Source organism: Gordonia sp. 852002-10350_SCH5691597 (assembly GCF_001665715.1).
Lineage (GTDB): Bacteria > Actinomycetota > Actinomycetes > Mycobacteriales > Mycobacteriaceae > Gordonia > Gordonia sputi.
The window spans coordinates 1-52,607 of sequence record NZ_LZMO01000269.1 but is presented as its reverse complement, the minus strand read 5'-3'; the positions used below and the strand labels follow the sequence as shown (position 1 = coordinate 52,607).

Here is a 52,607-nt window from a genome sequence, read left to right as displayed (position 1 = left end):
AGTCAGCCCACGTTCGAGGGCGAGTTTGATCAGACCCGGAATTAGGCCACCGTCCCCGGTGATCTGAACCTGCCCGGTATCGATCTGGGCCAACAACTCATCGACCATGCCCGAAGCCGCCAACGCCTCGGCCACCTCCGCAGTCGAACGTGGCTCGGCCAGCTCAGGCAACTGATGATCGTCGTGGCCCTGCTGCTTGTCGTCTAACGCCATGCTCATAGATCTTCCTCTCACTGATGAGCACTGGACTTACACAGACCATCTGACACCCCCGTCGAACCCGACAATGTCGAATCCAAGAGCGTCGAATCCAAGAGCGTCGAACCCAAGAGCGTCGAACCCAAGAGCGTCGAACCCAAGACTGCCGAATTCAACCGTGCCGAATCCGAGAGCGCCGAATCCGAGAGTGCCGAGCCCGATAGTGTCGACGAGGGTGATTACCGTGATGAGGGTGAGGTCGGCGGAACGAGTCGTACCGCGCATGCCGGGTGTCCTGCAGATCCCGAGTTCGAGGTTCCGGTGGCATTCATGGACGGTCACGGCATCATTTCCGGTGAGCACCTTCGCGATATCGCGGCCCGCGACGATGCGCGGCTACATCGGATCGTGCCCACCGGCACCCCCGAGAACGCTGACGGCACGTTCACCCTGCCTGCCTATGGCGCTGATGCCTACCGACCGACAATAGCGTTGGACGAAGCGATCCGTTGCCGGGACGGGTATCGCGTGGACCCCGGGTGTGGCCGGTCGGCGTGGTCGGCCGACAACGACCATGTCACCGAATACGATCACCACGATCCGGGTGCGGGCGGCCCGACCTGCTACGAGAATCTGAACGCTGTGTCGACTCGGTACTGGTCGGTGCGCGCTGCTGAGTCGGACCGTCGTATTTGGCACGGACCGTCGGCGACGACTGGGATTCGACGACGCTCCCGGGCTGCTTCGGATTCTCGCGGATTGCCGGCACCAGATCGCCATTGGCGTCGACGCCGCTTCCCCGCCTCCGCTTGATTACGCCGTTCGATCCCCGCAGCGTCGGGGAGTGTTGAGGCCGGCACGCCCCTGAATGTGTGTCCAATCGAAGGATGTGGGTGCTGCAGCAGCCACATCCTTCGATACGACACACATTTAGCCCCGGGTCGGCGGCCAGCGTGGGCCAGGCGGCAGAGCGGAGCCTCCCAATTCCGCCCCAGGCGAAATCTGCCCGGGAACAAACATCCTGCCACCCAGGTTGAGTCCATCAGACTGAACTTTGGAGGTTACATGTCTGACACGTATTCAGTGCCCGTCCTCTTCGTTCCTGATCTGGTCGTCCTGCCCGGCATGGTTGTGCCGGTGCCTCTCGACGACGCTGCGCAGGCGACAGTGGACGCGGCCCGGGCCAGTGAGTCCGGAAAACTGCTGGTCGCTCCCCGCCTGGACGACCGGTATCCCACCTATGGCGTTCTGGCGTCGATCGTGCAGGTCGGACGTATGCCCGGCGGTGTGCAAGCTGCCGTCGTCAAGGGCGAGACACGTGCCCACATCGGCACCGGGACCACTGGCCACGGCAACGCGCTGTGGGTCGAGGTGACCGAGGTCGACGACGCCGAGGCGACGCCCGAGACCAAGGCGCTGGCCGCGGAGTACAAGAAACTCGTGCTGGCCATGCTGCAGCGTCGTGAGGCGTGGCAGATCATCGACGCGGTGAACAAGATGACCGACCCGTCCGATCTCGCCGACACGTCGGGCTACTCGTCGTGGCTCGACGACGTCCAGAAGCGACAGCTTCTCGAGACGCCGGACGTCGGCGAACGTCTGCAACTGCTGATCGACTGGACCAGCGAGCACATCGCCGAGACCGAGGTCTCCGACAAGATCGCCGACGACGTTCGCAACGGGATGGAGAAGCAGCAGAAGGAATTCCTGCTCCGCCAGCAACTCGCCGCGATCCGCAAGGAACTCGGTGAGGACGAACCCGACGGTGCCGACGACTACCGCGGTCGCGTCGAAACGGCCGACCTTCCCGACAATGTCCGTGAGGCTGCACTGCGTGAGGTCGGCAAACTCGAGCGCGCCAGTGATCAGTCGCCCGAAACCGGTTGGATCAGAACATGGTTGGACACCGTTCTCGATCTGCCGTGGAGCGTCACCACCGAGGATTCGACGGACATCAAGGGTGCCCGTGAGATCCTCGACGCCGATCACCACGGTCTCGACGACGTGAAGGATCGCATCGTCGAGTATCTGGCGGTGCGTGCCCGACGTGCCGAGCGCAAGCTGCAGGTCGTCGGCGGACGCGGATCCGGTGCCGTGATGGTGCTGGCCGGTCCTCCCGGTGTCGGCAAGACGTCGCTGGGTGAGTCTGTTGCCCGTGCGCTCGGTCGCAAGTTCGTGCGCGTCGCTCTCGGCGGTGTGCGCGACGAGGCCGAGATCCGCGGTCACCGTCGTACCTACGTCGGCGCACTGCCGGGCCGCATCGTGCGTGCCATCGGCGAGGCGGGATCGATGAATCCCGTTGTGCTGCTGGATGAGATCGACAAGGTCGGCTCCGACTTCCGTGGCGATCCCGCGGCCGCGCTGCTCGAGGTCCTCGACCCCGCGCAGAACCACACGTTCCGCGATCACTACCTCGATCTCGACCTCGACCTGTCCGACGTCGTGTTCCTCGCGACAGCCAACGTCATCGAGAACATCCCGTCGGCCCTGCTCGACCGTATGGAGCTCGTCACGATCGACGGCTACACCGAGGACGACAAGGTGGCCATCGCCCGCGACTTCCTGCTCCCGCGGCAGGAGGAGCGCGCTGCGCTGACAAACGACGAGGTGTCGGTGACCGAGGATGCGCTGCGCGAGATCGCTGCCAACTACACCCGGGAACCGGGTGTGCGCCAGTACGAGCGACTGCTCGCCAAGCTGTTCCGCAAGGTCGCGACGAACGTCGAAAGTGGTAAGGCCACAACGCCTGTCACGATCGAGGAGTCCGATCTCAAGGAGTATCTCGGCCGCGCCCGGTTCACGCCGGAGTCCGAGGAGCGTACGGCAGTGCCCGGTGTTGCCACCGGACTTGCCGTGACCGGAATGGGCGGCGACGTGCTGTTCATCGAGGCCAACCGCACCGATACGGGCGAGGGCAAGGGTGGTCTGCAACTGACCGGCCAGCTCGGCGACGTCATGAAGGAGTCCGCGCAGATCGCGCTGTCGTATGTCCGTGCGCACGCCCGCGAACTCGGCGTCGACCCGAAGAACCTGGAGGGCACGATCCACGTGCACGTCCCGGCGGGCGCGGTGCCGAAGGACGGTCCGAGTGCCGGCATCACCATGGTGACAGCCCTGGTGTCGATGGCGACGGGTCGCAAGGTCCGTGCCGAGGTGGGCATGACCGGCGAGGTCACGCTCAACGGCCGCGTGCTCCCGATCGGCGGGCTCAAGCAGAAACTGCTTGCGGCACAACGTAACGGGCTGACGCAGGTGTTCATCTCACCGCGTAACGAGGCCGACCTCGACGACGTCCCGGCTGAGATCCTCGACGCCGTCACGGTCACCCCGGTGGCCGACGTTGCCGACGTCGTCGCACAGGCTCTCGAGCCGGTCGCCGACGCGGCGAGGACAGCCGCCTGATCCCGGTCGATCAACCCGACCTCTGATCACGATGGGGCGCACCGATTACGGTGCGCCCCATCGCTTTATCCAGAGAACCTGATCGGGGAATCGATCACATGGTCGGCGGCATCAGCACGGTGTCGACCATGTATACCGTGGCATTTGCGGTCTTGACTCCGCCGCAGACGACGCCAGCGTTGTTGACCTTGAGATCATTGCCCGACCCGGTGACCGTGACATCCTGACCCTCGAGGGTCTTGTGTGTCCCGTCAATCGCGTCGGGGGCGATCTGTCCCGAAACGACGTGGTAGGTCAGGATTTTCGTGAGCAGATCCTTATCGGTCTTCAGCTTGTCGATCGTCGCTGCGTCGAGCTTCGCAAAGGCGTCGTCAGTCGGCGCGAAGACGGTGTACTGGCCGTTGTTGAGCGTATCCACCAGGTTCACCTGCGGATTGAGCTGTCCCGACACGGCCTGGGTCAGCGTCTTGAGCATCGGGTTGTGGGATGCCGCTGTGGCTACCGGATCCATCGCCATACCCTCGACCGAGCCGCTTCCGGACGGATTGGCCTTCGCATAGTCGGCACATCCCGGCCCCACGAGCGAAGCCGGCTGGGCGGTACCGCTGCTCATCGGCATTGCCGACGACGACATCGGGGCCATCGACGACGCCGTCGAACCGGACGACGAACTGCTGTCGTCAGAACATCCCGCGATCACTCCCACGGTCAGTACGGCGCCTGCTGCTGCAAGAGTCAGGCGTTGAAATCTGTTGGCTACCATGATCGATCCCATCATTGAGGAACAAACTCACCGTGCTGTGAGTCTCGGAGGGCATTCGCTGGAAACCACACCCCGGATGGGTGAAAAGAAAAATACTTCGCGACCCATCCGCACAGCGCGCTCGAACGAAGTACTGCAGAAGTCGACGACCGACGAGGTGACTTCGGTGAGGAGGTCTGCTGTGGGTCAGCGGTCCGAAATGCGTCAGCGATCCGAAACGTGGCTTCGTGCCGCGGTTTCCGGCCTGCTTGCCGTGCTCGGTGGTATCGCGGCGGGCGAGTTGGTCGCTATTCCATTGTCGCGCATGGCCTCCCCGTTTCAGGCGGTAACCGCGTTTCTCGTCGACAACTCGCCTGCGTCCGCTCGTGAGTGGGCGATCACGACGTTCGGTACCAACGACAAACCGGCGCTGATGATCGGTGTCGCAATCGCTCTCGCCCTACTCTCCATGCTGGCGGGCATTCTGCAGGTGAGGCGGCCCCCTGCGGGGGTCATTCTTGTCGTTCTCGTCGCCGCGTTCGGAGCATTCGCGGCGGCCACTCGTCCCACCGCGGACGCGAGCTACGTGATACCGGCGATCGTCGCAGGCGTGGTCGCGGTTGCGATACTCTTCGTGCTCAGTCGTAGATCGCATGTGCCGCAACAGGTTCGAAGCGATCCTGATGGAGTCGACGAAAACAGCGATGGCACAAAGAGTATAGGAACATCGCGGCGCGCCTTCCTTGGTGCGGCGGCGGTCGTCGCAGGAGCATCCGCGATCTCGCTGGTAGTTGCTCGACGCGTCGCCGACGCCGGGGGAGTGATCGCGGAGAGAGCCCGCCTCGTGTTGCCCCGCGCGAAGTCTGCTGCGCCACCGATTCCTTCAGGCGTCGACGTCGAAGGGGCAACACCGTTCCTCACCAGCAACGCGAACTTCTATCGCATCGACACTGCATTGCAGGCGCCACAGTTGTCGACGTCGGATTGGCGTCTGCGAATCCACGGCATGGTCGACCGTGAGATCACGCTGGACTGGAACGATCTCATGGCGATGTCGGCGCAGGAGCGGATCATCACCCTGACGTGCGTTTCCAACGAGGTCGGCGGCGATCTGGCCAGCAACGCGAGGTGGATCGGGTATCCGATGCGCGACATTCTCGCGATGGTGAATCCGCATGCCGACGCGGACATGCTGCTCTCGACGAGCGTCGACGGCTGGACGTCGGGCACACCGCTCGACGCGATCACCGACGGACGCGACGCGATGCTCGCGGTGGGCATGAACGGAACTCCGTTACCACTGGAGCACGGCTATCCCGTACGCCAGGTGATCCCCGGCCTCTACGGCTTCGTGTCCGCATGCAAATGGGTTGTCGATTGGGAGATCACGAGATTCGATCGCGCACAGTCTTATTGGGCGAAGCGCGGCTGGGGTGTGAAAGCACCCATCAAGACGGCGTCACGCATCGACAAACCCGCGCCGCTGTCGACCAATCCGGTCGGGCCGGTCGTGGTCGCCGGTACGGCATGGGCGCAACACCGCGGTGTGCGACGGGTGGAGGTGAGAGTCGACGACGGCCCGTGGAACACCGCGACCCTCGCCACCGAATACTCCACAGACACGTGGCGGCAGTGGAGCTGGACCTGGCAGGCGACGCCCGGACAGCACACGTTGTACTGCCGGGCGACCGACGCCGAGGGGAAGACGCAGACCGACCAGCGAGTGGCTCCGATCCCCGACGGGGCAACGGGATGGCACAGCCGCGTCGTGCAGGTGGCCTAGCGTCGCACGCCAGGCCACCTGGACCGAACGGCGTCGGGCTCAGGCCGTCTTCGACGCCAGCGCCTTCTTGCGGCGCGTGAGGACACCTGCGGCTCCGGCTGCAGACGCGATGAGCGCGGCAACGCCTACGCCGTCGCGTGAGAGCGGGTGTTTGATGACCGCGTCGACGGAGTACCGACCCGGGCCGGTGAGAGCCAGTGCGGCAGAAGCGAGTCCGAGCACGGCGGGGTACTCGAAGCCACCCTCCTGTGCAAAGAATCCGCTGGGGCGGTGCACGTCGGCGGCCGCGATCATCGCTGCCGCGCCCGCTGCTGCTGCCACGCGGGTGCCCGCGCCGAGTGCGACGAGTCCGCCTGCGGCCTCGCTGACGCCCGCGGCTACGGCAGAGGTCTTGGCGGGCTCGAAGCCCATGTGCTGCATGCCCGCAGTCGTGCCGTCGATTCCGGGGCCGCCGAACCAGCCGAGCAACTTCTGGGCGCCGTGCGCGAACAGGGTGGCACCCACGGCGACGCGCAGGGTCAGCAGACCGGCGTCGAGCGCGCGAGAGTGGTTTGTTGTCTTCGACATTATTCTTGACCTTCCTACAGATGTCCTAAGAGGACTGTAGTCCGCTTAGTGACGAGGAGCCACGTGGCCCTGGTCACGCGGCCACCGTGAGCGCCGCCAGGCGTCGTGCAACGTTCCTGCGAGTAGGTCCCGTGCGCATGTGGACGGCCGTAGGCTGGCTTTGAAAACGTTGCCATTGCGATCGCGAGGAGCCGAGATGCCCGACCTGCCCGAGATCACCGACGCCGAGATGCAGACGATTCTCGAGTACGCCCAGCCGTACACGGTCTCGATTCTTCGATCGGGTCCGAACTTCGGCTCGCCCGAGGCCGGGCAGTTCATCAAGGAGCACGGTCGTCGCACCCTCGCACTGCGCAAGGCGGGTGAGCTGGCCGTCGTATTGCCCATCCGGGGCAACGCCGACATCCACGGCGTCGGCGTCTTCGACCGCGACGTCGACACGGTCACCAAGATCATGAACGACGACCCTGCCGTGCAGGCGGGCGTCTTCACCTTCGAGGTCTATCAGGCCGAAGGCCTGCCGGGCGACGCGCTGCCGCCTGCTCCGTGACAGCCGCTTTGCTGGCCCTTTCATAGTTGCGCGAACTGCGCTCAACTTTTTTCTCCGAATCGGGAACAACTCGGATCTGTGCACAGTTGGACCTATCGAGAAACCTGAGTCGGGCAGACTCAAGTAGACTTGACGCGGTGAGACTCAACCAGTAGAACTTGAGTCGGACGCGCTGAAGTCTCTGGTCCCCAGCCAGACGCAGGTTTGCATCGACCAACCCCCTCGGTCGTGCCATCAGCTCGACCAGGGGACTGAGAACTTGGGTGCACACCCACAAACTAGGAGGAAATAACAGATGTCTCGTGCTGTTGGAATCGACCTCGGCACCACCAACTCCGTGGTGTCCGTGCTCGAGGGCGGCGAACCGACTGTCATCGCCAACGCCGAAGGCTCGCGGACCACTCCGTCCGTCGTTGCATTCGCGCGTAACGGTGAGGTACTCGTCGGACAGCCCGCCAAGAACCAGGCCGTCACCAACGTCGACCGCACCATCCGGTCCGTCAAGCGCCACATGGGCGAGGGGGACTGGAACGTCGAGATCGACGACAAGAAGTACACCCCGCAGGAGATCAGCGCACGCACGCTCATGAAGCTCAAGCGCGACGCCGAGGCCTACCTGGGTGAAGACGTCAGCGACGCGGTCATCACCGTGCCCGCGTACTTCAACGACTCGCAGCGTCAGGCCACCAAGGAGGCCGGCCAGATCGCGGGCCTCAACGTCCTGCGCATCGTCAACGAGCCCACCGCTGCCGCACTGGCATACGGACTCGACAAGGGCGAGAAGGAACAGACCATCCTGGTCTTCGACCTCGGTGGCGGTACCTTCGACGTCTCGCTGCTCGAGATCGGCGACGGTGTCGTGGAGGTCCGTGCGACCTCGGGCGACAACAACCTCGGTGGCGACGACTGGGATCAGCGCATCGTCGACTGGCTCGTGGAAAAGTTCAAGAGCAGCTCCGGCATCGACCTGACCAAGGACAAGATGGCCATGCAGCGTCTGCGTGAGGCTGCCGAGAAGGCCAAGATCGAACTGTCTGCCTCGCAGAGCACCTCAATCAACCTGCCCTACATCACCGTCGACGCCGACAAGAACCCGCTCTTCCTCGACGAGCAGTTGAGCCGCAGCGAGTTCCAGAAGATCACCTCGGATCTGCTCGAGCGCACCCGCGCTCCGTTCCAGGCTGTCATCAAGGACGCAGGCATCTCCGTCGGCGACATCGATCACGTTGTGCTTGTTGGTGGTTCGACTCGTATGCCCGCCGTCACCGATCTGGTGAAGGAACTCACCGGAGGCCAGGAGCCCAACAAGGGCGTCAACCCCGACGAGGTCGTCGCGGTCGGTGCTGCACTGCAGGCCGGCGTGCTCCGCGGTGAGGTGAAAGACGTTCTGCTGCTTGATGTCACCCCGCTGTCGCTCGGTATCGAGACCAAGGGCGGCGTGATGCACAAGCTGATCGAGCGCAACACCACGATCCCGACCAAGCGGTCGGAGACCTACACCACGGCCGAAGACAACCAGCCGTCGGTGCAGATCCAGGTCTATCAGGGTGAGCGCGAGATCGCCTCGCACAACAAGCTGCTCGGCTCGTTCGAGCTCGGCGGTATTGCTCCTGCGCCGCAGGGTGTTCCGCAGATCGAGGTGACCTTCGACATCGACGCCAACGGCATCGTGCACGTCACCGCGAAGGACAAGGGCACCGGCAAGGAGAACTCCATCCGCATCCAGGAGGGCTCGGGCCTGAGCAAGGACGAGATCGACCGGATGGTCAAGGACGCCGAGGCCCACGCAGAAGAGGACCGCAAGCGTCGCGAGGAGGCCGAGACCCGCAACCAGGCCGAGTCGCTGGTCAACCACACCGAGAAGTTCCTCAAGGACAACGAGGACAAGGTTCCCGGTGAGGTCAAAGACAAGGTCAACGCTGCGATCTCCGAGGCCAACGAGGCCCTGAAGGGCACCGACATCTCGGCGATCAAGAGCGCGATCGAGAAGCTGTCCACGGAGTCCCAGGAGATGGGCCAGGCGATCTACGCGGCATCGGCCGCTGAGTCGCAGAACGGCGCATCCGCCGAGGGAGCCACGGCAGACGCCGACAGCGACGTCGTCGACGCAGAGGTTGTTGACGAGCCGAACTCCGGGGACACTAAGTGACCTCACCGGAGCCCGAGCTCGACACGACTGCGGCAGACGCCGCGGGAGTAGACGTGGAGTCGACGGTCGAAGGGACCGTCGACCCCGCGTCGGGTTCGGAAGAGGCGACCGGCGGGAACTCGGCCGAGGTGGCCGAACTGACCGCAGCCCTGCAGCGCGAACGCGCACAGTTCGCCAACTACAAGCGGCGAACCGAAGAAGAGAAGCAGGGACGCGTTGCCTACGGCAAGCAGATCCTGATCGACAAGCTGTTGCCCGTTCTCGACGACCTCGACCGTGCCCGCGAGCACGGCGACCTCGAGAGCGGACCGCTCAAGGGTGTGGCCGACAAACTCATCGCCACACTCGACGCCGAAGGATTGACGAAGTTCGGTGCACCGGGCGACCCGTTCGACCCGGAACTGCACGAGGCCGTCCAAAACGACGGCAGCGGAACAGAACCCGTCATCGGCGCGGTTTACCGCGGCGGTTATCGGCTCGGCGACAAGGTGATCCGCACGGCGATGGTGACCGTGACCGATCCCGCCCCGGCTGGTCAGTCGCAACCGCAAGACACGCAGAGTGGTGCACAATAATCACCTGCGCATATTCCGATGGTGCGTCGCGCGAGAACTCGACGCGACGCACCATCGGTGCACTCAAGGCTTTTTCACAACTCAAGACCAGACAACTTCACACAACTACGAAGGAGGTGACGTCTGGTGGCTCCACAACGAGAATGGCTCGAACACGACTTCTACAAGGACCTGGGCGTTGCTTCTGACGCTTCAGCTGAAGAGATCAAGAAGGCTTACCGCAAGCTCGCTCGCGAGCTGCATCCCGATGCCAATCCGGGAGACAAGGAAGCCGAAGAACGCTTCAAGCGGGTGTCTGAAGCCCACAGCGTGCTCTCCGACGCCGACAAGCGTAAGGAGTACGACGAGACCCGTGCCATGTTCGCCGGCGGTCAATTCCGCGGCGGCGGAAACGGTTTCCCGGGAGGGTTCCCCGGAGGCGGCGGGACCCGCTATTCGACGAGCAACGGCGCTGATTTCAACATCGGCGACCTCGGCGACCTGTTCGGCGGCGGAGGTGAATCGAGCGGCGGATTCGGCGACCTGTTCGGCGATCTGTTCAACCGCGGAGGTTCATCGCGCTCATCGACGGCGACGCGGCCGCGTCGCGGCAACGATCTCGAGACCGAGACCACGCTGTCGTTCAAAGACGCCGCGGTCGGTACGACCGTACCGCTTCGCATAACAAGTCCCGCCCCCTGTACGACGTGCCACGGAAGTGGCGCCAAGCCGGGGACGAGCCCGCGAGTCTGCCCGACCTGCAACGGGTCCGGGCTGGTGAGCCGCAATCAGGGCGCGTTCGGTTTCAGTGAGCCGTGCCAGGACTGCCAGGGAACGGGATCGCGCATCGACGATCCGTGTACCGACTGCGACGGCTCCGGAGTGAAGGTCAGGGCTCGCACGATTAACGTGCGTATCCCCGCCGGCGTCGAAGACGGACAACGAATTCGGTTGGCAGGCCAGGGCGAAGCAGGTCGACGCGGCGCTCCGTCGGGCGACCTCTATGTGGTCGTCCACGTGACCGCCGACAAGATCTTCACCCGCAGCGGCAACGACCTCAAGGTTCAACTTCCGGTCAGTTTCTCCGAATTAGTGCTCGGGGCAACGGTTTCCGTGCCGACGCTCGAGGGGTCGGTGGGAGTCAAGATTCCGCCGAACACCACAGACGGACGCACTCTGCGTGTCCGGGGACGTGGTGTACCGAAGCGTTCGGGCGGAGCGGGCGACCTCTTGGTCACCGTGAAGGTCGAGGTGCCGGGCTCACTCGACGACGCCGCGACCGAGGCGCTCAAGAAGTACGCCGAGGCCGAGAAGGCGAGCGGATTCGACCCCCGTGCAGGATGGGGGCGATGAGTCATGGCGAGTCGAGACTTCGAGGATTCGAGCGCGACATTCATGATCTCGGTCGCCGCCGAACTGGCAGGGATGCACGCGCAGACATTGCGCACGTATGACCGGCTCGGACTCGTCACGCCGCAACGCACGACCGGAGGCGGACGCCGCTACTCGACGCGCGACGTCGAACTCCTGAGGGAGATCCAACGTCTCTCGCAGGAGGAAGGCGTCAACCTCGCGGGTATCAAGCGCATCATCGACCTGACCAATCAGGTCGACGCTCTGCAGCAGAGAGTGGGCGAACTGCAGAGTCAGGTCGAGCAGTCCGCTCGCCGAGGCGGCGAGCTGGTGCCGGTTCCGCGCACGAGCGCTCTGGTCGTGTGGCAACCGCGACGCGCCAAGCGTAAAGACTGATCACACGCTCTTTCCACCCATGCTCCCCGACGGCCGGTTGGCCGCCGGGGAGCACGCGTTAGGCTGACTTCTCATAGCAACGTGGGGAGTGAACGGTGACACAGCCGACTGGAACACAGCCGACTGGAACACAGACGACTGGAACACAGGCATCAGGCGCAGAGCCAACAGCGCCGGTGTCCCTTGGCGTGTCCGTCGTCGGCGACGAGATCGCGTCAGTCGTCATACGCTCGAACGGCGGTAGGGACGAGATCGCGGCCAGCAATCTCGTTGATCTGCCCGATTACCTCCCCGAATCGGCCGCCGCAGCCATCACGGAATTGGTCGAGTCGGTTCCGTTCGAGGTCGATCACCTCATCGTCTCCTGCTCGCGTCCGAGCACCCGCAACTACCTCGCGCAGGCGTTCACGCCAGGATCGTCGACGCCGCCCTGGTACCGGATCACCAGCGTCGATGACATCACGAGTGCCATGCTGGCCGTCATGCGCTCGTCGCCCGGCGGCGCAGGCGTGACGGCGGTGGTGAACCTTGCACGCACAGGCGGGCCCGCTGACGGTGTGTGCGTGGCGCTCGTCGACAACACCACCGGCCAGTTGCTCGACACCCGCGACAACTCGACGGTCGAGGGGATTCCGGTCACCGATGCACGGGGTGCCGATGACGTCGCTCGACTGATCCTCGACGCCGACGGCGGCTCCCGGTTGAGTTCCGTCGTCTGCACCGGGTCGGGCGCAGAATTGCCCGGCGTCGCGCCCGCGCTCGAGTACGCGGTCGGGCGTCCGGTGTCGATCGCCGAGATGCCTGCTCTCGCGCTCGCCGCGGGCGCTGCCGCCACCCCGCCGAAGACGACGGTGTTGCGCGCAGGCGACTCGGAGCCCGCCGCATATGCCGCCGCCACGCCTACGCGCGCTCCTCGCGACGCGACGGGGCTGCGCTGGTGGGCGCTGGGAGCGGTGATCGGGGTCGCCGTGCTACTCGGCGCCATCGGACTGACCGCACTGCACGCCAGCGGCGACGACACCAGCGCCAGACCCGACACCACGCCGACCACGGTGACCGTGACCGACACCCCTCAGCAGGCAACCGTCACGCGCGAGGGCGAGGCGGTCACCGAAACGCAGACCGAGACCAGGAGCGAGGTACGCACCACGACGGTCCGACCGCCGACCGTCACCAGGACGGTTGAAGCCCCGGCGGCTACTCAGACAGAGACCACGACGGTCATCCAGACCACCACGGTCGTCGTCACTGAGCCCGGGCAGTCCGAAGGCAGCGGCGAGCAGGGCCAGGGAACAGGCGAGAACTGAGGTCGCGTGGGGGGCGTAGTCCGTCAGTAGACGGGATCCGACTGGATTCTGCTCGCCCGCACGCCCGCGATGATGAGTCGACGACGCGTCGCCGTCACCATCTGCGGAGAACCGACGACGAGCGCCTGATGATCGCTCCAGTCGCCTTCTGCCGCAACAACATCTGGCAGTAAGCCGATCCGATGGTCGACGCCGAGATCCTCGGGTGATGCGATCGAGTTCAACCACCACGGGTCGTCGGATTCCTGCGACACCGCAGTGATGCGCAACCACGGATTGGTCGAAGCGATGCGCGCGAGCACCGCCAGATCGTAGAGCTCTCCGGGGTAGCGCATGCCGTAGAAGATGTGCGTCGACGGCGAGTCTGCCCGCTTCGACATCTCGATCAGGAGCGCGCGCAGCGGAGCGAGGCCGGTACCTCCGGCGACCATGAGGACATCATGGCCGCGTTCGATGTGCAGCGTTCCGTGATTCTGCGCCAGCTTCCAGACGTCGCCGACACGCGTGGTCGACACGATCGCAGAACTCACGACGCCACCGGGGACGGCCCGGACGTGGAATTCGATTTCGCCGTCCTCATTGGGCGGAATCGCAGGTGAGAGATGCCGCCATTCGTGCGGCCATTGCGGAATCGCCACCTCGAGGAATTGCCCGACGGAAAAGCGCAGCGGATCGTCGCTGAGGAGCCGCACGACTGCGAGGTCGCGGGTGATCCGATACTTCTCGGCCACCCGCGCGGTCCAGGTCGGCGGCCCGGACGCCATCTCGGCAGCACCGCGCATCACACCGGTTGTCAACATCATCGCCTGGGTGACTGTCTCCTCGGTATCGCCATCCCAGTAGCCGTCGAGCAGCGCGCGGAACTCTCCGATCAGCGCGGTACACATCAGTGGGTAGTGCGCGGGCAGCACCCCGAACTTGCGATGATCGCGCCCGAGCTGGGCGAGTAGTTCGACCAGGTCAGTGTGGCCGTCGTCGGACGGGATGACCTCGAGGGCGTGGTCGATCACCCCGAAGAACGCCTCACGCAGATGCGACATCTGGGCGGGAAACAGGTCCCGCAGATCAGGATCGAGGGCGAAAAGGCGCGTGAAGACGCCGCGCGTGAACGCTTCGGGATCGCGTCCGATGACCTGACGCACGTGGTGCAGCGCATGGCGTGAGTGCCCGCCCATGCTCACCTCCGATCGTGCCGCCCCGTCGACAGCCTCTCCATTCTGCCCCCTCGTCGGCGCGGGGTGCCCGAGGTGGCGAAAGGTGTGTCCGTCGAAAAGAATCCGCACCCGTCGAACGCTTAATCGATCCGAAAATCGGAGCGATGTGGGATCCTGTATTTGTGGGCTCCCTGGAAAACGTGCTCCCTGGAAAACGTGCTCCCGGGAATCGTCGACGCGCACATGTTGCAGTGGAATCCGCGTCAGACTCCTTGGCGGGCAAAGGGCCTCGCGCGGGTGCGACGACTCACGCCGAGGCTCGGCGATCGCGCATTCACCCTGCTGGTCTCACAGGCCGATAGAGAATACGTGCTGACACCCTCGGTCATCGCGCGCGCCTACGAGACCGAGCAGTACCTCAAAGACATCGCGGGAGTCCCGACGGTCGCGGACGTCGCGATCGACACCGTCGTCGTCGCCGATTCCCACTGGCGCGCATACGCGGGCGACATCGACATGATCGCAGACGCCGAAGCCGAGGAGCTATCGGAAACCCGCTACGTGATCGGCCTTCCCTTCGGTCTCGACGGTGCCCCGCGGTTGGGAGGGCTCATCGTGCACGGCGATCCTCGATCGCCCAACTTCGCCACGCAACTCGACGCACACCTCGACATCACGCCTCTCGTACGCGCGGTCCGGGTGCTCGCGGCACGGCATCCCGATCCGCGCGTTCGCGATTCGACGCCGGACGAGGGTCTGCTGGCGTCGACGTCCGCGCTGCGTGGCTTTGGCGAAGCGGTGCGTCGGGGACTGGTGCTGGAGGCGTTTGTGTATTCGCATCAGCTCTACGACGTGGTCAGTTTGGCACGCGAGTACCCCGAGGCCACGGTCGTCGTCGATCACATCGGGGCGCCGGTGGGTGTGTTCGGTCCGATGGGTGTGCGGACGGGCAACACCGCCGCGGCGCGTGCAGACATCATGCGCCTGTGGCATGAGCGCGTGGTGAGCCTTGCCGCGCAACCGAATATCGTGATGAAGCTGTCCGGATTGGCGATGCCGATTCTCGGTTACGGACACGACCCACACGGCAACATCGGGAGCCGAAAGACTCTCGCCGAGATGATCGGCCCCCTCGTCGGGCACCTGGTGAGCCATTTCGGGTCGGAACGACTCGTCTTCGGATCCAACTTTCCCCTCGACCGACCCAATGCGACGATGTCGATGCTTGTCGGCGCACTCCTCGACGTACTCAATCCGTGGGGGGACGACTTCTTGCGAAAAATCTTCCGCGACAACGCCCTGCGGGTGTACAACGTCGACGACGCCCCTCGCGGCCAGGCGTGAGGGGCGTCGTGCAGCGGGCTTCTATTTCTCCTCGGGTCCTTCCGGAACCGGCGGCTCAGGCATGACGGGATACTCACCGGTGTAGCCCTGGCGTTGCGCCGCGAGCGTCATGACCTTTGACCGGCAGCCGTACCAGCCGGCGATGAGCAGTGGCGTTCCGACGATGATCGCGATGAGATTCCAGATGTCGTCGTAACACATCAGGACGACCACCGCCGCGAGGAAGATGAGCGTGGCGTAACTGGTGTACGGCGTGCCCGGGAGTCGGAATGAAGGCCGTGTGAGTATGCCTTTCTTCTCCCACCGGTACAGCTGGATCTGACAGGCGACGATCATTGCCCACGTGGAGATGATTCCGAGCGCGGAGAGGTCGAGCGCGATGTTGAAGGCCTCTTCGGGAACGAACAGGTTGAGGATGACGCCGAGGAAGGTCAGCGCTCCTGTCAGTGCGATCCCGCCGAACGGAACCCCGTTCTTGTTCATCTTTCCGGTGAATGACGGTGCAGTTCCGTTGAGCGCCATGGAGCGTAGGGTGCGGCCCGTCGAGTACAGGCCGGCGTTGAGACTCGACATCGCCGCAGTGAGCACGACGAGATTCATGATGCCTCCCGCCGCCGGTACACCGATCTTCGAGAAGAAGGTGACGAACGGACTCTCGTCCGCCTTGTAGGTGGTGTAGGGCAGGAGGAGGGCGAGAACTATCAGGGATCCCACGTAGAACACGGCGATACGCAGGATCACCGAGTTGATCGCTCGCGGCATCACTTTCGCGGGCTCGGCCGTCTCGCCCGCCGCGGTGCCGACCAATTCGACTGCGGCATAGGCAAAGATGACGCCCGACGTCACGATCACCAACGAGAACAATCCCGTGGGGAACATTCCGCCGTTGTCGGAGATGACGCTGAATCCGGTCGATGCACCCTCGATCTCGAAACGTCCTGCGAGGAAGACGATTCCGACGACGAGGAACGTCACGAGTGCGGTGACCTTGATGATCGACGCCCAGAATTCCATCTCACCGAAGAGTTTGACCGAGATGATGTTCATCGTCAGCACGATGCACAGTGCGATGAGCGCGATCAGCCACTGCGGGATCGCCCCGAACATCCCCCAGTAATGCACGTAGAGCGCCACAGCGGTGACGTCGACGATCGCGGTGGCGGCCCAGTTGAAGAAGTAGAGCCAGCCGGTGACGAATGCTGTTTTCTCACCGAAGAATTCGCGCGCGTAGGAGACGAATGATCCCGACGAAGGTCGGTGGAGAACGAGTTCGCCGAGTGCGCGGAGGATGAAGAAGACGAAGACGCCGCACACGGCGTAGGTGATGAACAGGCCGGGGCCGGCGTCGTGAAGGCGGGAACCCGCACCCATGAACAGGCCGGTTCCGATCGCGCCACCGATGGCGATCATCTGGATCTGTCGCGGTTTGAGCGCCTTCTGGTAGCCCTCGTCCTCGTGGGCGAGCGCTGAATTGTCGTACTGCGTCGTTGGTTCGGCTGTCATGACTCCCCGTGCGCTTGTGGACGATAGACCGTAGGAACAAGATGGACGGCCCCTGACGCTATCGACACTTCGCTACATCGAGATGACGCAGGATGTTAACGATCTCGACGGTCGATCGGCGTCGATTTGACGACGCATGGGCCCAATTGTCTTGAGACGCCGCTCGACTGGCGATTCGATGTCCGATTTAACAATGGGCGAGCTGTGTCGTGCATCACAGGCTGAAGGCGGCGTCGGACCTCTCGGAAAAGTGCTCTCAGGTCCGACGCCACGGCCTACGTCCCGCAGCGGGCTGGGGGACCGGCACGTCGCGGAGGTTGCGGGCGACGATGTCGGCGAACTCGCTACACGTCGAATAGCGATCGGCCGGATTCTTCGCGAGGGCCTTGGCGAACACCGAATTGAGCGCAGACGGAAGCCACGGTCGACGTCGGGTCAGCAGCGGCGGGTCGTCGCGCAGATGCGCGTTGGTGATGGCGAATGCCGTCGTACGTGGGTAAGGCGGAGCGCCGGTGAGGAGTTCGGTGAGCGTGCAGGCGAAGGCGTATTCGTCTGTTGCCGGTGAGAGTTGCTTGGCCTGAAGGAGTTCCGGAGATGCGTAGGCGATCGATCCCTGAACTCGGCCGTTGCGCGCGAGTGGCCGGTTGTCGTCGACTAGCTGCGCGATGCCGAAATCGGAGAGCAACGCGTCGGTGTCGGGGCGTGTCGACGTCAGCAAGATGTTTGCGGGCTTGACGTCTCGATGTAGGACGTCGCGGGAGTGCGCGAAATCGATTGCCGCCGCTATCTGTTGGGCTACCCGGACGAAGGTCGGCACCACCGGTTCTGTCGTGGGCGACGGGATCAGCGCGATCGCGGCGGGACCGTCGACATATTGCATGGCGATCCACAACGTCGGCGGAACACGGTCGGCGGGGACACCGAGAACCTGCGCTCGACGGATTGTCTGTGCGTCGGGTTGCATCTGCCCGCGCGTATACATCTCGACGATGTTCGGGTGGTGAAGTCGGGACGCGATGGTGAACTCGCGCTCGAAACGTTCCGCAGCCCTGGTGTGGCCGGTCTCGTCGGAATGCAGGATTTTGAGTGCTTGTGGCGTGCGCTCGTCGCCACGGTGAACGCGGTACACATCAGCACTACTGCCGCTACCCACCAGCGCATCGATGGTGTAGCCGGCCACGTCGGTTCCCGGCTGGTACACCTCGTCAGAGTATCTGTGCGGTGACCAGCCGGTGCGACCGATGGTCAGTCGGTGGGCGTCAGACGGAAGATCGGGAACACTCGGCCCTGCGCAGTCTTCGTGTACTCGATGAACTGACTCGACATCGACGTGAAGGTCTGCCACGCCTGCTCTCGAGCGGCCGGATCGAGCTCTGTAGCGGTGGCGGAGTGTGTCTCGATGCCGCTACCGTCCGAGGCCCATTCGACGGTCACGTGTGGGTTCTTGCGCAGGTTGTAGACCCACGACGGATTCTTCGGCGAACCTGCTGCGCTGCCGACGATGAACCGTCCGCCCGCTCCGTCTGGTAGTCCGAGAAGGGGACTGACGCGGTCGGCGCCCGACTTTGCGCCGGTGGAATGCAGCACCACGAGGTGGCGTCCGAAGCCCATGGCCGACACGGTGCCGTCGTTCTCATGAAACTCGTCGATGATCTGCGAATTGAAGTCGCTCATGTTTGACCATTGTCTACCGAGTCTGCGTCGGCGTCGGCGAAACGCACTTTTGTTATGCGCATGCGTCCGTCCAACTCGCTCATCGGTGATCGTCACGAAGCCTAGGCTTGGAACTCATGAGCAGTGCGCCTCTCGACGAACTGATCGCCTCGCTCGGCGATCAGATGGTCGTCACCGATCCCGACATCCTTGCCGGCTACCGCCACGATCGTGCCAACGACCCCGACGCCGGCACGCCGATGGCGCTCATCCGACCCGTGACGACGGCCGACGTCCAGGTCGTCGTGCGGTGGTGTGCTGCGCACGGAATCCCGGTGATCACCCGCGGTGCCGGGACGAGTTTGTCCGGCGGGGCCACGGCGGTCGATGGAGCCGTGATGCTCTCGACCGAGAAGATGAGGAATCTGACGATCGATACCGCGACCCGCACGGCGGTGTCGCAGCCGGGTCTGTTGAACGCCGAGGTCAAGGCTGCGGCTGCGGCACATGGGCTCTGGTATCCGCCCGATCCGTCGTCGTTCGAGATCTGTTCCATCGGAGGCAATGTCGCCACCAACGCGGGCGGGCTCTGCTGCGTGAAGTACGGCGTCACCACTGATTACGTACTCGGCCTCGAGGTCGTCCTCGCCGACGGTCGCGCGATCAGAATCGGCGGCAAACAGCTCAAGGATTCGGCGGGGCTGCCGTTGACGAAGCTGTTCGTCGGCAGCGAGGGGCTGCTGGGCATCGTCACCGAGGTGACGCTGCGGCTGTTACCGCCGCAGGCGTCGGCGTGCACGGTGGTCGGAACGTTCGCGTCGGTGCACCACGCGAGTGAGGCGGTGCTCGCGATCACCGCCAGGATCCGACCGGCCATGCTCGAATTCATGGACTCGGTGTCGATCAACGCCGTCGAGGACCTGCTCAAGATGGGACTCGATCGGGAGGCGGGAGCCCTGCTGGTTGCCCAGTCCGACGCTCCGGGACCAGCGGGCGTCGCTGAGGTGGAACTGATCGAGAAGGCATTCTCGGAGTGCGGGGCGACCGAGGTGTTTGCTACGTCCGACGCTGCCGAGGGAGAGGCGTTCACCGCTGCGCGCCGCGCGGCGATTCCTGCCGTCGAACGGCTCGGATCGCTACTGCTAGAGGATGTCGGGGTTCCGTTGCCAGCCCTGCCGGAGTTGATCGACGGGGTCGAGGCCATTGCGATGGAGAACAGGGTGATGATCTCGGTCATCGCGCACGCGGGTGACGGCAACACACATCCGTTGATCGTGTTCGATCCCGCTGACGCCGACGAGAGCGCGCGTGCGCAGACGGCCTTCGGCCAGGTCATGGATCTCGCGATCAGTCTCGGCGGGACGATCACCGGCGAGCACGGCGTCGGACGATTGAAGAAAGGATGGCTGCCCGATCAGCTCGGACCCGATGTCATGGAACTCACGGCGAGAATCAAAGCCGCCCTGGATCCGGAGGGGCTGCTCAACCCCGGTGTACTTCTCTGAGGTGAAAAAACTCCGGTCCGCATGTCGCAACGCCCCCTCTGTGCTGCGACATGCGGACCGGGATCGAGCACAGCTATCGTCTTCAGATGGAAGGCGCTGACTCCAAGCTTGTACCGCTGATGACACTGTAATCATCTTTTGCACAACCATCCATCGAGAATATCCGGACAATTGTCAATCTCAGGTTGATAATGGGAGCTATGACGAGTTCATCTGATCGTGACCTGGACCTTCGGCGTCTCAGAATGTTCGTCGAAGTGATCGAAGCGCCGTCACTACGTGTTGCGGCCGAGCGTCTGTTCATCTCGCAGCAGGCCTTATCGTCGGCGATCAGGGATCTGGAGCGACAACTCGGTGTGCAGCTGTTCTCGCGGTCGCGTCGATCACTCACACCGACTGCTGCCGGAACGGCACTGTACGAGGGTTCGGTCCCACTGCTCGCGGGCGGCTCGCACCTCGCGTCGGAAGTGCGGATGGTCGACGCTCAGAATCCCGACCCCTACGTGATCGGATACACCCAGGGCCTGGCGCCGTCGGAGGTCTTCCAGGTGATCGAGGGGGCGGTCCAGCAGGACGCGTCGATGCCGATCACCGTGCGCCCGGTTGCCGCGGAATTCATCCGTGAGGAGCTCCTCGCCGGCAGCATCGATCTCGCACTCGCCCGCACGGTGGAGGCTCCGCCCGATCTCGCCGGCGCCATCGCGACCAGTCACGAACTACGTCTCGCGGTCAACGCGCGCCACCCGCTCGCCGCGCATGAGACGTGCGCGATGAAGGACGTCGCGTCGTGTCAGATCGTGATCTCCGAGCTCGAACCCGACTACACCAACATGATCGTGTCGTACTGCCGTCGCGCGGGCTTCGAACCCGAGATCATCGTCTCCAACCTTCGAGGCACCCCGCCGCACACGTCGGTGATTGCACATCCACAGGCGGTCGCGTTCGTCACGAACCAGCCCGGCTGGCTGTACGACGACCAGATCCGCGTGATTTCGTTCGAGAATCCACCGCTGACCCCCGTCATGGCGATGTGGCTGCCCAACACCGCACCGCGCATGCGCAACCGCATCCTCGACGCTGTTGGCGTCAGTGCCGTTGCAGAATCGCAGTGAGATCTGCGCCGACGGGAAGAGTGCCGTACTCGGCTCCACGATCGTCGCCCAGTCGAGCCGCGATGAAGGCCTCCGAGACCGGCGTCGGCGAAAATCGCACCAGCAGTGAGGCTTCGAGCGCAAGAGCCATGGATTCGACGACGCGCCGCGCTCGACGCTGAGCCGACGACGCGTCGAGCGTTGCCAACTCGGAGAGCTGCGTACGGACGTTGTCGAGATGGGCGTCGAGGATTGTGCTGGCGCCGCGTGCGAGATTGACCTCCGCGTCGAATGCGGCGATCGATTCGGGTTCGCGTGTCATCGCGCGCAGCACGTCGAGTGCGATGACGTTCCCCGAGCCTTCCCAGACGGCCATCACCGGCTGCTCGCGGTAGCGCATCGCCAAGGGGAAGTCCTCGGTATATCCGTTTCCGCCAAGGCATTCCAGTGCCTCGTAGGCGTGGTGCGGACCGCGCTTGCAGATCCAGTACTTGGCGACCGCCGTGGCTAGCCGGCGGAAGGAGCGCTCGGTGTCGTCGGCATCCTCGTCGTGTGCCCGAGCGAGGCGCATCGCGGTGACGGTTGCGGCTTCGGACTCGAGCGCCAGATCGGCGAGCACCGCAGCCATGGCCGGTTGGTCGGCGAGACTTGCGCCGAAGGCTGCACGATGACGGGCGTGCCAGGTGGCTTCGGCCACCGATTGCCGCATACCGGCGGCGCTGCCGAGCACGCAGTCGAGTCGCGTCTGTGCGACCATCTCGATGATCGTCCGTACACCGCGGCCCGGCTCGCCGACCATCAGGGCGACGGTGCCGTCGAGTTCAATCTCGCTCGACGCGTTGGACTTGTTGCCGAGCTTGTTCTTGAGGCGCTGGATGCGGAACGAGTTGCGGGTGCCGTCGGGCAGGATTCGGGGGAGGAGGAAGCACGAGAGTCCCTCTCCGCCAGCACCTTCCGCCTGAGCGAGGACGAGAAACGCGTCGGACATCGGTGCCGAGCAGAACCACTTGTGTCCGGTGAGGAGGTACTCGGCGCCGGGACCGCCAGCGCCGACCGGCCGAGCGACGGTGGTGTTGGCGCGAACGTCGGAGCCTCCCTGCTTCTCCGTCATGGACATGCCGAAGATGGCCGACGACTTGTCGGCCGAAAGATCAGGGGAGTAGCTGCGCGACAACGCTTTCGGCACCCATTGAGCGGCGACGTCCGGTTGTAGCTCAAGCGAGGGGATCACGGCGTGTGTCATCGACACTGGGCAGGCGTGTCCCGGTTCGATCTGTCCGAACAGCATGAAGATCGCCGCACGGGCGACGTGCGAGCCCGGCTGCGGGTCGGCCCAGCAGCGGGTGTGCGCGCCGTGTTCGACTGCCGCGGAGATGATCCGGTGGTAGCTGGGGTGGTACTCGACCTCGTCGATTCGGTTGCCCCAGCGGTCGAAGGTGTGCAGTTCAGGCGTGATGGTGTTGGCCAGCTTGGCGTCGTGCTGGAACTGTGCGCTGCCGACGAGTGTGCCCACGTCGGTGAGTTCGTTTGTGGCCCAAGCGGCGTCGTGACGGCTCACGGCCTCAACAAGCACGGTGTTGAGCTCGTACTCGTTGATGTCGACCCGCGGGGCCGACTGGTTGAACACCGTGTGTGTCACGTGCGGTTGTGGGCGCGTGGTCGGGGTGGTGGAGGTCATCGTGCTGCCTTTCGTCGATCGCCGCGCGGGCCGAGGTGCTCCCGCCGGTCGAGCTGCTCTCTCCGCTGGTCGAGTTCCCCACGCTGGTCGAGCCCTTCTCGCTGGTCGAGCCTTCCCCGCTGGTCGAGCTTGTCAAGACCACCTAGCCGCGCGTTGAGAACCTCCTCGGAGATGCCGAGGTTTGTGAAGATCACCGTGACCGCGTCGGTGAGCGACGGCCCCAAACTGTCGTCGGTCGCCGACTTCTGCACCGCCAGACCGAAAATCGCCGACCAGAACGCTTTGGCCTCGACGTCGATCGAGGCACGCAGCTGCCAACCGGTGCGCACCAGTTTCTGCATGAGCGCCTTCTCGCCGCGCTCGTGCAGGGTGTGAAGCGTGGTCGTGATGAGCTCTCGCAGATCATCGCGTCGTGAGACCAAAAGCATTGCGGTGGTGAACATCTCGACGCCCCGGAGTTCCGGTCCAAGCAGTGTGGTCACGAGTGTTTGGGCGTAGTCGCGGACTGTCGGAGTGGCCTCGGCAGCCTCCTCGGCGTGGCGTCCCGCGCGGAGTACCGCGGCACACGCCACCTCGACGAATAGTTGTTCCTTCGAGCCGAAGTAGTACGTGACCTGGTTGGGAAACGTGCCTGCGCGTTCGCAGATCTGCGCGACCGACGCGGTCTCACCCTCCGTGCGGAACACGTGGTCGGCGGCGTGCAGCAGTGTTTGGCGCGTCTGCTTCCCTGCGCTACGCGTCGCACGCTGCGGTGTAGAAGAAGCCACGCCACCTCGCTGTTTGTATGCCCGACAAGTTTGTATGAGACACAATAAACGCCACGGACGTCGAGGTCAACGGTGGTGGGTGGTGGTCGTGGACAAGTATTGCGGTGTCCCGGACCGATCGCCAGGGAGAGTCCAATTCTCGCAGTGCGAACCGCATCGCCGTCCTCGCGGGCGCTGATCACTAGTGTTAGCTCATGCGAATAGGACTGCACGCAGTGGGAATCGGTACCGGTGCGGATCCCGCCATCATCGCGGCAACCGCGCGTCACGCGGAGGCGCTGGGGTTTGCGACGCTGTGGTGTGGGGAGCACGTGGTCATGGTCGACGAGCCGGTGTCGCGGTATCCGTATACACCTGACGGACGGATCGCTGTGCCGGCCGAGGCCGACTGGCTCGATCCCATGACGTGCCTTGCGTTTGCCGCTGCCCATACGTCGACGATCCGGTTGGCCACCGGCATCCTGCTGTTGCCGGAACACAATCCGGTGATCATGGCCAAGCAGGTGGCGTCGCTGGATCGTCTCAGCGGCGGACGATTCACGCTGGGCGTGGGGATCGGTTGGTCTCGCGAAGAATTCGACGCTCTGGGTGTTCCGTTCGAACGTCGGGGGCAACGAACGGCGGCATATGTCGCGGCGATGCGCGCACTGTGGACCGATGAAATCGCTTCCGTTGACTCCGAGTTCGTGTCCTTCCGGGGTGTGCGCGTCAACCCGAAGCCGACGCAACGTCACCTGCCGATCATCCTCGGCGGCAACAGCGATCGTGCGTTGACGCGCGTCGCCGAATGGGCCGACGGCTGGTACGGCTTCAACGTCGACGGACTCGATGAGGTGGCCGATCGTATGGCGACGCTGCGGGCGCAGTGCGCCGAGCGTGGCCGCTCGGCGGACGACCTTTATATCGCCGTCGCACTCCGGTCACCGTCGAACGCTGATCTCGGTGCGCTCGAGGATCTCGGTGTCAGCGAGCTCGTCATCGTCGATTCGCCACCCGATGAGGCCGACGCCGTCGAAGAATGGACAGCGACGCTTGCGCAACGATGGTTGGAGCGCTGAGGGGCAAGCCAGATCAGATGTCACCTATCGATGCAGCAGTCCCGAAGCAATGGAGGGATTTGGATCTGTTGCTTCTGAAAGTGACTGCGAGGTGTGGCTTCTAAGGCACCTGTCGCCTCGCATCTCGGTGACGCCCCACCCGTATGCCATCGCTACTGCCGCCGGGATCTTTGGGGATGATTCGATATCGACAGCGCGTCGACGTAGTCGGCAACGACGGTGCGCCCACTGCGGGAATGCCATCACCGCTGCGCCGCGGCTGTATCAGCAGCTGCCCAGGGATTCGCCAGGGCTTCTCGAAGTGGTTCTGGTGCACCGTCTTCGGTTGCGGTCATGCCGGAAGCGGCCGGGAATGCCTCCATCATGGAGTCGGGGAGCGGAGTGTCTGTCGACACTGACCTTTCCGGCGTCGAGTAGCACATCAGCCGGTAAGCCCCCCATGCCCCTTGGGAACTCTGGGTGGCATGATTCACGGTGCACCTAGTCGGCACGAACCAGTTCCGCGAGCCGCTGCTGGGTGGGGGAGTCTTCCTCGGCGAAGTTGAGGATGAGTTGTTGTTCTGGCGCGCCGGCGTATCGGAAGATTTCCCAGTCGAGGACGAGTTGTCCGGCGGCGGGGTGGTTGAGGGTTTTGGTGCCGAAGTCTTGTCGTGCGACGTGGCGTGCCGACCACCATTGGCCGAATTGTCGGTCGGCGATGGTGAGTTCGCCGACGAGTGCGGCCAGGGCGGGGTCGTCGGGGTTGGCTGCGGCTTCGCGCCGCAGGATCGCTACGCATGAGCGTGCGACCGAGGGCCAGTCGTCGAACAGGGTGCGCATGAGTGGGTCGGTGAAGATCAATCGGACGTAGTTGAGCTCTCGCGGATCGCAGGCGTCGAAGTCGACGTAGACCTTGGCGGCCAGGCGGTTCCAGGCGAGGATGTCGGTGCGCGGGCCCAGGACGATGGCAGGGGTGTCGGCGAGTTGATCGATGAGGCGTCGGACCTGGGGACGGATACGACTGGCTGCGCGTGCGGGTTTCGTCGTCGCCGGTTGGTGGCCTGCGTGGTCGGCGAGACTGTCGAGGTACTCGGCCTGGTCGCTGTCGAGGTGCAGGGCATCGACGAGCGCGGTCAGCACCGGCGGTGACGGGGCGAGTCGGCCCTGTTCGATGCGGGTGTAGTAGTCGGTGCTGATCGACGCCAGTTGTGCGACCTCTTCACGCCGTAAGCCGCTGACGCGGCGTCGCTGATCGAGTTCGGGTAGGCCTGCCTGTGCGGGGGTGAGTTCACCGCGCCGCGTTCGTAGGAACGCGCCGAGTTCTTTGAGGTGTGGCTCAGGGCCGCGGGTAGGCATTCCTTCAGCGTACGAGTGGTGCGTGGTGGTGCTCATGGAAAGAGATCAACTCCGGGTACGAGTGATGCGGTGTTCTGCATCCCAGCAGGATGCAGAACACCGCTCTCGTGTGGCTCGTCAGGGCGTTGTCGGTACGGCGCCGATCAGAGGTGTTCGCCGAAGAACGGGATCACGGTCTTGAGTGCCTCGCCGGCGCCCTTTGGCTGGTCGTAGAGGTCGTAGTGCGATACGTCTTCGAGGACAACGAGTCTCTTGTCCTTCGACGCGGCGCGTTCGATGATCTCGTGCCCGTCACGATAGGCGCCGAAGGCGCCTTGCTTGTCACCGACGACGACGAGCAACGGCTGGGTGAGTAGTTCCTCGGCGAGGTGGAAGGCATCCCAGCCGAGTGCCACGGCACCGTGGCCGGCTTCGAACAACACGCACCCGTTGGATGCTTGGCCGCGGTCGGTGCGGTAGTAGTCGTAGGCCTCGATGATGTCGATGTCGCCGACCTGCTGGGCTGCCTCGGCGGACTCGGGAAGCAAACCGCTGACGACGGGATCGCCACCGCGCGCATACTCCGAGCGTTGTGTCCCAATGGTTTGCAGGGCTGCGATCACGCCGTCGGCGGCCGCTGCATTCTCGCGGATCATCCGGCCATAGTTCACGCCTGTGATCGACACGACGGCCTTGAACCGCTTCTCGGTCATCGCGGCGTTCAGTGTGTAGCCGCCACCGCCGCACACTCCGAGGACACCGATGCGATCGCTGTCGACATACGGAAGTGTTTCGAGGTGGTCGACGACGTGGCGGAAGTCCTCCACACGTTGGGTGGGATCTTCGATGAAGCGTGGCGTGCCGCCGCTTTCACCCTGGAAACTGGCGTCAAAGGCGATCGCGACGTAGCCGGCGTCGGCCAGTGCGGTCGCGTAAATGTTGCCCGCGGTCTGCTCCTTGCACGAGCCGATCGGATGCGCCGCAACGATCGTGGGGTAGCTGGTGTTCTCGTCGAAGTTCGGCGGGAAGTAGATGTCCGCAGCGATATCCCAATACATGTCGGGGTTGCGGAATGTGACGTGCTTGATGTTGGTTGCCGTGGCGGTGGCCATCTCGGCGCCTCCTCTTCTGGGTGACTGGCTGATAAGACCAGTCTGCGAGGTGACTCGGCACCGCGGCAGGACCGAAACGATCCTAGGAAAGATCATTCCTAGGAACATCGAGTCACGAAACGACATAGGCTCGTTCAGGTCGACGAGGCCCATGGATTCGACGAGGTAGTGGCTGATACACCCTGCGCAGGATGATCGCGATAGAAGGCCAGGTGGGCGCGTGCGGCCGCCTCCCAGGTCAGTGATCTCGCAAGAGACCTGCCGTGATGTGCACGCTGTGCGTCTGGGGTTCTCGCGGCGAGGATTCCGTCCGCGAGGGAGCCCGCGCTCTCCGCGTACATGACTGTGTCCCCGAAGACCTCGCGCAGGATGGGCAGTTCACGCGCCACGACGGGGCGAGCGGCGGCGAGTGCCTCCATTGCTGCGAGTCCGAACCCTTCCTTGGTGGAGGGGAAGGCGAAGACTTCCGACGCAGCCACCAGTGACGGCAGCTGGTCGTCGTCAACCGGGCCGAGGACCGTCGGCTGTAGTCCGAGTTCGGTTTGGCGGCAGTCGAATTCGCTCCGGTAGTCGCGATAGTCGAAGAGGGTCTCGCCTCCGGCGAACACCAGACCGAGGTCGGGGTCGGTGTCGCGCACGAGCGCATAAGCGTCGAGCAGGTCGATGCTGCCCTTGCGTGGTTCGATGCCTCCGACCGCGAGTACGTACCGTCCCAGTCGATTCCGCCAACCCTCGCGACGCGCGATGGCCTCCGGAGTGTTCGACGCAGCATCGTGGAATCGGGCGAAGTCGACGCCGTTCGGAATCACGGTGGGGGACAGGCCCCATCCGGCTCGCACCTCGTCCGCGACACCACGCGACACGCATATCCGTGCATACGGTGCGACCACAGCCTTTTCGTGGCACTCCGCCAGGATCGGGGTGGTGAACTGATCGAGATGATGAATCGTCCGGATGCAGTGGCCGACAGCGTTCGCGCTGATGCAGTCCTGTGCATGGACGATATCGTATTCGTCGGCCGTGAACGCGGCGCGCAACGAATCGATCGACCGTACTATCCGTTCGGTGATCGACTCGTCATCCCGGTTCTCGAAAGGAACAAGACGTTGGTGCACAAAGGGATCGACGGTCCGGAAGAATCCCTGATCGCCGCCACGCGCCAGACTCCAGACGGTCACCTCCGCGCCGAGTCGGCCAAGTGCCTCGGCCAGGTTCAGGGTGTGCACCACCCCGCCACGTGGCTTGGTCGAGTAGGTGATCAGCGCAATGCGCACTATTCCTCCGTTGCCGATTCGCTTACCCGGTACACGTCCGGACGTAGTTCTGCGAGATGATCGAGAACCCTACGCGCACGCGAAATCTCGGCATCGACGTTGACACTCACCTGTGCCATGCCGCCCTTCGATCGCGTCGTCGCCAGGATCTCACCACCCGGCCCGACCACCTTCGCCTGGCCGAGGAACCGGAGTGATCCGGTGACCCCGGTGAGATTCGACGAGACAACGAAGACCTGGTTCTCGGCGGCGCGGGCGCAGTCGTACAGGTCGAAAAGCCGTGACTGCCGGTCGGCAGGCAAGCGTGCGGCACGGTCGGTCACGCTTGCGGGCCACGCAGACAGCGCAGCGATGACGCGTGCGCCGTCGAGAGCAAGTGTTCTGGCCGATTCGGGAAAGGTCTTGTCGTAGTCGATGAGCATGCCCAGTCGCCCGACCGGGGTATCGAACGCGTGGAAGGAGTCGCCTGCGGAATAGGCCTCGCTCTCGCCTGCAGGCTGATGAACCTTGCGGTGACGACCGAGGATTCCGTCACCCGACACACAGACCGCAGTGTTGAACCTGCGGTCTGCATCGGCCTCCGTATAGCCGATGCAGACTGTCATGTCGCCTGCCGCAGCGATGATCGCCGCCAACTCGGGTCCGTCCGGGTCGAGTGCCGGTGGTAGCTCGTAGTGATCGGGCGCGCGCAGATCGCCGATGTACCCGCCGATCGACGCGTCGGGAAAGACGAGAAGATCGACGTTGTCGCGCGCTGCGACCTCGATGATGCCGAGCGCCTTGGACAGTCCCCGTTCGACGTCGCGTCCGAAGTGCGCGGCGAGCGCCCCCAGCGTCACCGTGGTCATGTCATCGAACCGGTCATGTCATCGAACCCTACCCATCGGTACTGCTGTCATGCAGTGCCAAGGCCGGTCACAGAGTTGGCGACGGCTACTGTCACTTCACCGTCGGGCCACCGCAGACGGACCCCTGGCTCGGTAGTGAGCCTTCCACATGCCGCCGACGTCGCGGGGCCTGGCGTGGTAGTGAGCGGACGGCGGTCGGCGGTCAGCATCGCGTAACCGGGAAAGCACGTGAGCCACGATCCCATGTCAGCGCTTGCGGGACGCGGAATGGCAGCGACGTCGAGTTCGGCGCCGGTCCCCGACGCCTCGGCGAGCATGCCGAGAGTGCCTGTGATCCCTGCCATGCTGACGTCTTTCGCTGCGGCGGGACGTGTTTCGCTCACGAATCGAGCCATAGGCGCTAGCTCTGTCGTGCTTCTACTGCTGGTGCTGTCCCACTGCGTTCCGTGGTATCCCGGACGCCAACCGCCTCCGAGATCAACCGTCAGCGAGACGACGTCGCCCACCTGACCCCCTGCCGCCGCCACCGGATGGTCAGTTCGCCCCAGCGCCGTCACCGAGAGGGAGGCGGGCACGCCGACCTGGGTGTGACCACCGAGAACCGGCGTCTGCCACGCCTTCGCCGCATCCGAGAGACCCCGGATCACCCTCGTCAGTTGTCCTCGAGTTGGCGCGCCAACGGCATCGAGAAGTCCCACTGGAGTTGCTCCCATCGCGGTCAGGTCGTTGATGTTCACCAGCACCGAACACCATCCGGCCCATTCGGGATCGCGCTCCACCATCGAGGGAAGAATCGCGTCGCAGGCGGCGATGACATCGGTGCCCGGCACCGGTGTTCCGTCGTCGCCGCGGAAACCCTTGGGCCCCAGACCGTCGGGTTGATCTGCCAACGGGCTGAGAACCTCGGCCAATATCGCCTTCGTGGCTTCTACGGTCCGTTGTATCCGACCGATAGGCCACCGCATCCGACGATGAGTTCGTCCGGCGATCGTCTCGCCGGCCCCGCAATCACGCCAGCCGAGGGACAAGAACATCGGCGCGTAGCGGTCCTGGACAGTCGCATCGAACCGTACGACACCGATCGACTCGGCATGAGCACACGCGGCCCGCACGAGAGCTGCCCCGATCCCGGCGGAGTGCTGGGGGTCGAGCACGACCAGACGGCTACCCGACCACCAACCGATGTCTGGAGTGTGGTTGGGCGCCAGACGAACTCCGCCGACGACAGCACCATCCCGGGTGACCGCGACCAGAACGACGGTCCGGGGGTCGTCATCGATGTCGTCGCGGTCCGACGCGTCGAACAGTCCCTGACGTTCGACGAACTCGCGATGGCGTAGTGCGTGATGGGCGGTCACCGTGGACGGTTCGTCGGCAACTCGGATGAGGAAGGGCGGCGGAGCCGGGGGTTGGCCGGCCAGTATCGAGAGATCACGGTGGGCGGTTCCGTACGGAGTCGTGTCTCGACCATCGAGAATCATGTCACCCTCCGACGTTCGGTAACACGCTGCACGCGCCACAAGCCGCGCAACCCGCACGTTGATCCGACCCCGACATGCCGATCAGTTGCAGATGTCCGGCGACCTCGCGGCTGATCTTCTCCACGATGGCGGGATCGGGGGCCCGCGCGTCGTCGACGTCGACGGCGAGGGTACCGACATGTGGTCGGAAGGGAACGATGAACGGATACACTCCTGAGTCCGCGAGTTGCTGTGCGCCCCGGATCATCTCGTCCGGGTCCTCACCAAGACCGACCAGGAGGTAGGTGGACACCTGGTTTCGGCCGAACACTCGGACGGCCTCGTCCCAGGCGGCGCGGTATTCGTCGAGCGACACAGTTGCCTTGCCGGGCATCCAACGCCGACGAACATCGTCGTCGAGCGATTCGACGTGTATGCCGATCGCGTCGGCTCCGGCCTCTCGAAGTTCGGTTATCGTGTCGATCGTGGCGGGCGGCTCGCACTGCACCTGGATCGGAAGGTCGGGCACAGCGGTTTTCACGGCACGGACGCAGCGCGCCAAGTGTTTTGCGCCGCGGTCGCGGCCCGCCGACGTGCCCGTGGTCATGACCATCTGCGAGACACCGTCGAGTTCGACGGCTGCACGCGCGACTGCCGCGAGGTCGGCGGGCTTCTTCACCGCGACTGTCGACCCCGACCGCAGTGACTCCTCGATCGAACAGAATCGACACCGTTGATCGGCGTCGTAGCGGATGCAGGTCTGTACGACGGTCGTGGCAAGAACATTGCTGCCGTGCAGTTTCGCGATCTTCTCGTAGCTGACGCCCTCGTCGGTGACCAGGTCGTAGAACCGCGGACGAGAGACGGCTTGTACGTCGAGTCCGGTGTCATGGCCGTCGTAGAGGACACGGTCGCCGTCGAAGCTGAACGGGCTGGCCGGATTTCGTGGGATCGCAGCGTGTAGGCCGTCGATCATCAGGTGTCCGTCGTCGGTCGGCCCGGCACCACCGGTCCGGTTGACGGGAGGGGTGCCGCGGATACCCAGCAGGGCGAGATCTGTACGTGTGGAAACGGTCACGTGTGTGCTCCGTTCGGTGGAGAGTGGAAGTGAAGCCGAGACATCGATGGCCCGTCACGTCTGGTTGGCTGTCAGGAAGCGACGCGGACGTGTTCGTGCGTGTCGTCGAGCGCTTCGATGATCGAGTCGGCGACGTACTTTGCGTCGGCGTCGATTCCGAGGAATCGTCCCGACCCCCAGGTGTGCATCCACGGCAGTCCGATGAAGCTCAGGCCGTGTACCTGGGTGATTCCACGCGTTTGCATGGGACGACCCCCGCCGTCGAACGCACTCGCTTCGATCCAGCGGTAATCCGGTCGGAATCCGATCGCCCACACGATGCTGGTGACGCCCGATTCGATGAGATCGAGATGTGTGGGCTCAGCGTCGGGCTGCCACACGGGTTCGTATCGCGATGGTGGAGGTGCTTGAATCTCGTGGGCGTCGATGTAACGGTCGATGTCGGCGCAGATCGAGTTGTACACGGAATCGGCCTTGTCGAGCGCTGAGCGCAGTGTCGGCGCGAAGGTCAGTCCTGAGTCCTTGCCGCCCGTGAGCGAGCCGTAGAGGCGCATGCCCTCTGTGGCGAACTGGCGGAGGTCGACGTCGCGGCCACCGTCTCGGCCCGTCACGTAATGGTTTGTCTTCTCCTGTGCCGCTTTGCCTCCCGGGTACTGTGCGGTGGGGGTGTCGTACAGGCCCATGTCGGCCAGCCACGTCATGCAGTCCCGTCCCCGGTAACGTCGTGCAACCCGCGGTGCGTTGCCGACTGCGAGATGCACCTGACGGCCTGCCAGATGAAGGTCTTCGGCGATCTGTGCTCCCGACTGCCCGCTCCCGACGACGAGGACAGCGCCATCCGGAAGCTGTTCCGGGTTGAAGTACTGCTCGGAATGCAGTTGCTGCACCGAGGAATCGAGTGCTGCCGCGTAGGGCGGTATCACTGGGAGTGGGTAGCCACCCGTCGCGACGACGACCTGATCGCACGTGACCAGTTCGACGTCTTCGCCGGATTGGAGGGTGAGTTCGAAAGTCGCCGAGTCGATCTGACGTAGCCGGGTTACCGTCGTATGCGTTCGGATCGGGGCGTCGAATGTCTCGAGCCACCCGCCCAGCCACTCGACGACCTCGTCTCGGGTCATGAAGCCGTCGGGGTGGGGACCGTCATAGGCGTAACCGGGGAGGTGGCAGTGCCAGTTCGGAGTGACGAGAGTGAAGTTGTCCCACCGTGAGTCGGCCCAGGCGTGCGTCGGGGTCTTGGCTTCCACCACAAGGTGTTCGACGTCGGCCTGACACAGATACCAGCTGACCGACAGGCCGGCCTGGCCACCTCCGACGATGACGACCGGCACGTGAGTGGAATGAGCCGGTGTGCTCATGAGGAGGTCTCCAGGGTCGACGGGGCTGGCAACGGCGGATACATGTCGACGATGTGCACATGCTCGCGCGAATCGAATCGTGCTGCCGCTTCAGTGATCTCATCGATCGTCGCGGCTGCCGACGTACATGCGAATCCATACTTCGCGCGGACTCTTTCGGCTGCTTCGCGCAGAGCCGTTGTGGAGCGCTCGCGGAAGTCGCCGACGGTGTACTGCTCACCGGCCCTGAGATGGTCATGCATCACCAGGCTCGGCGAGTAACAGTTCTGGGTGGCTCCGTCTGGCCACCGAACCACGAATGTCATCTCAGGCATGGGCCAGATCCCTCCACCCTGCGGTGCCTGTCGCGTCGAGTTCGGTGAGCGGTCCGTAGACGTCGGGTCGGCGGTCGCGCAGATGGAACATTCCGCCGCGCATCGTCGTGAACGTCTCGGCGATGTCGATGTCGGCGACAGCCATGCCCTCCGACAGCAGGGTGGTTGCCAGTACATTGCCGCCGGGGTCGACGATCTTCGCGTTGGCGACGTAGCGCAGCGATCCGAACGTCCCAGACTGGTTCGAGGCGATCCAGAACACCTGATTGTCGAGCGCTCGTGCGGCGTCGAACAGGTTGAACCGGTAGGTCCAGCGGTCCTCCTGGAGGTTGTCCGCAGTCGCAGTTCGAGCGGCAGGCCACGCCGACAGGCTGGCGATGATCTCGGCGCCGTCGAGTGCCATCAACCTGGCTGCCTCGGGAAAGGCTTTGTCGTAACAGATCTGGAGTCCGACGCGCCCGACCGGCGTGTCGAAGACGCCGTAGTGGGTGCCCGATGAGTACGACATGTTCTCACCGAGTGGTTGATGCACTTTTCGGTAGCTGCCGTAGATCTGTGCGCCGTCGAGCAAAGCTGCAGCGTTGTAACGGGTTTCGCCGTCGTCGGCCAACTCGCAGAAGCCGATCGCAATGACCATGTCCCCCGCGATTGCCTGCACACGGCGAATCTCGGGACCGTCGAGAGTGATCGCAGGCGGAAGTGATCGTGTCGTGTTCTTGATGGTGTCGCCGTGATTGCCCAGCGACGAGAGATAGCCACCGATCGCCGCTTCGGGGAACACGAGGAAGTCGACGCTCGCACGCCTCGCCTCTGCGACGAAGTGTTCGATGGTTGCGTAGTTCTGTTCGAGATCGCGCGAGAAATTCGCCGCGACTGCTGCCACTCTGGTCATGTCAACCCCGGAACATGGTCGAAGTATGTTGTGCGCATTGTCATCTCAGACCATGTAGGTCGAGTTGATGATCGCGCCCTTACGGGCGTAGTGGATGACTGCATCCTGCACGTCGAGTGGATGGGCGGGGATCACGCCCTGGATGAGGTCTTCTTCTCGACCGCCGTGCAATGCCAGTCCGAACCGGCAGCAGAAGACGGTCCCGCCCTCGGCGATGAACGTGGCCAGGGAGTCGTTGATGTTCTGCTCGCCCGGGAAGCCGGAGTCGCCTGTCTTCGGGAAGCCGCGTGTGGCAAGGCAATTGATGGCACCCGGACCGTAGAAGTAGATCGCCGACTCGAAACCCTTGCGGAGTGCGCGGGTGGCTTGCAGGACTGCGACGAATGACACCGACGACTCGTGGGCGATGCCGTGTACCAGGGTGAAATACGTTTCGCCGTCCTCTGCCTGGTAGTCGGGGAAGATCTTCGTCCCGCCGTAGATGTTCGAGCCCTTGGGCAGGGAGGGATGGGGAATCTCGTTGAGGGACTTGGTGATGTTGTCGCTGATCGACGCGTCGAAGGAAGACACGATGCTCCTCGGGGTGCTGCCGCGAGTCCACGCGGACGGGTGAAGGATGGGGAGGCGACATTGCCTCGAGAGTGGAGCCGACGCTTCGCTGCGGGGCGTGTGCTGGTCGTTTCGGCTGCATCAGTAAGTTCACGCTCGAGATATTTCGTGGTGGTTACGCGCGGAATAACTCATACGCGGCAGCGCGTAACCAATGCCGATGGCGTCCGAAAATGGCGTCCGAAAGATGGTGGGCAGGCGCGTGTGCTCAGAAACTCGGCGGCGTACCCACGAACAGGAACCGGGTCTCGGCGTCGGACTCGTTGTGCCAGCGATGCGGCAACATGGCCGCGTAGTGGATGGTGTCGCCAGCGCCGAGTGTGTAGTCGCGACCGTCGACCGTCATGTGCAGCTCGCCCGTGATCACGAAAACGAACTCCTCACCCGCGTGCGTGTTGTCGGAGTCCTGCTCGGTGTGAGGTCCTGCCGTGACTTCGTTGCAGTCGAGGAGACGTGTTCCCGAAATGCAAAAGCGGACAGAGGCGTTCGGTCCGAGGTCGTAGCCGGGGGTGTCACTCGAGCGGGAGACTGTCGTTGGCATTCGGTCGCTCTGCTCGAGCAGGGCGTGCGCGGTGGTGCCAAGGGTCTGGGCGATCTTGTGGAGGTTGAGCACACTCGGCGTCGTATTGCCGTTCTCGACCTGACTCAGGAACGGCTGCGACAGTGCAGTCTTCTTGGCGACTTCAGAGAGGGTCATCCCCAGGTTCTTGCGCGCAACCCGGATGGCGGCGCCCAGTGCGCGGGCGAGGTGATCCTGGTCGTCCTCCATTCGGGCAACTTATCAGGCGGAGATGCCGCCTCGGATGCGGCGAAGAGCTGTGACATGCGAGCCAATATTGATTCAGGTAATATTCCATTCATGCTGCAGGTCGCAGCCCGCGATCACCCCTCCCGCACACGTGTGTGTCATCGGTGATCGTGCTCAGTGAAAGCAACATTCAAGCCATGAATACACAAGAAGACTCCTCAATGTTCTCGGTGCCCGTAGTCGACATCACCCCCTACGTGGACGCCGACAGCACTGCGGCAGACCGCGCGCGTGTCGCGGCCGAGATGGACGCAGCGTGCTCAACCGTCGGTTTCATCCAGATCCTCGGACATGCCATTCCAGGAGGCGTATGGGCTGGACTGGGCGAGGCTGTCGACGACTTCTTCGGTCAATCGCTCGAAGACAAGAAGAGCTATGTGGCACAGGGTAATCAGGGGTACTCACCGCCCAAGAGCGAGTCGCTCAGTCTGAGCCTGGGTCTCGAAGCGCCGAGCCGGATGAACGACTTCTTCGAAGCCTTCAACGTCGGTGTCGAGGCGAGATCATTCACCGGCCTCAACCTCTCCGAGGACGACTACGGAATCAACGTCTGGCCCGATGTCGATGGCTTTCGGTCGAAGGTGGAGAACTACTTCGAGCACGCTTCTCGTGTTGCGCGCGTCCTGACGTCGGTCTTCGCCGACGCGTTGCGGGTGCCGCAGGGTTACTTCGACGCCATCACGGACCATTCGATCGACGTGCTGCGGATGAATAACTACGCGCTGCCCGAGGGCACTGTGTCGCTCGACGGTGAGCTGACCGGCATGGGCGAGCACACCGACTTCGGCATCGTCACGGTTCTCTGGGCCGACCAGGTCGCCGGATTGCAGGTGCTCGGACGCGACGGCGTCTGGCACGACGTGTCGCCCATAGATGGTGCGCTGCTGGTCAATCTGGGTGACTTGACTGCTCGCATGACCAATGACCGGTGGATGTCGACGCTGCATCGGGTCAAGCCGCCGATCGTCGACGGGACGATCAAGCGCCGTCGATCTGTGGCGTTCTTCCATGACGGCAATGTCGACGCGACGATCGAGACGCTGCCAAGCCATCTCGAATTCGACAACGGGATGGCCTACGAGCCGATCGTGGTGCGCGATCACATCGCGGCGAAGCTCGCCGGTTCGCGTCAGGGCAAGGCCAACACCGCAGCGGTGCGTGAGGCGGCACGGGTTCTGTCAGCGGGCAAGCCGCAGTGACGCAACGTCCTACCGCGGTGTTGATCCACGGCGCGTGGGCGGGTCCCTGGGTATGGGATCGCGTGCGTGAACCCCTGCTGCGGGCTGGTGTCGAGTCGATCGCGGTGACGTTGCCGGGCGTCGGCCCCACCCTCGACGAGCCGGCCGAACTCGACGACATCGCCATCGCGGTGATCGGTCAGGTCGCCGACGTCGACGGGCCGCTGTTGCTCGTCGGCCATTCGGGCGGTGGGATCGTGGCCACCCATGTCGCAGAACAGATCTGTGAGCGAGTGTGCGGCGTCGTCTATGTCGCCGGCATGATGCTGCCCTCGGGCTGGGGGTTCGGCAGATTGTGCGACGACGCGGGGCTGCGTGCTCCGGTCGGGATTGCAGCCTTCTTGGACTCGACAGATGATTCGACGGTGACGTCGGTCAGCCCCGAGGCGGCAGTTAGCGTGTTCTTTCACGACGCCGATCCCGCCGACGCGATCGCCGCGTCGAGAATGGTTGCGCCGCAGCAAGAGTCGGGACGCCTCATCTCGCCGTTGTGGACCCCGGAGCGCTTTGGCCAACTACCCCGCCTCTACATAGAGGTCACGCGGGACCGATCCGTGCCGCTCGTGGCGCAGCGCCACATGCAAGAGCTCGTTCCGGGAGCGCGGGTGGTGACCCTCGACAGCGATCATGGGCCACAACTCTCACAACCGGCAGCTGTGGTCGACGCGATCCTCGCGGCCGTCGGTGCGCGGGAATGGTCGTGATTGCGCCGCGCGCATTCATACCGCTGCGCGACGGTGACTCACCATGGGTGAACGAGTCGTCACTGAATGATCGCATGACTCTGCCCAGTGGCCAGTCGAGGGGGACAGCTGGTCAACCGACTCCGAGTAGCCGGTCGATCAGCGGGCCGACATCCTCGGCCAGTTCGTCGACGGTCGCGTCGGCGATCTCCGGACGACGGAACACGTACCTCATGGTGACGAGGCTGAGCATCTGACCGGCGACGAGAACGAGCCGACGATCTCGATCGTCGGCCTCGACGATGTCGCCGAGCGCGACATGCGCCACGCCGACATAGAAGCTCACCATGCGCTCCGACACTTGTTCGTCGGTCAGCGCAATCCTCAGTAGTGCGATGGCCCGTTGTCGTTGCGCGGCGTCGTCGTCCCAGAGATGCAGCGCGCGTCGAACGAAATCTCGCCCCGGATGCGCCGCGTCCAGCGGTGTATCGCGGAACACTGCCGTGGGGTCGACGTCCGGCCGCAATGCCTCGACCGTCAGCGCGCGCTTGTTGCCGAAGTAGTGGTGGATCAGGGCGGCGTCGACCCCCGCACGGCCTGCAATCGCGCGCATGGTGGTCCGCTCGAACCCTTTCTCCGACAGCAGCTCTCGGCTTGCGGAGAGGATCGCGTTCCGCGTGGCAGTGGAATCGGATGACGGGGGTCTTCCGGTTCTTCGGCCGCTCATGCTGGTGCGCTGTCCCTCGCAAGCGAAAGCATCTTCTCCTCGATGGTCGCGGGAACTGTTGTCACGCTTGCATGTATGCCTGCTTCGTCGAGGACCTGCTGGAGTCGTGCGGGGTCGGTGTCGACAACACGGATCGATGTTCCGGACAGAATCACGGGCACGTTGGCGTCGTTGAGCACGGAAAAGGTGTTCGCCCAGTCGTCTGTGACGACCTGCACGGCTGTGGTGTCACCGACGATATCCGCCTCACTGCCCTGGGCCACGAGTTCTCCCGCCGACATCAGCAGCAGGCGGTCGCACTCCTGCGCTTCTTCCATGTAGTGCGTGGTCACCAGGACGGCTGTGCCCCGATCTGATTCGCCCCGGATCGTATCCCACAGTCGCGCGCGTGAGAGCGCGTCGACGCCCGATGTCGGCTCGTCGAGGATCAACGCGTCAGGAGTGTGTGCCAGTGCCACCAGAAATGCGATCCGACGCTGCGCTCCGAGGGGTAATGAACCGACGAGCGTGTCCTGGTGTGCTGCGAGGTCCTCGGGGAGTTCCGGCACCGCGACGCCATACGCCCCGGTCGAGAATTCGAGATTCTCGCGCACAGTGAGATCGCGGTAGAGTCCGAGATTCTGTGGTACATAGCCCAATCGGGCTCGTCGGCGCTGATCAGGCGGACCGTCGAACAGGGTTACCGAGCCGCGGGTGGGTCGCAGCAACCCGAGCAGCATACGGATGAGTGTTGTCTTACCTGCACCGTTGGCGCCGAGAAGTCCGACGACCTCTCCGCCGCCGACACTCATCGAGACGTCGTCGACGGCGGTGAAGTCGCCGAAGCGCTTCGTCACCTCATCGGCAGCGAGCAGGGGCCGGTCGGCGGTCATCGTGCACCTGCTGAAACGAGTTGGCGCCGTAGTGACAGCGAGATCACGATGTCCTCCAGGTCGGGATCTACGGTGGTGGCTCCCGAAGAGGGCCGCTCGGTTGAGTCCTCGGGCCAGTACTCGTGACGCTCATGTCCTCGACGCCATGACCACTCCCGTCGGACCGGGTGAGGTGACGAGGTGATGATTCCGGTGAATTCGGCGCGCACGGCGGCGTACGAACCCTGCGCCAGCGTGCGGCCTTCGTCGAGGACGAGTAGTTCTGCTGCGCGTTCTGCCTCGTCGAGATAGGTCGTCGACATGATCACCGCCGATCCTGCTGCAGCCGACTCGGAGATCATGCGCCACAGATCGATTCGACTCACCGGGTCAACCCCGGTGCTCGGTTCGTCGAGGATGACAAGGCGCGGTCGGTGAATGAGCGCCATCGACGTGGCGAGCTTGCGCCGCATGCCGCCCGAGAGTGCACCGGCCGGTCGATCAGTGGCTACGGTCAGTCCTGCGCGCTCGATCATCTCGTCACGACGTGCGACGAGTTCGTCGCCCCGTAGTCCGTACATCTCGCCGACGAAATCGAGGTTCTCCCGCACGGTGAGTGCGGCCCAGCACCCGGGACCGGCGGGAAGATACCCGAGGTGCTGCTTGTCCGGTGACGTGATCGTCCCGGAGTCGCAGACCACCTCGCGCGCAAGAACTCGCAGGAGCGTCGTCTTGCCTGCGCCATCACCGCCCACCGCAGCCAGAATTGTTCCATCGGTGAGTTCGACCGATACGTTCTCGAGAGCGACGGTGTCGCCGAACCGAACGGTCACCGACGACGCTGCGGCGATCACGACGCCGCACCGCTGGTCGTATCCGCCTGCTCTCGTGCCGACGCGGACGGACGTGCGTTGGGAGCGAGGTCGCGACGGAACCGCAGTGTGGCGGCGGTGAATACGACGACGGCCATCGCCGCCAGAACCAGCAGCGGGACCCAGAGCGAGCCGATCGATGCGCCTCGGATCATGACACCCTGCGAGATCATCGTGAAGTAGGTGAGCGGGAGTAGGTAGCCGATCCAGCGGACCCCAGCTGCCATGGCATCGAGCGGAAAGATCATGCCCGACAACAGGATTTGTGGCATGAGAAAGAGAAAGGCGGTCTGGATGGCCTGCCCGGTGGTCTGCGAGATGGTGGAGATCAGCACGCCGAGTCCGAGGACGACGAACAGGAACAGGGCGGCGCCGAGTGCGAAGACCCCGACATTGCCGTTGAACGGCACACCGAAAAGCCACATGCCGAGCACGGTCACGATGATCATGTCGATGGCCGCGAGAAGGAAGTAGGGCGCTATCTTGCCGAGAATGACCTGGCTGGGCTTGATCGGCATGACGGCCAACTGTTCGAGCGTTCCTGCCTCACGTTCGCGTACCAGCCCGATGCTGGTGACGATCGTGCCGATGAAGGTGAGGATGAGGCCGATGATCGCGGGGACCATGACCCACGATGTCTTGAGTTCCGGGTTGAACAGCACGCGGACCTTGACGCTGTTGCCCATCTTGTTGAGCAGACCCGATGTTGCCTGTGCGCCAAACAGATTCGATCCGTCGAGCAGTGCTTCGACGGTCGGTTGACCTGGTGTGCTGTGCCCGGTGACGAAGGCGGTGTCGACCTTGTTGTCGCGCAGCAGCTCGGAGGCGTCGGCCTCGGTGCCGTTCGTGTCGACGGTCGTGACGTCGAAATACTCCGGCAACGACTTCGCGAACTGCGTCGCCTGGGGGCCGACGACGGCAGTCGTCGACGACGACACGTAGAAGTTGGCCGCGTACCCGAAGATCACGAGCAGCAGCAGCGGTAGTACGACCAACATCGCCAGGGTGCGCGGATCGCGCCGTAACTCGCGGAATTCCTTCAGGATCATCGCTCGCATGTGGCGAGTGTAGGCACGATGCCCGCCAAAAGTCATCAGATGATGAATTATCGTTACGGAGTGAACACACATACAGGGGCGACGGCTGTGCGCCGTCGCCCCTGTAGGTCAGAACGTCAGGACATCAGTCCTCGATCGTCTCCAGCTGTCCGAAGATCTCCTCGCGACGATCCTCGAACTGCGACGGGAGTTGGAAGCGCATGCCCAGTTCCTGCGGCGACTCGTCGCAGTCCCAGCCGCCGTCGGCGTGGGTGACAGCGATCTCGAACAGCGCCCCACCCGGTGAGCGCACGTAGACCGACTTGAAGTACTTGCGGTCCTTGAGCTCGGAGATGTCGGTGTAGCCGGCCCCCTCGATCTCGAACTTCAGCTCGTCCTGGTTCTCCAGGCTCGACGCATTCCATGCGAAGTGGTGGTAGGTGCCCGCGCCGTAGCTCCAGGTGCCCTGGTCGTCGGTGCGGTTGCCCACCAGCTCGACCCAGTTGCCGACCTTCTCGTTGCCGACGCGGAATGCAGCACGGTCGCCGTCCTCGATGATGTCGCCCTGCGAGTAGAAGACATCCTCGGCGAAGTCGACCATCCGGTCCGGAGTGTGGGCGTGGATGCCGACACCGTGGATTCCGTGAATGGCGTGCTCCTGCGGTACGCCGTTGCCCGAGTAGCCCTCACGAGCGTCGTTGTCATTGGCGACGAAGACGTACTCCAGGCCCGAGGGATGACGGAATGCCAAGCGGCGCTGACCGAACACCTCGATGTCCTGCACGTCCTTGACGTCGTGCTCGGTCAGGCGGGAGTGCCAGTAGTCGAGCGAGTTGGTGGGCACCGACAGCAGCACCTCGCGCGCCTGGTTGGTGCCGGGCTTGCCGAAGCGACCCTGCTGCGCCCACGGGAAGGTGGTGATCACGCTCGACGGATCGCCGTTGGCGTTCGAGTAGTAGACGTGGTAGATCGGCAGCGAGCCGTCGAACAGCACGGTGCGCTTGATGAAGCGCATACCGAGTGTCTTGACGTGGAAGTCGACATCCTCCTGTGCGCCTGCGACGGAGAGGGTGACGTGGTGTGAACCTTCGACAAAGGCCATGATTTCTTTCCTTTCGGTGATGAAGCGAACTTCGTTGTTATCCAGAGGTTTTCAGTGGGTGATGAGTGATCAGGATGCGGTGGTGAGCAATGCGGACCCGTAGATCGGAGCCGTGATGTCCTGGACGATCGTGTTCTGGTGACTGTGCAGCATGCTGAAGTCGCGCCAGATCCGTTCCATGCGGGAACCGTTCACGAGGTGGCTGGAACCCGAGGTCTTCATGAGCGTGCCCTCGAGCACCTGCCACGCCGTCGCCTGCGCTGTGTAGGCGCACCGCCCGATTCCAGCGTCGTCGGTCATCGAGAACGTGCCCTCGCCCTTCGCGGCACGCGTCGCGCACTCCGTGAACTGTTCGGCGGCGGCGTCGAGCGTCGCTTCGGCCACCTGGAGTCGCGTTGCCGCGTCCGCGTACCAGAGCTGGTATGTCGGATTCTCCGACCGAAGTGTGATGGGCGGCAACGCAGTCCGCTTGGTCGTGATGACCTCCCGGTACTGATCGAGGGCGCCCAACGCACCACCGACGCCGAGGCTCGCGAGTTCGAGCGTGAAGGTCGACAGTCCCCTTCCGTTGTAGATCGGGTTCTTGTGCAGTGCGTAACCCGGCGTGCCTTCGTCGACGGCGATGTCGGTGATCGCCTGACCCAGGAGAACGTGTGAATCGGGAATGAATCCGTCGGTGATCTCCACGGTGTGCGAGCTGGAGCCCTTGAGTCCCAGCGTCTTACCCCAGTCGTCGCGCACGGTCCAGATGTCTCGCGGAGCCATGAACACGCTCAGCGGATCCTGGCTACCGTCCTCGTTGACCGGGAACACGTGGCCGAGGAAGTGGGTGGAGTACGCTCCGCCGGAGGCGTAGGGGAAGACACCGTTGACGATCCAGCCGCCGTCGACCTTTGTCATCCTCCCGCCGGGAGCCGACGTACCGCACGCTGCCGTGTGCGCGCTGGCGAAGAACTCGCGTTGCGCCTCCTCGGGCCACCACGATGCCATCCACAGCACGTGTGCCGAGGCGAGGCAGAAGCCCCATGCGGTGCTCATGTCTGCGCGTGCGATCTCGCGAACCACCTTGAGGTAGGCGGCGATCGGGAACTCGTAGCCGCCGAATGTCCTCGGTCGAAGCATGTTGTAGAGGCCTGCGCGCATGAAGGCCAGGTGGAGGTCCTCGGAATAGAAGGTGCGCGCCTCCGTCTCGGGTGCTTCCGCGCGGATCTGCGGGGCGAGTTCGGCGACGACGGCGAGTGCTTCGGCGACCGTGAGGTCTTTCGGCGGGTCGACGACTGCGACTTCTCTTGGTGGGATGGGCATCTGGGCTCCTCTGCTGATGAGTTCGGTTGGTGAATGTGGGTGCTGGTGGGCGACTGGTTATCGGGTGACTGGGGACTACTGGGCGACGTAACCGCCGTCGCAGGCGAGTTCGGCGCCCGTCACGTATGCGGCGTCGTCGCTGGCCAGGAATGCGATGGCCGCGGCCACCTCGGCTGGTCGACCGACACGCGCCATGGGGATCACCGGTGCGAAGACGGAGTCGTCGGCCCCGCCGAGCATCGCGGTGTCGATGAATCCGGGATGGACGGAGTTGACGCGGACACCGTCGGGCGCCCAGGCGACCGCAGTGCCCTTGCTCATGCTGCGGAGAGCGCCCTTGGCCGCGTGATAGGCGGGTGACACCGTTGCGGTTCCGACGAATCCGAACATGGAGCTGACGTTGACGACGGAGCCGCCGGTCTCCTTGAGTGCGGGGCCGACCGCCTTCATCCCGAGAAAGGCGCCGGTCTGCAGAATGCCGATCACGTGCTCGTAGCTGGCCCGCGTGCTCTCCTCGATCGTGCGGAGGTCGCCGATACCCGCGTTGTTGATGAGTGCGTCGATGCGGCCGTGGTCGGCGAGTGTCTGCTCGACCACTGCGTCCCAGCCGTCCTCGTCGGTGACGTCGAGCGTGGTGAACGACCCGCGTGAGAACGGGACGCGCAGTTCCTTGGTGATCTGTTGTGCGTCGGCGTCATTGACGTCGGTGGCGATCACGACGGCGCCCTCCTCGGCGAGGCGTTGCGCTGTCGCGCGGCCGATCCCGCCGGCCGCCCCGGTCACAATTACGACCTTCCCGTCGAATCGATTCACTGTGCTTCCTCACTGTGCGCTTGCGTATTGAGCCGGACGATTCCGGTGATTCCCTTGCGATTTCGCATGTCGTCGAATGCGGTCTCGATGTCGGCCATCTCGTAGACGTCCGTGACGATCGCCGTCGGATTCAGCGCACCTGTGTCGAGTAACTCCGAGAATCTGGGGATCATCGAGATGATGTCGCCCCCGCCGGTCTGGGAACTCAGGATTCGCTTCGACCCGATCGCGAACTCGTATCCGTGCAGGGTGACCGTGGCGCTTGGGCTTTCCATTCCGGTCGGCACGACCGTGCCGCCGCCCCGCGTCATCGCGAATGCCTGCTCCATGGCGGCGGTGCGACCGGCGGCTTCGAGTGCGACGTCGACGCCGCGCCCGCTGGTGAGGGCCTTCACCTGCGCGACGGGATCTGACTCCTCCGGGTCGACGAGGTCGGTCGCGCCGAGTTCGCCTGCGAGAAGCCGCCGGGATTCGATGGGTTCGACGGCGATGATCTGAGCGGCTCCGGCAAGAACCGCAGCCTGAATCATCCAGAGTCCGAGATGGCCGCACCCGAGAACCGCTACCGAATCGCCCGCTTTGACCTGAGCAACATCGAGGACCGCTCCGAGACCTGAGACGATCCCGCAGCCGAGCATCGCCAGATGCTTCGGATCGGTGGCGCTGGAGACGACGACCACGTTGGATTCGCGGTAGATCATCTCCTCCGCCATGGTCGCGACGCCGCCGTCGGCATGGACCGCCCGGCCGTCGGAGTCGGTGCCGATGACGCGGGACATGCCGTCGAAAATCTGCTCGCAGGCGCCGGGGGCGTCGTGCTCGCAGTAGTAGCAGTGGGTGCACTGGGCCGAGCCGACGACGATCACCCGGTCACCGGTCGCGACTCGGGTGGTGTCCGGTCCGACCGCCACGACCGTGCCAGTGGCACTGTGTCCGGGAATGAGCGGAAACGGCGTGAGCCCGTCGCCGGCGAGGCTGAGGGTATCGGTGATGCACATCGCTGCCGCGTCGAGACGGACATGTACCTCGCCTGCCTCCGGGGCCCGGAGGGTCACGTCGATCACCTCGAGCCTGCCTGCCTCGGGAACGACGACTGCCTTCATCGGAATCCTCCAGAACGGGTGGTAGGCGACTGATCGCCGTGCTGATCGGTGGGGTGACATCGCCCTGATTGCGTGTCACACTCGAAGCTATTCGTGACCGGCATCACTGCCATCACGGATGTGTGCACACCGATGTTGTGGATGCGAACACCCTCACAGTGAGGACGTCAGCGTCCGTGGCGAGAAAGAACTACTGCAGTGACAAAGATTTGCGACGACGCAAGTCGAGAGCGAGAAGCCCACTCGGCCGTCTGGTCGGGCGATCACGATCTCAGCGTCGAGGAGTGGGGGCCGGCGATTGCCGCGCTCACCACCCGATTCGACGTGCGGCCTGATTCGGCCAATGACTTCCACGGCAGACTCCGAGCGCATGTCGCCGACGGAATCGGGTTGTGCGACTTGGTGACCGGCAAGCACGAGGCCTACCACGACCCGGCAGGACGCGACGGTGCAGCTCCCGTCCACATGCTCTCCTTGCAATTGAACGGCCACGCCACGATGGAGGTCGACGGCCAACAGTGCGTGTTCCGCCCAGGCGACATCGGCTTCTACAGCGCCGATCGAGTGGGGCTCGTGGCGAGCAGCGACGACTACCGCAGTCTGTGCCTGACGCTTCCGTCGAACGCCATCAGCATTCCGATCGACTACATCCGGAATGTGCAGGCGCGCACGCTCGGACCCGACCGCGGATTGACCCCTGCGGTGGCGGGACTGCTGATTTCTCTCAACGAGACCCTCCCGAAAGTCGGTCCGGCGCAACGGGCCAGAGCTCTACGCAGCGCGGTCGACCTCGCCGTGACGCTGGTCCTGCAGGAGGTCGGCGAGTCGGTGGTTCCGAAGGATCCGACGCAACGGCTGCGCGAGCAGCTGTTCGCCTACATCGAAGATCACCTCGACGATCCCGAGTTGGACGTGAAGCAACTCGCAGACGCCCACTATGTCTCGGTTCGGCAGGTGCACAACGTGTTTCGGGGGGCGGGTCAGACTGCCGCCGAACGAATCCGGACACGGCGGATCGAGCTGGCGCAGCGCGAACTCGCCGATCCGGCGCAGTTGACGGTGCCCGTCGGGCAGATCGCGATGCGCTGTGGATTCGCGAATCCCTCGCATTTCGGCAACCTGTTCAAGGAGCGGATCGGCGTCACCCCGGCCGCCTACCGCGCCTCTGTTCATCCGGGCCTCGGCTGACCTCTCGCGAACCGTGCGCATCCACGACAGATCGGTGCGCAAACGCAACAGGGCGCGGTGATCGACGCCGGATACGCTCACGAATCACCGACTAGTGGACGGAGCGCAGCGTGGCGTCGAACCCTCATCTTTCTTCTCCGTTGATCGAGTGGGGCGCCGAGCCCGCCGATATGACGACCGCAGTGTTGGCTGTGCACGGGCGCGGGCAGAGTCCGGACTTCATGAGGGAGCAATCGCGCCGACTCGATATCGACAACGTCCGCTACTTCGCACCAGCGGCCGACGGGAACTCGTGGTATCCGCGACCGTTCCTCGAACCCCTCGATGCCAATCAGCCGAGTCTCGATCACGCCCTCGACACCATCGATGCACGCGTCGACGCGCTTGTCGATTCTGGGGTCGATACCGCGCGGCTCGTCGTCTGGGGCTTCTCACAGGGCGCGTGTCTGCTTGCACACTGGGCGCTGACCCGGCCACGGCCTGTCGGCGGGATCATCCTGTTCACCGGCGGCTACATCGGACCTGAAGATGTTGTGGCGCAGCCTGAGTCGCTCAACGGTGTTCCCGTGGTGGTGCGCAGTATCGAGCACGACCCCTTTGTGCCGCCCGAGCGGGTCACGCAGACTGTCGCCGTGCTCCGCGCGGCTGGAGCTGATGTCGACGCACTGATCGTTCCGGGCGACGAGCACATCATCACCGATGAGGCGATCGACGCTGCACGGAAGCTCTTGCGTCGCGAGGAGACGATGTCGCTCACGTAGTGGCCACAACACAAGGTGCGCCGCGGCCCATGATCTGTTGCCGCGGAGCACCTTTCGTCTCGCTGCTATCGGTTGGTCGTCGCTGCTCCGTGCCGGTGCAACAGGTCGAGATCGGTGACCGAGACATCCCACAGTCCCGCACCACCCGCGTTGCGGTTGGTGTTCTGGATGTTGGCGCCTCCGTCGACCGAGAGGATCTCGCCGGTGACGTACGTGGCATCGTCGCTGAACAGATACGCCACCGAACCGGCGATCTCCTCCGGGCGTCCCGGCCGTCGCAGCGGTGAGGTACCGGCACGGCGGATCATGTCGTCGCGGCCCGCGGGGCCGAAGATCTGCGTCGGGACGATACCGGGTGCGATGCCGTTGACCCGCACTCCGATGGGGCCGCCATAGACGGCCGCGCCGTGCACGAGTCCTATGACGCCGTGCTTGGACGTCGTGTATGCCAGCAGATCGTTGCTGCCGCGCAATCCGGCGATCGACGAGGTGACGATGATCGCGCCGTGCCCACCCGTTTTGTGGAACTCGCGGAACGCGCCACGAACCCCGAGAAACGGGCCGCGGAGGTTCACAGCCATCACCGCATCCCACTCGTCGACGGAGACGTCGACCAGTGGGGCCGTCGATCCCGCGATGCCTGCATTGAGGAAGTGGAAGTCAACAGTTTCGAATCGCTCGAGCGCGGCGGCGAGGTAGCTGTCGACGCCACTCTCGGTGGTCACGTCTGCGCCCACCCCGATCGACTCGGTCGACAGCGCGGATGCGACCTCACGTGCTGCTGATTCGTCGAGGTCGACGGCGACGATGTGCACACCCTCGTCGGCGAGGCGAATCGCGGCAGCGCGCCCGAGACCACCTGCGGCTCCGGTGACGACTGCCACCCGCCCGTTCAGTCCGGTCATGGTCATGAGTGGGAACCTCCGATGGCATCGGTTGACGAGGCCGACCGACGTGACCGGCGGTCGAGTTCGTCTGCGAGAATGGGAAAGGCGGTCGTCGCGGACTGGAAGCCCAGCGCGCTGGAGATCTCCATCACTTCAAGGATCTCCTCCTTGGTTGCCCCATGGTGAATTGCGTTGCGGATGTGTAGCTTCCAGCCTTTGACGTAGAGATGTGTTGCGGCAGAGTCGAATGCGATGTAGATGAGTTCTTTGACCTTTGGCGAGAGGGATCCCGTGCGCCACGGCAACGCCGAGAACTCGGTGTACGCCTCGAACATCTCGGGATCGAGTTCGAGGATTTCGTCCCAGAACTCATGCCAGTAGCCGCGCTCGGTGGTGAACTGCTCCTGCAGGGACCGCTGGTATGAGGTCAGTTCGGCCGGCGTGTCGCGCAGACCCTCCTCCTCGAGCACCTCGGTGAGCAGGGGCACACCGATATTCATCGCATGGATCCCGAGCGTTGCCGTCAGCTCGATGGTCTCCATGATCTCGTCGGGAGTAGCACCGTGGTCGAGTGCGGCTCTGATGTGTTGACGAACGCCGGGACTGTGCAGATGGGTCGCTGCGGCGTCGACCGCGAGGTAGATCAGTTCCTTGGTCTTGTCGTCGAGGTGGTTCTTCTTCCACGGAACCTCGGCGAGGTCGGCGTAGGCGGCGAGGAAGGTCGGCCGCAGGTCGAGAATCGACTGCCAACCGTCGTCCCATGTCCCATGAATATCCCGAATGCGTTGAGCCAGAGCATTCTTCGATGCTTCTGAGTCCACTGTGGAATCATCGGCCACGGGATCGTCGACGTTGTTGTCGATCCAACGTGCGATCTCCGTGTGGTCAGCGCCCGGTTCCAGTTCGGTCTGGGCACGCTCCCACATCGCGACCGCCTGCTCGCCGAGCAGTGCGGGCGCACCCACTTTCGCGGCCAGATCGGTGGCGATCTTCATGTCCTTGAGCATCAGCGCGAGCGCAAAGCCGGAGTCGAAGGTGCCGGGGAGAATGAAGTTCGGGTACTTGTTGTCGGTCGAGCCGCTCCGGCCGCTGGACGTGTTCACCATGTCGATCAGCACCGCTGGGTCGAGCCCGAAGCGCTGTGCAGCAGCGGCTGCCTCCGCAGTGGCCAACAGGTGTGTGGCCGATAGCAGGTTGTTGATCGCCTTGATGGCGTGCCCGGCTCCGACGTCGCCCCCGAGTCGCGGGGTGCCCAACGATTCCAACACGGGGCGAACCGTCTCGAATGCCTCGGGGGAGCCGCCGACCATGATCGTGAGCTTGCCGTTCTCTGCACCCTTGACCCCACCGGAGACCGGTGCATCGACCAGGGTCACGTCGGCGGCCGACAACGTCTGTGCGAGTTCGCGAGTCGACGCTGGATCGGACGAACTCATGTCGACGACGACACTTCTGGGCGCGAGTGCAGCAGCGTCGAGCAAGTCCCGGACGACGGCTTCGACGACCGTGGAGTTGGGCAGCATGAGGATGACCACCGATGCCGCCCGTGCCGCCTCGACGGCAGTGGCCACGCCGGTACCGCCGTTCGCGGCCAACCGATCCCGAGCCGCGGGATCGAGGTCGAAGCCGGTGACCCGATACCCGGCGCCGATCAGACGCGCAGCCATCGGGGAGCCCATGTTGCCCAGTCCGATGAGCGCGATGTCGGGAAGGGCCGCTGTGCTCATCGGAGTGCTCCCACGCTGGCCTGGTCGGATGAGTTCGTGTCGGCCCCAACCACCTCGGCCGCCGCCGCGAAGTCTGCATCGTCGAGCGGGTCGGCCCAGGTGGTGACTCCCAGGGAGATGGCGGTGTGTGTCATGAACGATTCGGCTCCCGCACCATGCCAGTGCTTCTCGCCTGGCGGGCACCAGACCGTGTCGCCGGCCTTGAGCCTGCGGACCTCTGTCTCGGTCCCGATCAGACCCTCGCCTGCCAAGACCTGCAGGATCTGACCGTGCTCGTGGTGATGCCAGAAGGTGCGCGCGCCGGGAGTGAAGTTGACCGAGTTGATGGTGATCCCGTCGGTGGCGGGCATGGTCAGGTAGTTGTACACGTTGCCGGTGAACTTCGAACCGGTCTTGCCTGCCGTGCCCGAGTGGTCGACGGAGTGAATGAGTTTCATGCGTTGTCCTCGATCGTGGTGGGTTGTAGGCGAACGTTCCCGGAGAGATCGCCGATCGCGTCGACGACCGTGTTGCTGATGCGATCGGCGTAGCCGAGTTGGATCGCGAGGCCGAAGGCGGCGACGGGTGCGGACGAGTTGGGACTCGTGACGCCGAGACCTGCGGCCAGATCGCAATATGCGAGAACGTCTTTCATCATCAACGAGTTGGTGAGACCGCCTTCGAGGTAGTCGCCGTGGATGATCTTCGGGAAGCGATTCTGGGTCGCGAAGTTGACACCGGAACTGCTGTTCAAGACGTCGAGCAGTACGTCGAGGTCGAGCCCGGCCTTGCGTCCGGCGACCATCACCTCGGCTGTCGCCGACAGCGAGATCGCGTTGAGGAAGTTGTTCAGCAACTTCACCGTGTGCCCCGCGCCGACGTCGCCGCAGTGGAAGACCTTGGCGGAAAAGAGATCGAGGATCGGGCGTGCGGATTCGAGAACGTCCGACTGACCGCCGACCATGAGGGTCAGCGCGCCCTTCTCCGCCGCAGCGGCACCGCCGGAGATCCCGGCATCGAGTAGGGCGACGTCGCGCGCGGCGAGTTCGTCTGCGAGCACCTTGGTGGACGCGGGCTCGGAGGTGCTGAGGTCGACGATGATCTGTCCCGGCGAGCAGTGCTCGAGGATTCCGTCGGCGCCCCTGACGACGCTCTCGACGATGCGGCTGTGCGGCAGCGACAGCAACACGACGTCCGCGCTGCTGATGACATCCTTGACCGAGGTGGCCCTGGTGGCGCCGCAGTCGGCCACGTTGGCTGCCACGGTGTCGAAGCCGATCACCTCGACTCCGGCGTCGACGAGGCAGCGTGCCATGCGGCCGCCCATGTTGCCCAGGCCGATGAATCCGACAGGACCGCCACGACTCGACTTCTCTGATGTGACGTCAGACAACGTCTGCTCCTCTCTGTGTGGCTGCGACGCAGCGCGATGGTGTTGGCGTAGGGGCGATGACGACCGCGAAGTCTGCGGTGTCGTGCGCGGGAAAGCGCGTCATGACCTCCGGATCGTGGCCGGGCACCAGGATGGCGTTTCGCTCGTCGACGATGCGCTTCATCGTGTCGAAGCCGGCGTACATCGCCTCGAGGTCGGCGACGACGAGGAACGGCATGTCCCGCTCGATCTCCTCGTAGTAGTGCGTCGCGTCCGAACTGAGCAGGACGGTGCCCGCTTCGGTGTTGACCAGGACGATCGCCTGCCCCGGGGAGTGACCGCCGAGTTCGATCAACTCGATTCCCGGCGCGATGTGGCGACGCCCCTCGAAGAAGGTCATCCGTCCTTGGCGTGCGATCTCGCCGAGCAATTGAAGTTCGCGGGTCTCGGCCGAGTGTCGAAACTGCAAGCGATGCGCCATCTTTCCGGTCCAGAAGTCGAATTCGGTTCTGGGGGTGATGATCGGCGACCGCGGGAACAGGTCCAGGTTGCCGGCGTGATCGTAGTGAGCGTGGGTGAGTATCACGGTGGCGTCATCGGGGTCGACGTCGAGGGCCGTGAGTGCCTCAGCGGGGTGGATGAGATGACCGCGGTTACGTGCCAGGCCACCCTCGACGCTGTATCCGGTGTCGACGACGAACGTGCGTTGGGCGTTTCGCACGATCCAGATGAAATAGTCCATACCGATCGGGCCATCGGGCTCGTCGTAGAGATGATGATTGAGATACACGAGGCTGCGCAGCGTCTGCCTCGACGCGTAGCGAACTGCGAGCACCTCGTAGACGTCGTCGTCCATCAGGTTCACCGGATTTCCGTTTGCACGTGTCCTCGGGACCGAGGACTGAGATGTCATACGGTAAGGCAATCTGAGCGCGGTGCCTATGGCGTTGATCGACGACGGATGATCTGTGCGCAAATCTTAAGCCGGACAGCGCGATTTCTAGATCTTCTGACCCGAAGACGTCAATAGGCTGAGCGTTGGATCAGACCGTCCCCGGTTGAATGTATGACAACAATCTCAGGAGGAACCATGAAGTTCGACGACACGCACGACGAGACATATCGCGAGGGCATCGAGATG

At 64.1% G+C, this 52,607-nt stretch carries 50 protein-coding genes and 1 pseudogene; 17 read left to right on the top strand and 34 right to left on the bottom strand.

Annotation, left to right across the window (positions count from 1 at the left end; all coding sequences use genetic code 11):
- Both A5777_RS20570 and A5777_RS20565 read right to left on the bottom strand, forming a co-directional pair.
- Positions 1 to 219 (bottom strand): annotated as a pseudogene (locus A5777_RS20570) (IS256 family transposase); the annotation flags it as partial.
- 30 nt (positions 220 to 249) lie between these two features.
- A complete protein-coding gene (locus A5777_RS20565) occupies positions 250 to 483 on the bottom strand; it encodes a hypothetical protein (protein WP_064864177.1) in 234 nt (77 codons plus the stop codon).
- Between the two features lie 36 nt (positions 484 to 519).
- On the opposite strand from A5777_RS20565, the gene A5777_RS25545 reads away from it, so the two are divergent.
- Both A5777_RS25545 and lon read left to right on the top strand, forming a co-directional pair.
- A complete protein-coding gene (locus A5777_RS25545) occupies positions 520 to 1,011 on the top strand; it encodes a hypothetical protein (RefSeq protein WP_231895137.1) in 492 nt (163 codons plus the stop codon).
- A gap of 252 nt (positions 1,012 to 1,263) precedes the next feature.
- Entirely contained in the window at positions 1,264 to 3,600 is a 2,337-nt protein-coding gene (lon, locus tag A5777_RS20555) for an endopeptidase La (protein WP_005201924.1), read from the top strand.
- A gap of 94 nt (positions 3,601 to 3,694) precedes the next feature.
- Here the strand turns inward: lon and A5777_RS20550 are convergent, their stop codons facing one another.
- On the bottom strand, positions 3,695 to 4,363 hold the full coding sequence (locus A5777_RS20550; RefSeq protein ID WP_039854197.1) for a fasciclin domain-containing protein: 669 nt from the start codon (positions 4,361 to 4,363) through the stop codon (positions 3,695 to 3,697).
- Positions 4,364 to 4,562: 199 nt separating this feature from the next.
- On the opposite strand from A5777_RS20550, the gene A5777_RS20545 reads away from it, so the two are divergent.
- The gene (locus A5777_RS20545; protein ID WP_064864190.1) at positions 4,563 to 6,125 is read left to right on the top strand and encodes a molybdopterin-dependent oxidoreductase; all 1,563 of its coding nucleotides are present in this window, start codon (positions 4,563 to 4,565) and stop codon (positions 6,123 to 6,125) included.
- Between the two features lie 39 nt (positions 6,126 to 6,164).
- Here A5777_RS20545 and A5777_RS20540 read toward each other — a convergent pair whose 3' ends face one another.
- Positions 6,165 to 6,692 (bottom strand): DoxX family protein, encoded by a 528-nt coding sequence (locus A5777_RS20540; protein WP_005201921.1) that lies wholly within the window; start codon positions 6,690 to 6,692, stop codon positions 6,165 to 6,167.
- Positions 6,693 to 6,888: 196 nt separating this feature from the next.
- Here A5777_RS20540 and A5777_RS20535 point away from each other — a divergent pair, with 196 nt between their 5' ends.
- The 6 genes from A5777_RS20535 (at position 6,889) to A5777_RS20510 (ending at position 13,001) form a co-directional block, all read left to right on the top strand.
- Positions 6,889 to 7,242, top strand: a complete 354-nt coding sequence (locus tag A5777_RS20535) for a hypothetical protein (RefSeq protein WP_005201920.1) — start codon at positions 6,889 to 6,891, stop codon at positions 7,240 to 7,242.
- A 295-nt stretch (positions 7,243 to 7,537) separates the two neighbouring features.
- Positions 7,538 to 9,391 carry a molecular chaperone DnaK gene (gene dnaK, locus A5777_RS20530; RefSeq protein ID WP_005201919.1) on the top strand — a complete coding sequence of 618 codons (1,854 nt, stop codon included), beginning with the start codon at positions 7,538 to 7,540 and terminating at the stop codon, positions 9,389 to 9,391.
- Positions 9,388 to 9,966: a nucleotide exchange factor GrpE gene (gene grpE, locus A5777_RS20525; RefSeq protein WP_064864173.1), complete on the top strand. Its 579-nt coding sequence runs from the start codon at positions 9,388 to 9,390 to the stop codon at positions 9,964 to 9,966. The genes dnaK and grpE overlap by 4 nt, the downstream gene beginning before the upstream one ends.
- A gap of 126 nt (positions 9,967 to 10,092) precedes the next feature.
- Complete coding sequence (dnaJ, locus tag A5777_RS20520) at positions 10,093 to 11,298, top strand: molecular chaperone DnaJ (protein ID WP_005201917.1); 1,206 nt, start codon at positions 10,093 to 10,095, stop codon at positions 11,296 to 11,298.
- A gap of 3 nt (positions 11,299 to 11,301) precedes the next feature.
- A complete protein-coding gene (locus A5777_RS20515; protein WP_005201916.1) occupies positions 11,302 to 11,694 on the top strand; it encodes a heat shock protein transcriptional repressor HspR in 393 nt (130 codons plus the stop codon).
- A 95-nt stretch (positions 11,695 to 11,789) separates the two neighbouring features.
- Complete coding sequence (locus A5777_RS20510) at positions 11,790 to 13,001, top strand: hypothetical protein (protein ID WP_064864171.1); 1,212 nt, start codon at positions 11,790 to 11,792, stop codon at positions 12,999 to 13,001.
- Positions 13,002 to 13,024: 23 nt separating this feature from the next.
- On the opposite strand, the gene A5777_RS20505 is transcribed toward A5777_RS20510, so the two are convergent.
- Positions 13,025 to 14,176: an FAD-binding oxidoreductase gene (locus A5777_RS20505; RefSeq protein WP_064864169.1), complete on the bottom strand. Its 1,152-nt coding sequence runs from the start codon at positions 14,174 to 14,176 to the stop codon at positions 13,025 to 13,027.
- A gap of 222 nt (positions 14,177 to 14,398) precedes the next feature.
- Between A5777_RS20505 and A5777_RS20500 the strand changes: the two genes are divergently transcribed.
- The gene (locus tag A5777_RS20500; protein WP_064864188.1) at positions 14,399 to 15,499 is read left to right on the top strand and encodes an amidohydrolase family protein; all 1,101 of its coding nucleotides are present in this window, start codon (positions 14,399 to 14,401) and stop codon (positions 15,497 to 15,499) included.
- Positions 15,500 to 15,520: 21 nt separating this feature from the next.
- Here the strand turns inward: A5777_RS20500 and A5777_RS20495 are convergent, their stop codons facing one another.
- The 3 genes from A5777_RS20495 to A5777_RS20485 form a co-directional block, all read right to left on the bottom strand.
- A complete protein-coding gene (locus A5777_RS20495) occupies positions 15,521 to 17,002 on the bottom strand; it encodes an amino acid permease (protein WP_064864167.1) in 1,482 nt (493 codons plus the stop codon).
- Between the two features lie 256 nt (positions 17,003 to 17,258).
- Complete coding sequence (locus A5777_RS20490; protein WP_064864165.1) at positions 17,259 to 18,203, bottom strand: serine/threonine-protein kinase; 945 nt, start codon at positions 18,201 to 18,203, stop codon at positions 17,259 to 17,261.
- A 44-nt stretch (positions 18,204 to 18,247) separates the two neighbouring features.
- On the bottom strand, positions 18,248 to 18,676 hold the full coding sequence (locus tag A5777_RS20485) for a nitroreductase family deazaflavin-dependent oxidoreductase (RefSeq protein ID WP_064864163.1): 429 nt from the start codon (positions 18,674 to 18,676) through the stop codon (positions 18,248 to 18,250).
- A 116-nt stretch (positions 18,677 to 18,792) separates the two neighbouring features.
- Here A5777_RS20485 and A5777_RS20480 point away from each other — a divergent pair, with 116 nt between their 5' ends.
- Both A5777_RS20480 and A5777_RS20475 read left to right on the top strand, forming a co-directional pair.
- Positions 18,793 to 20,160: an FAD-binding oxidoreductase gene (locus tag A5777_RS20480; RefSeq protein WP_064864161.1), complete on the top strand. Its 1,368-nt coding sequence runs from the start codon at positions 18,793 to 18,795 to the stop codon at positions 20,158 to 20,160.
- A 200-nt stretch (positions 20,161 to 20,360) separates the two neighbouring features.
- Positions 20,361 to 21,272, top strand: coding sequence for a LysR family transcriptional regulator (locus A5777_RS20475; protein WP_269447017.1), 912 nt, complete (start codon positions 20,361 to 20,363; stop codon positions 21,270 to 21,272).
- Here the strand turns inward: A5777_RS20475 and A5777_RS20470 are convergent.
- Both A5777_RS20470 and A5777_RS20465 read right to left on the bottom strand, forming a co-directional pair.
- On the bottom strand, positions 21,247 to 22,929 hold the full coding sequence (locus A5777_RS20470) for an acyl-CoA dehydrogenase family protein (RefSeq protein ID WP_064864159.1): 1,683 nt from the start codon (positions 22,927 to 22,929) through the stop codon (positions 21,247 to 21,249). The two genes, A5777_RS20475 and A5777_RS20470, sit on opposite strands and share 26 nt — an antisense overlap.
- Complete coding sequence (locus tag A5777_RS20465) at positions 22,926 to 23,696, bottom strand: TetR/AcrR family transcriptional regulator C-terminal domain-containing protein (protein WP_064864157.1); 771 nt, start codon at positions 23,694 to 23,696, stop codon at positions 22,926 to 22,928. The genes A5777_RS20470 and A5777_RS20465 overlap by 4 nt, the downstream gene beginning before the upstream one ends.
- Positions 23,697 to 23,890: 194 nt before the next feature.
- Between A5777_RS20465 and A5777_RS20460 the strand changes: the two genes are divergently transcribed.
- On the top strand, positions 23,891 to 24,754 hold the full coding sequence (locus A5777_RS20460) for an LLM class F420-dependent oxidoreductase (RefSeq protein WP_064864155.1): 864 nt from the start codon (positions 23,891 to 23,893) through the stop codon (positions 24,752 to 24,754).
- 480 nt (positions 24,755 to 25,234) lie between these two features.
- Here A5777_RS20460 and A5777_RS20455 read toward each other — a convergent pair whose 3' ends face one another.
- The 11 genes from A5777_RS20455 to A5777_RS20405 all read right to left on the bottom strand — a co-directional run bounded on the left by A5777_RS20455 (position 25,235) and on the right by A5777_RS20405 (position 35,782).
- On the bottom strand, positions 25,235 to 26,089 hold the full coding sequence (locus A5777_RS20455) for a helix-turn-helix domain-containing protein (protein ID WP_064864186.1): 855 nt from the start codon (positions 26,087 to 26,089) through the stop codon (positions 25,235 to 25,237).
- A gap of 143 nt (positions 26,090 to 26,232) precedes the next feature.
- Complete coding sequence (locus A5777_RS20450; protein WP_082933772.1) at positions 26,233 to 27,180, bottom strand: alpha/beta hydrolase; 948 nt, start codon at positions 27,178 to 27,180, stop codon at positions 26,233 to 26,235.
- Between the two features lie 134 nt (positions 27,181 to 27,314).
- Entirely contained in the window at positions 27,315 to 28,454 is a 1,140-nt protein-coding gene (locus A5777_RS20445) for an MSMEG_0565 family glycosyltransferase (protein WP_064864153.1), read from the bottom strand.
- Positions 28,454 to 29,302, bottom strand: a complete 849-nt coding sequence (locus A5777_RS20440; protein WP_064864151.1) for a carbon-nitrogen hydrolase family protein — start codon at positions 29,300 to 29,302, stop codon at positions 28,454 to 28,456. Before A5777_RS20440 ends, A5777_RS20445 begins: the two co-directional genes overlap by 1 nt.
- Before the next feature lie 47 nt (positions 29,303 to 29,349).
- Positions 29,350 to 30,783 carry an MSMEG_0567/sll0787 family protein gene (locus A5777_RS20435; protein WP_064864149.1) on the bottom strand — a complete coding sequence of 478 codons (1,434 nt, stop codon included), beginning with the start codon at positions 30,781 to 30,783 and terminating at the stop codon, positions 29,350 to 29,352.
- A gap of 1 nt (position 30,784) precedes the next feature.
- Entirely contained in the window at positions 30,785 to 31,840 is a 1,056-nt protein-coding gene (locus A5777_RS20430) for an MSMEG_0568 family radical SAM protein (RefSeq protein ID WP_064864147.1), read from the bottom strand.
- Positions 31,841 to 31,911: 71 nt separating this feature from the next.
- Positions 31,912 to 33,198, bottom strand: coding sequence for an MSMEG_0569 family flavin-dependent oxidoreductase (locus A5777_RS20425; protein ID WP_064864145.1), 1,287 nt, complete (start codon positions 33,196 to 33,198; stop codon positions 31,912 to 31,914).
- On the bottom strand, positions 33,195 to 33,512 hold the full coding sequence (locus A5777_RS20420; RefSeq protein ID WP_064864143.1) for an MSMEG_0570 family nitrogen starvation response protein: 318 nt from the start codon (positions 33,510 to 33,512) through the stop codon (positions 33,195 to 33,197). The genes A5777_RS20425 and A5777_RS20420 overlap by 4 nt, the downstream gene beginning before the upstream one ends.
- Entirely contained in the window at positions 33,505 to 34,404 is a 900-nt protein-coding gene (locus A5777_RS20415) for a carbon-nitrogen hydrolase family protein (protein ID WP_064864141.1), read from the bottom strand. The genes A5777_RS20420 and A5777_RS20415 overlap by 8 nt, the downstream gene beginning before the upstream one ends.
- Positions 34,405 to 34,449: 45 nt before the next feature.
- Positions 34,450 to 34,974 carry an MSMEG_0572/Sll0783 family nitrogen starvation response protein gene (locus A5777_RS20410; RefSeq protein ID WP_064864139.1) on the bottom strand — a complete coding sequence of 175 codons (525 nt, stop codon included), beginning with the start codon at positions 34,972 to 34,974 and terminating at the stop codon, positions 34,450 to 34,452.
- Positions 34,975 to 35,221: 247 nt separating this feature from the next.
- Positions 35,222 to 35,782 (bottom strand): helix-turn-helix domain-containing protein, encoded by a 561-nt coding sequence (locus A5777_RS20405; protein ID WP_064864136.1) that lies wholly within the window; start codon positions 35,780 to 35,782, stop codon positions 35,222 to 35,224.
- A 176-nt stretch (positions 35,783 to 35,958) separates the two neighbouring features.
- On the opposite strand from A5777_RS20405, the gene A5777_RS20400 reads away from it, so the two are divergent.
- The gene (locus A5777_RS20400) at positions 35,959 to 37,020 is read left to right on the top strand and encodes an isopenicillin N synthase family dioxygenase (protein WP_064864182.1); all 1,062 of its coding nucleotides are present in this window, start codon (positions 35,959 to 35,961) and stop codon (positions 37,018 to 37,020) included.
- Positions 37,017 to 37,763, top strand: a complete 747-nt coding sequence (locus A5777_RS20395) for an alpha/beta fold hydrolase (RefSeq protein ID WP_064864134.1) — start codon at positions 37,017 to 37,019, stop codon at positions 37,761 to 37,763. Before A5777_RS20400 ends, A5777_RS20395 begins: the two co-directional genes overlap by 4 nt.
- A gap of 112 nt (positions 37,764 to 37,875) precedes the next feature.
- Here A5777_RS20395 and A5777_RS20390 read toward each other — a convergent pair whose 3' ends face one another.
- From A5777_RS20390 to A5777_RS20355, 8 genes are all read right to left on the bottom strand, one after another.
- The gene (locus A5777_RS20390) at positions 37,876 to 38,469 is read right to left on the bottom strand and encodes a TetR/AcrR family transcriptional regulator (protein WP_269447016.1); all 594 of its coding nucleotides are present in this window, start codon (positions 38,467 to 38,469) and stop codon (positions 37,876 to 37,878) included.
- The gene (locus A5777_RS20385; protein ID WP_064864130.1) at positions 38,466 to 39,341 is read right to left on the bottom strand and encodes an ABC transporter ATP-binding protein; all 876 of its coding nucleotides are present in this window, start codon (positions 39,339 to 39,341) and stop codon (positions 38,466 to 38,468) included. The genes A5777_RS20390 and A5777_RS20385 overlap by 4 nt, the downstream gene beginning before the upstream one ends.
- On the bottom strand, positions 39,338 to 40,174 hold the full coding sequence (locus tag A5777_RS20380) for an ABC transporter ATP-binding protein (RefSeq protein WP_064864128.1): 837 nt from the start codon (positions 40,172 to 40,174) through the stop codon (positions 39,338 to 39,340). Before A5777_RS20380 ends, A5777_RS20385 begins: the two co-directional genes overlap by 4 nt.
- Complete coding sequence (locus A5777_RS20375; protein ID WP_064864126.1) at positions 40,171 to 41,250, bottom strand: ABC transporter permease; 1,080 nt, start codon at positions 41,248 to 41,250, stop codon at positions 40,171 to 40,173. The genes A5777_RS20380 and A5777_RS20375 overlap by 4 nt, the downstream gene beginning before the upstream one ends.
- A gap of 124 nt (positions 41,251 to 41,374) precedes the next feature.
- A complete protein-coding gene (locus tag A5777_RS20370) occupies positions 41,375 to 42,331 on the bottom strand; it encodes a VOC family protein (RefSeq protein ID WP_064864124.1) in 957 nt (318 codons plus the stop codon).
- Positions 42,332 to 42,400: 69 nt separating this feature from the next.
- Positions 42,401 to 43,636 carry an acyl-CoA dehydrogenase family protein gene (locus A5777_RS20365; RefSeq protein WP_064864122.1) on the bottom strand — a complete coding sequence of 412 codons (1,236 nt, stop codon included), beginning with the start codon at positions 43,634 to 43,636 and terminating at the stop codon, positions 42,401 to 42,403.
- A gap of 75 nt (positions 43,637 to 43,711) precedes the next feature.
- Positions 43,712 to 44,419, bottom strand: coding sequence for an SDR family NAD(P)-dependent oxidoreductase (locus A5777_RS20360; RefSeq protein WP_231895136.1), 708 nt, complete (start codon positions 44,417 to 44,419; stop codon positions 43,712 to 43,714).
- Between the two features lie 26 nt (positions 44,420 to 44,445).
- Positions 44,446 to 45,552, bottom strand: coding sequence for a zinc-binding dehydrogenase (locus A5777_RS20355; protein WP_064864118.1), 1,107 nt, complete (start codon positions 45,550 to 45,552; stop codon positions 44,446 to 44,448).
- A gap of 198 nt (positions 45,553 to 45,750) precedes the next feature.
- Here A5777_RS20355 and A5777_RS20350 point away from each other — a divergent pair, with 198 nt between their 5' ends.
- Positions 45,751 to 46,740, top strand: coding sequence for a helix-turn-helix transcriptional regulator (locus tag A5777_RS20350; protein WP_064864116.1), 990 nt, complete (start codon positions 45,751 to 45,753; stop codon positions 46,738 to 46,740).
- Between the two features lie 110 nt (positions 46,741 to 46,850).
- The gene (locus tag A5777_RS20345) at positions 46,851 to 47,501 is read left to right on the top strand and encodes an alpha/beta hydrolase (protein WP_064864114.1); all 651 of its coding nucleotides are present in this window, start codon (positions 46,851 to 46,853) and stop codon (positions 47,499 to 47,501) included.
- Positions 47,502 to 47,566: 65 nt separating this feature from the next.
- Here A5777_RS20345 and A5777_RS20340 read toward each other — a convergent pair whose 3' ends face one another.
- Genes A5777_RS20340 through A5777_RS20320 form a run of 5 tightly spaced genes read right to left on the bottom strand, consistent with a single transcriptional unit; the run spans position 47,567 to position 52,379 of the window.
- Positions 47,567 to 48,412 (bottom strand): SDR family NAD(P)-dependent oxidoreductase, encoded by an 846-nt coding sequence (locus A5777_RS20340; protein ID WP_064864112.1) that lies wholly within the window; start codon positions 48,410 to 48,412, stop codon positions 47,567 to 47,569.
- On the bottom strand, positions 48,409 to 50,115 hold the full coding sequence (locus A5777_RS20335) for an NAD(P)-binding domain-containing protein (RefSeq protein WP_064864110.1): 1,707 nt from the start codon (positions 50,113 to 50,115) through the stop codon (positions 48,409 to 48,411). The genes A5777_RS20340 and A5777_RS20335 overlap by 4 nt, the downstream gene beginning before the upstream one ends.
- The gene (locus A5777_RS20330) at positions 50,112 to 50,552 is read right to left on the bottom strand and encodes a cupin domain-containing protein (RefSeq protein ID WP_064864108.1); all 441 of its coding nucleotides are present in this window, start codon (positions 50,550 to 50,552) and stop codon (positions 50,112 to 50,114) included. Before A5777_RS20330 ends, A5777_RS20335 begins: the two co-directional genes overlap by 4 nt.
- On the bottom strand, positions 50,549 to 51,487 hold the full coding sequence (locus A5777_RS20325) for an NAD(P)-dependent oxidoreductase (RefSeq protein ID WP_197502432.1): 939 nt from the start codon (positions 51,485 to 51,487) through the stop codon (positions 50,549 to 50,551). The genes A5777_RS20330 and A5777_RS20325 overlap by 4 nt, the downstream gene beginning before the upstream one ends.
- Positions 51,480 to 52,379: an N-acyl homoserine lactonase family protein gene (locus A5777_RS20320; RefSeq protein ID WP_064864106.1), complete on the bottom strand. Its 900-nt coding sequence runs from the start codon at positions 52,377 to 52,379 to the stop codon at positions 51,480 to 51,482. Before A5777_RS20320 ends, A5777_RS20325 begins: the two co-directional genes overlap by 8 nt.
- Between the last annotated feature and the right edge of the window lie 228 nt (positions 52,380 to 52,607).

Bases quoted from the DNA above. Each gene is read 5' to 3' on its own strand.
- A5777_RS20565 (WP_064864177.1), bottom strand. From the start codon at position 483: ATGCGCGGTACGACTCGTTCCGCCGACCTCACCCTCATCACGGTAATC.
- lon (WP_005201924.1), top strand. From the start codon at position 1,264: ATGTCTGACACGTATTCAGTGCCCGTCCTCTTCGTTCCTGATCTGGTC.
- A5777_RS20550 (WP_039854197.1), bottom strand. From the start codon at position 4,363: ATGGTAGCCAACAGATTTCAACGCCTGACTCTTGCAGCAGCAGGCGCC.
- A5777_RS20545 (WP_064864190.1), top strand. From the start codon at position 4,563: ATGCGTCAGCGATCCGAAACGTGGCTTCGTGCCGCGGTTTCCGGCCTG.
- A5777_RS20540 (WP_005201921.1), bottom strand. From the start codon at position 6,692: ATGTCGAAGACAACAAACCACTCTCGCGCGCTCGACGCCGGTCTGCTG.
- A5777_RS20535 (WP_005201920.1), top strand. From the start codon at position 6,889: ATGCCCGACCTGCCCGAGATCACCGACGCCGAGATGCAGACGATTCTC.
- dnaK (WP_005201919.1), top strand. From the start codon at position 7,538: ATGTCTCGTGCTGTTGGAATCGACCTCGGCACCACCAACTCCGTGGTG.
- A5777_RS20515 (WP_005201916.1), top strand. From the start codon at position 11,302: ATGGCGAGTCGAGACTTCGAGGATTCGAGCGCGACATTCATGATCTCG.
- A5777_RS20505 (WP_064864169.1), bottom strand. From the start codon at position 14,176: ATGGGCGGGCACTCACGCCATGCGCTGCACCACGTGCGTCAGGTCATC.
- A5777_RS20500 (WP_064864188.1), top strand. From the start codon at position 14,399: ATGTTGCAGTGGAATCCGCGTCAGACTCCTTGGCGGGCAAAGGGCCTC.
- A5777_RS20495 (WP_064864167.1), bottom strand. From the start codon at position 17,002: ATGACAGCCGAACCAACGACGCAGTACGACAATTCAGCGCTCGCCCAC.
- A5777_RS20485 (WP_064864163.1), bottom strand. From the start codon at position 18,676: ATGAGCGACTTCAATTCGCAGATCATCGACGAGTTTCATGAGAACGAC.
- A5777_RS20480 (WP_064864161.1), top strand. From the start codon at position 18,793: ATGAGCAGTGCGCCTCTCGACGAACTGATCGCCTCGCTCGGCGATCAG.
- A5777_RS20475 (WP_269447017.1), top strand. From the start codon at position 20,361: ATGACGAGTTCATCTGATCGTGACCTGGACCTTCGGCGTCTCAGAATG.
- A5777_RS20470 (WP_064864159.1), bottom strand. From the start codon at position 22,929: ATGACCTCCACCACCCCGACCACGCGCCCACAACCGCACGTGACACAC.
- A5777_RS20460 (WP_064864155.1), top strand. From the start codon at position 23,891: ATGCGAATAGGACTGCACGCAGTGGGAATCGGTACCGGTGCGGATCCC.
- A5777_RS20455 (WP_064864186.1), bottom strand. From the start codon at position 26,089: ATGCCTACCCGCGGCCCTGAGCCACACCTCAAAGAACTCGGCGCGTTC.
- A5777_RS20450 (WP_082933772.1), bottom strand. From the start codon at position 27,180: ATGGCCACCGCCACGGCAACCAACATCAAGCACGTCACATTCCGCAAC.
- A5777_RS20440 (WP_064864151.1), bottom strand. From the start codon at position 29,302: ATGACCACGGTGACGCTGGGGGCGCTCGCCGCGCACTTCGGACGCGAC.
- A5777_RS20435 (WP_064864149.1), bottom strand. From the start codon at position 30,783: ATGATTCTCGATGGTCGAGACACGACTCCGTACGGAACCGCCCACCGT.
- A5777_RS20425 (WP_064864145.1), bottom strand. From the start codon at position 33,198: ATGAGCACACCGGCTCATTCCACTCACGTGCCGGTCGTCATCGTCGGA.
- A5777_RS20420 (WP_064864143.1), bottom strand. From the start codon at position 33,512: ATGCCTGAGATGACATTCGTGGTTCGGTGGCCAGACGGAGCCACCCAG.
- A5777_RS20415 (WP_064864141.1), bottom strand. From the start codon at position 34,404: ATGACCAGAGTGGCAGCAGTCGCGGCGAATTTCTCGCGCGATCTCGAA.
- A5777_RS20405 (WP_064864136.1), bottom strand. From the start codon at position 35,782: ATGGAGGACGACCAGGATCACCTCGCCCGCGCACTGGGCGCCGCCATC.
- A5777_RS20400 (WP_064864182.1), top strand. From the start codon at position 35,959: ATGAATACACAAGAAGACTCCTCAATGTTCTCGGTGCCCGTAGTCGAC.
- A5777_RS20390 (WP_269447016.1), bottom strand. From the start codon at position 38,469: ATGAGCGGCCGAAGAACCGGAAGACCCCCGTCATCCGATTCCACTGCC.
- A5777_RS20385 (WP_064864130.1), bottom strand. From the start codon at position 39,341: ATGACCGCCGACCGGCCCCTGCTCGCTGCCGATGAGGTGACGAAGCGC.
- A5777_RS20375 (WP_064864126.1), bottom strand. From the start codon at position 41,250: ATGCGAGCGATGATCCTGAAGGAATTCCGCGAGTTACGGCGCGATCCG.
- A5777_RS20370 (WP_064864124.1), bottom strand. From the start codon at position 42,331: ATGGCCTTTGTCGAAGGTTCACACCACGTCACCCTCTCCGTCGCAGGC.
- A5777_RS20365 (WP_064864122.1), bottom strand. From the start codon at position 43,636: ATGCCCATCCCACCAAGAGAAGTCGCAGTCGTCGACCCGCCGAAAGAC.
- A5777_RS20355 (WP_064864118.1), bottom strand. From the start codon at position 45,552: ATGAAGGCAGTCGTCGTTCCCGAGGCAGGCAGGCTCGAGGTGATCGAC.
- A5777_RS20340 (WP_064864112.1), bottom strand. From the start codon at position 48,412: ATGACCATGACCGGACTGAACGGGCGGGTGGCAGTCGTCACCGGAGCC.
- A5777_RS20335 (WP_064864110.1), bottom strand. From the start codon at position 50,115: ATGAGCACAGCGGCCCTTCCCGACATCGCGCTCATCGGACTGGGCAAC.
- A5777_RS20330 (WP_064864108.1), bottom strand. From the start codon at position 50,552: ATGAAACTCATTCACTCCGTCGACCACTCGGGCACGGCAGGCAAGACC.
- A5777_RS20320 (WP_064864106.1), bottom strand. From the start codon at position 52,379: ATGACATCTCAGTCCTCGGTCCCGAGGACACGTGCAAACGGAAATCCG.